This window comes from Methylobacterium sp. J-077 (assembly GCF_022829365.1).
Lineage (GTDB): Bacteria > Pseudomonadota > Alphaproteobacteria > Rhizobiales > Beijerinckiaceae > Methylobacterium.
Window position 1 is genome coordinate 1 of record NZ_JAKSYJ010000074.1, and the last position, 48,605, is coordinate 48,605.

Below are 48,605 nucleotides of genomic sequence, written 5' to 3' on the forward strand. Positions count from 1 at the left end.
CCTGCTGGGCGCTGTCCTCGAACTGCGCGAGGTCGAGGGAGGCGGCGTGGGCCATCAACCGCAGGGAGGCGGCGTTGGCGTAGAGGTCGCCGATCAGGGTCTCGGTGAGGTTCGCCAGCCGGCCGGTGAGGTCGGAGAGGAGCGCCAGCCCGAGCTCGGCCGCCACCAGCAGGGCGATCCGCGCCCGACCGGGATCGGCGAGCCAGTCCGAAAGTCCCGCCGCCGGCACCGGGCGGGCATGCTCGGCGACGATGCCGTCGAGGATCAGCTTGGCGAGGTAGAGCGACAGGATCGGCAGGCACGCCGCCACGAGGCGCAACGCGAGGCTCGCGGCGAGCAGGCGCGGGCTGGCCGCCGCGATCTCGCGGAACAGGGCCGGCAGGTAGCGCAGCGCCCCGAGGCGCTCGCTGAGGCGGGCGATCCGAACGCTCACCGGCGGCCCGTCCGGGCGGATCCCCTATTGACGGCATGGGCTGTACGGCCCGGGATCCCGGTGTTCGATTGGCCGGCAGGTCGAGAGAGCATTATCTGAGGCCTGACAATTAATTTCATCGTCGAGTGACGCGTGCTGAGCGGCCCTGCAATCCTGCGTATTTCCGTTCTCCTGATCCTGGCCGGCATCCTGGCGGCTCTGGTGCAGTTCCTGCTGCCGAGCTCGAGCCCGGCGCCGGATCCCGCCCCGGTCGCCGAGGCGCCCGCCGCGAGCACCCCGGCCGAGCCGGCCGCACCCCCGCCGGTTTCGGAACCGGCCCCCCAGCCCGCCGCTCCACCACCGTCACCCGCCGCGCCGCGTCCCCTGCAGCAGATGCCGTCCGACGCCCTCGCCGTTCCGTCCGAGCCTGCGCCGGCTCAGCAGCAGGGCGAGGCCGAGATCGACCGGGCCGAGGATTCCGCCGGCCCCCGGGCCATCGCCATCCTCGACCTCAACACCGCCTCGGCGGCCGACCTCAACAAGCTCCGGGGCGGCGGCGCGATCGGCCGGGCGATCGTCGCCAAGCGTCCGTACACCTCGGTGGAGCAGCTCCTGTCGAAGCGCGTCCTCAGCCGGGCCGTGTACGACAAGATCAAGGATCAGGTGACGGTGCGGTGAGGCGCGTCCGCGAAGTCTCGGCTTCGCAGCGCTCGCAATGGCGGTGAAGCTGCGGCCCTCCCAAACCCTCGCCTCATCCTGAGGTGCCGCGCAGCGGCCTCGATGGAGGGCTCCTTCGATGGCTTCGCTTCGCGGCGCCACCCCAGGATGAGGTCGTGGATGGGATAGGTCCCAGTCCAAAAAGCTTCAGAGCTTCGTCCCGAAGATCTCCGCCACCTGCGGGATGTCCTTGTCGCCGCGGCCCGACATGTTGAGCACCATCAGGTGCTCGGCCGGGCGCTGGGGGGCGATGTCCAGCACCCGGGCCAGGGCGTGGGCCGGCTCCAGGGCGGGGATGATCCCCTCCAGCATCGAGCAGAGCTTGAACGCCTCCAGGGTCTCGGAATCGGTCGCCGAGAGGTATTGGACCCGGCCCATCTCGTGCAGCCAGGCGTGCTCGGGGCCGATGCCGGGATAGTCGAGGCCGGCCGAGATCGAGTGCGCGTCGGAGATCTGGCCGTCCGCGTCCATCAGCAGGTAGGTGCGGTTGCCGTGCAGCACGCCCGGCTTGCCGCCGGTGAGCGAGGCGGCGTGCAGGCCGGACTCGACCCCGTGGCCGGCGGCCTCGACCCCGAAGATCTCGACCTCGCGGTCGTCCAGGAACGGGTGGAACAGCCCCATGGCGTTGGAGCCGCCGCCGATGCAGGCGATCAGCGAATCCGGGATGCGGCCCTCCTGGGCGAGCATCTGATCCCGGGTCTCGCGGCCGATCACCGACTGGAAGTCGCGGACCATGGCCGGGTACGGGTGCGGGCCGGCCACGGTGCCGATGCAGTAGAACGTGTCGGCGACGTTGGTGACCCAGTCGCGCAGGGCCTCGTTCATCGCGTCCTTGAGGGTCTTGGTGCCGGATTCCACCGGGATCACCTCGGCGCCGAGCATCTTCATCCGGAAGACGTTGGGCGCCTGCCGGGCGACGTCGACCGCGCCCATGTAGACCACGCATTTCAGGCCGAACCGCGCGCACAGCGTCGCGGTGGCGACGCCGTGCTGGCCGGCGCCGGTCTCGGCGATGATCCGCGGCTTGCCCATGCGGCGGGCCAGCAGGATCTGGCCCAGCACGTTGTTCACCTTGTGGGAGCCGGTATGGTTCAGCTCCTCGCGCTTGAAATAGACCTTGGCGCCCTGCCCCGCCGGCGCCTGGGCGCGCAGGTGCTCGGTGAGCCGCTCGGCGTAGTAGAGCGGGCTCGGCCGGCCGATATAGTGGGTGCCGTAGCTCGCCATGTCGGCCGCGAAGGCGGGATCGATCTTCGCCGCCTCGTAGGCCGCCTCCAGCTCGAGGATCAGCGGCATCAGCGTCTCGGCGACGAACCGGCCGCCGAAGATACCGAAGCGGCCGCGCTCGTCGGGGCCGGTGCGGAAGGAGTTCGGTTCGGGGGCGATGGTCACGGGACGAGTCCTGCGCGCAGAGGTCGATCTGTTGCCGGGTGCGTAGACCCATGCGGGCGCCGCCGCAATGCGGCGTCCCGCCCGCGAGGGCTTCGGAAACGGACCGGGCTGTCCCGAATCGATCCCGCGGCGCGGCGATCCTACAGGATGGCGTCGATGCCCTTCCGGTTGGCGAGGGCGAGCAGCTTCAGCGACGGGCCGCCGGGTTTCTTCTCGCCCCGCTCCCATTTGCTGACGAGCGACGTGGTCACGTTGAGGGCCATGGCGAAGATCGCCTGGCTCATCTGCGCGGTCTCGCGGATGGCGCGGATCGCCTCCGGCTTGAGGTCCTCGACCGGCGTCAGGCACGACACGTCGAACCGGCGCATCGTCGCCTTGTCGATCGCCCCGGCGGCGTGGAGATCCTGGGCGATCCGGTGCGCCGACCGGAGCGCGTCACTGCGATAGGTTGTCTTCGGTTCGGTCATCATTGATCCGTCTCCAGCTCTGCGCGGCGGCGACCCGTTCCAGCGCCTCGTTGCTGAGACTGGCCAGGGTCGCCGCGAGGTCGCGGAACACCTGCGTCTCGGTCTTGGTCAGGTTCGCCTTGGCATTCTTGGCGAAAAGGTGCAGGAAGATCGCGATCGTCCCCCGCTTGTAGACGATGATGCTGCGGAAGCCGCCGGAGCGGCCCTGTCCGGCGCGCGGGATGCGCTGCTTGATCAGCGCCAGCCCGAGGCGCGCATCGATCAGGTCGCGTTCGGCCCGGGCGACTGCCTCGCGCAGATCGTCGTCGGTCACCTTCTGCTTCGCGGCCTGTTTCGCGAAGTCGAGCGGCAGGAAGATGCGCATACGATGGCCTCGCGGGGCGCAGCCCGCTCCAGCATGTGCTCATGTCCTGCTCCCATCGGCTTGTGTCTGCCTGTCCTGCTGCGTGCTCCGATCGGCCCCCCGGTCTGATCGGAAAAGTATGGTACTTTGTGACATGGTTCAAGGTATAGACTCGGGCGGATCTCGGTCGGCGGCACCGGGTGGATGCGGGCAGTTGGGGCCAGGGCCGGCGTAACTGGAGCGCGACCGGTGGCGAACGACCCGGTGCAATCAAGCGGCGCGCGTCTCGCAGGGCGCGTCTTGCAAGAGGACAATCATGACTCTTCGCGTCACGCTTCGCCCGGTTCTGGGCGCCGCTATCGGGCTCGGGCTCGCCGGGGCGCTGCTGCTGCCGCGCCTGGCCGCCTTCGCCGAGGAGGCACCGCGGCGCCTGCCCGAGGCCGCGACCGTTTCGAGCGAGGCGCCCGGCCAGCGGGTCGCCGTGTTCGCGGGCGGCTGCTTCTGGGGCGTGCAGGGGGTGTTCCAGCACGTGCGCGGGGTGAGCCAGGCGGTCTCGGGCTATGCCGGGGGCACCCGCGCCGACGCGGATTACCGGACGGTGAGCGGCGGCGGCACCGCCCACGCCGAGGCGGTCGCGGTCACCTACGATCCGGCTTTGATCCGCTACGACGAGCTGTTGCGGATCTTCTTCTCGGTGGCCCTCGACCCGACCCAGGTCGACCGCCAGGGCCCCGATAGCGGGCGGCAATACCGCTCGGCGCTGTTTCCGCAGGACGCCGAGCAGGCGCGGATCGCCAGGGCCTACATCGCCCAACTCGACGCGGCCAAGGCCTATGGCCGGCCCATCGCCACCCGGATCGAGCCGGGGGCCGCGTTCTATCCGGCGGAGACCTACCACCAGGATTTCATGGCCCAGCATCCGGGCCACCCCTACATCGCCGTCAACGACGCGCCGAAGCTCGACGCGCTGAAGCAGCTGTTTCCGGAGCGGACGGCGCCGGAGCCGGTGCTGGTGAACCGGCCGCCGGCGTAATCCCGACCTACGCCTCCGGCGGCCGGGGCCGGCCGAAATCCGGGGCGGCGGTCTCCTGGCCTTGGGCCACGATGCTGCGCCGGATCGCCCGGGTGCGGGTGAACATCGCGTGGAGCGCATCGCCGTCGCCCCAGCGGACTGCCTTGGCCAGCGCCGAGAGGTCCTCGTTGAACCGGCCGAGCATCTCCAGCACCGCCTCGCGGTTGTTGAGGAAGATGTCGCGCCACATGGTCGGGTCGGAGGCGGCGATGCGGGTGAAATCGCGGAATCCGCTGGCCGAGAACTTGATCACCTCGGACTGGGTGGCCGATTCGAGATCCGCGGCGGTGCCGACGATGTTGTAGGCGATCAGGTGCGGCAGGTGGCTGGTGATCGCCAGCACGTGGTCGTGGTGCTCGGCGCTCATGGTCTCGACATTGGCGCCCATGCCCGCCCACAGGGCGCGCACCCGCTCCACCGCCGCGGGGTCGGTGCCCTCCGGCGGCGTCAGGATGCACCAGCGGTTGGTGAACAGGGTCGCGAAGCCGGCATCCGGCCCCGAGAACTCGGTGCCGGCGATCGGGTGGCCGGGCACCAGCGCGACGCCTTCCGGCAGGTGCGGCTGGATCGCCGCCACCACGGCGCCCTTGACCGAGCCGACATCCGAGACGATCGCCCCGGGCTTCAGGTACGGCGCCAGCTCGGCCGCCGCCGCCCCGATGGCGCCGACCGGCACGCACAGGATCACCAGATCGGCATCCGCGGCGCCCGCCTGCGGGTCGCCGGTAACGACGTCCGCGATGCCGAGCTCGGCGACCCGGGCGCGCACGGCCGCGTCCCGGTCCAGGGCGACGATCGTGCCGGCGAGGGTGTAGCGGCGCGCGGCCCGGGCGATCGAGGAGCCGATCAGCCCGAGCCCGACGATGGTGAGGCGCCCGAGGGGCGGGGTCTGGGCCTCAGGCATGTGCGGTTCAGGCATGCGCGCCCCGCACGAAGTCGGCGAGCGCCGCCAGGAAGGCCTCGTTGGCCTCGGTGCCCGCCACCGTCACCCGCAGGGCGTGGGGCAGTCCGTAGGCGGCGACCCGGCGGGTGATCAGCCCGCGCTCGGTGAGGAACGCGTCGGCGTCGGCGGCCGAGCGGCCAGGCTGGTCGGGGAAGTGGATCAGCACGAAGTTGGCCACGCTCGGCGTCACCGTCAGCCCGAGCGCCCGAGCGCCGTCGGTGAGCTTCGGCAGCCATTCGGCGTTGTGGGCGGCGGCCGCCGCCATGTGGGCCTCGTCGGCGATGGCCGCCGCGCCCGCCGCGATCGCCGGGCCAGAGACGTTGAACGGCCCGCGGATGCGGTTGACCGAGTCCGCCACATGGGCCGGCGCCAGCATCCAGCCGATCCGCAATGCGGCGAGGCCGTGGATCTTCGAGAAGGTCCGGGTCATCACGACGTTCTCGGATTCGAGCGCGAGCTCGAGCCCGGCCGAGTAGTCGTTCGCCCGCACGTACTCGGCATAGGCGCCGTCGATCACCAGCAGCACGTTGGGCGGCAGGGCGGCGTGCAGGCGGCGGATCTCGTCGAACGGCAGGTAGGTGCCGGTCGGGTTGCTCGGATTGGTGACGTAGACGATCCGCGTCCGCTCGGTGACCCGGGCCAGGATCGCGTCGACGTCGGTGGTGAAGTCGCGCTCGGGCGCCACCACGGGCGTCGCGCCCGAGGCCAGGATCGCGATCCGGTAGACCAGGAATCCGTGCTCGGAATAGATGCCCTCGGTGCCGGGGCCCCCATACGCGTAGGCCAGCAGGGAGAGGAGCTCGTCCGAGCCCGCGCCGCAGACGATCCGCTCGGGATCGAGCCCGTAGCGCTTGGCGATGGCAGCGCGCAGGACCGTGGCGCGGCCGTCCGGGTAGGTCTCCAGCTTGGCGGTGGCCTCGTGGAGCGCCGCCAGAGCCGCCGGGCTCGGGCCGAGCGGCGTCTCGTTGGACGAGAGCTTGTGGACCTTGCCGCCGCCGGGCCGCCCGCTCTTGCCGGGCACGTAGGTGTCGATCGCCAGGACTCCAGGGCGCGGTTCCGGGCGGACGGGTTTGGGGGCGGACATGGCAGGGCGACTCGGATGCGCGTGCAGGTCTTTTTTGCGTTCCGCGTCCGTCTACAGCATTTCCTCCGCGGGTGAAGCCGGGCGGCTCGAGCTGCGCCCTGCGGTTAAGGTCGTCCCGGGGGTGGACACGCCCTGGTTGGTGGGCGGGGCCTCGCTATGTCTCCCGGGATCCCGCTTGCCACAAGGACCGATCCCATGCCCCTCACACGCTACCTGGACGGAGGCGCGCATATCCTGCCCGCCGACGACAGCCTGATCCGGTTCGCGATGACCAACGGCGAGCGGGTGATCGGGATCGACGTGCCGATCCCGGTGCTGCGCCAGCATTTCGGCGGCGGCGCCGACCTCGCCCCCCTCGACCTGTTCGCGCAGAACCAGGCGGCGATCGAGGCCGCCGCCAGCGCCGCCTACGACACGACCGAGACCCCGAACGACCTTCTCGACATGGGCCCGGAGGATTTTGCGGGGCAGCCCGCCGCGGCCAGGCTCTGAGCACGACCGTCCGGGAGCCCGCGCCGCGGCAAAGCGGTAACGCGCAAATGCCGCGGGGCACTCGCCACGTTTCGGCCTGTTGATCTCGGAGAAGGGGCCGCGTCCCGCGTTCCCCTGGACGGATCGACATGCCCGGTGACCTGATCCCCTGCAGCCTGTTCCTGATCGGGATCCTCACCTCGGTGGCCGCCGATTGCCGGCTGCGCAAGGCGGATGCCACATCCTGGTCGAACGGCTGCATCACCGCCTTCGGGGCCGCCATGGTGTTTTTCGCCTGCGCGGTCGCGATCCGCTGAGGGTTCGCCCGGAAGCCGCAACCCGCGTTCATGCGGATCACCGGAGGAACCGGCAGGCCCCCCGCGCACTTCCCCAGCCGTGATCCTGGGCCGCTTCGCGCGGCCGGCTCGGTGAGGTTCCCATGATGTCGATCCAGGCGATCGTCGGCTGCGCGCTCGTCCTGACCGGGCTCTGCGTCGAGAACGTCGCGAGCCGGAGCTGGCGCGGCGGCGTCGGGGCCGACCGGCTCGACGCCCGTGCGGCTCTCGCCTTGGGGCTTCCGGCCCTCGGGCTGGCGCTGATGGCGGCGCCGCTGGCCTGATCGGCGGCGACCCGTCACGCCCGACCCGCCGGGCGCGTTGACGCTCACGCCCCGGCGCATTACCTCCCGGTCTCGCTGGCCGCATCGGGCGAGTGCGGCGCGTCACGCGAGACCGCACTTCCCTGCCGCGGACCGGGATCGCCGACACACGGTCGTCAAGTCCCGCATGGATACCCAACCGGACACCGCGCTGCGGCCGGACCCGATCGACGAGACGGCCGGGCGCCTGTCGGAGCCCTCGCAGGCGCTCGACCCGAAGAGCCTGGTCATGCGCTTCGGCGCCGATACGCCGCTGCTGACCGATGCCGGCGTCGAGCTCGCGCCCTTCCAGATCGCCTACCAGACCGCCGGCACCCTCAACGCCGCGGGCACGAACGCGGTTCTGATCTGCCACGCGCTCACCGGCGACCAGTATTTCGCCCATACGCACCCGCTCACCGGCAAGCCCGGCTGGTGGGAGACCCTGGTCGGCCCCGGCAAGCCGGTGGACACCGACCGCTACTTCGTCGTCTGCTCGAACGTGATCGGGTCGTGCATGGGCTCCACCGGCCCGGCCTCGATCGATCCCGCCACGGGCTGTCCCTACGGGCTGAACTTCCCGCTGGTGACGATCCGCGACATGGTCCGCGCGCAGGCGATGCTGCTGGAGCGGCTCGGCGTGCGCGACCTGTTCCTGTGCATCGGCGGCTCGATGGGCGGGATGCAGGTGCTGCAATGGGCGGCCCTGTACCCGGAGCGGGTCTTCGCCGCGATGCCGATCGCCACCGGCCCGCGCCACTCGGCGCAGAACATCGCGTTCCACGAGGTCGGCCGGCAGGCGATCATGGCGGATCCCGCCTGGGCCGACGGGCGCTATCTCGAGGCCGGCACGCGTCCGTCCAAGGGGCTCGGCGTCGCCCGGATGGGCGCGCACATCACCTACCTGTCGGAGCCGGCGCTGCACCGGAAGTTCGGCCGGCGGTTCCAGGGCGGCTCGGCGCCGACCTTCTCGTTCAACGCCGATTTCCAGATCGAGAGCTACCTGCGCCACCAGGGCCTGAGCTTCGTCGAGCGGTTCGACGCCAACGCCTATCTCTACCTGACCCGGGCGATGGATTATTTCGACCTCGCCGAGGACCACGGCGGCGTGCTGGCCAAGGCGTTCCAGGGGATCAAGACCCGGTTCTGCGTGATCTCGTTCACCTCCGACTGGCTGTTCCCGACCTCCGAGTCGCGGGTGATCGTGCACGCGCTCAACGCCGCCGCCGCCCCGGTCGCCTTCGTCGAGGTCGAGACCGACAAGGGCCACGACGCCTTCCTGCTCGACGAGCCGGCGATGTTCTCGGCCGCCCGCGGCTTCATCGACGCCGCCGCCCGGGCCCGCGGCCTGTGAGCGGCTCGATGCTGTTCAAGGCCCCCTCGGGCAAGGCCGCCCCCGGCGCGCCGTGGCAGACCACCGACGCCCTGCCCCGCACCGCCGAGGGCGGCGGCGCCCGGGTCGACCACATCGTGGTCCTGGGCCTGGTGCCGCCGAGCGCCCGCGTCCTCGATATCGGCTGCGGCGACGGTTCCCTGCTGGCGCTGCTGCGCGACCGGCGGGGCATCGACGGCCGCGGCATCGAGCTGTCCCGCGACGGGGTCAATGCCTGCCTCGCCCGCGGCCTGTCGGTGATCCAGGGCGACGCGGACACCGACCTGGAGAACTACCCCGACGACGCCTTCGACGTGGTCGTGCTGTCCCAGACCATCCAGGCGACCCGCAACCCCCGGATCGTGCTGGAGCACCTGCTGCGCATCGGCCGGCAGGTAATCATCTCGTTCCCGAATTTCGGGCATTGGCGGGTCCGGTCCGAACTCGCCCTGCGCGGCCGGATGCCGATCACCGAGATCATGCCGGATGCCTGGTGGGAGACGCCCAACATCCACCATTGCACGATCCGCGACTTCGTCGGCCTGTGCCGGCTGATCGGCGCCCGGATCGAGACCGCCACGGCGCTGGATGCCAGCGGCCGGCCGATGCGCTTCTCCATGCCCTGGTGGGTGTGGAACCTGTTCGGCGCGCAAGGCGTGTTCTTGCTCCGGCGCGGGGCGGATTAAAGCGTTCGCCGCGACGGCCTTGAGGTTCACGCCTCCATCTCGATCGCAAAGCTCCCCGCTAGTGGCGACCCACGGTTCCGTCTTCGAGAGGCCCCCACCGTTGCTGGCGAGAGGGGGCAGGTCGCGGCCTGCAAGAGCGCATGCGCCCCGAAAACCTGCCTAGACGGTCGCCACGGAAGGAGGAGTCCGCGCTTCGAGGAAGACGAGGTGTGAACGTCGTAGCCGCGCCGGCTCGGGGATCCACTCCCGGCCGCCCGCCTCAGCGCCCTGGCATCGCGCCGCCCGCTTGCTCCGTCCAAGTCAATGCGGCCCGCAATCCGCCCATCTCCGAGCGCCCGAAGGCGAGCCGGGCGCCCGCGGCCTCGGCCACGTCCCGGGCGATGGCGATGCCGAAGCCGGTGCCCGGGCGGCTCTCGTCCCAGCGCTGGCCACGGCCGATGCCGGCGATCGCGGCCTCGCTCATGCCGGGGCCGTCATCCTCGACCGTGAGCCGGAGGCCGCCGGCCTCCTGCGTCCCGGCCACCCGGACCCGCCGGTGCGCCCATTTGCGGGCGTTATCGAGGAGGTTGCCCAGCACCTCCATCAGCTCGCCGTCCTCGCCCGGATAGGCGAGCCCGTCCGGCACGGCGATCGCCCAGACCAGGGAATCACCCTCCGGCAGCCGGCGCATGGTCGCGACCAGGCGCTCGGCCACCGGGGCGACCCGGCAGGTCCGCCGCCGCAGGTCCCCGGCCGCCGCGATCCGGGCCCGGGCCAGCGCGCGCTCGACCTGTCCGCCCATCGCCCGGGCCTGCTCGGCGATCTCCCCCGACAGGCCGGGATCGGCCGGCCCGGTCCGGCGCGCCAGGGCGTCGAGGACCGCGAGCGGCGTCTTGAGGCCGTGGGCCATGTCGGCGGCCGCGGCGCGGGCCCGGACCAGGGCGCGCTCCTGCGCGTCGAGCAGGCGGTTGAGATCGGCCACCAGCGGCCGGACCTCGTCGGGGAAATGCTCCGGCAGCCGGGTCCGGGTGCCGGCATGGACCGCGCCGAGATCCTGCTGCAGCACCCGGAACGGCGCCAGCGCCCGGTGCACGAACAGCCACAGGGCCAGCGTCAGCACCACGAACAGGGCCGCCAGCGCCGGGACCAGCAGGCGCAGGAACGTGGCGCGGCTCGCCGCCAGGCCGCGCCGGTCCTCGGCCACGATCACGCGCAAGCGGGTCTCGGCGCCGCGCGGGCCGATCTCCAGGGGGCGGACGACGGCGATCAGCCGGCCGCCATCCGGCCCGGCGGCCTCGACAGTGGCGGGGGTATCGCCGGCGGTCGGCCCGAGGTCGAGGCTTTTGTCCCAGAGGGAGCGCGAGCGCAGGACCTGGCTCCCCGCCTCCACCTGCCAGTACAGGCCGCCATAGGGCGTGGAAAAGCGCGCGTCCGGCGGCTCCCGGGAGATGGTCGGGCGCCCGTCCGGCGCGAGGTTGACCCGGCCGGCGATGAGCTTGGCGGTCCGGTCGAGCTCGTCGGCGGTGCGGGCGTCGAGCACTTGGTCGAGGATCACGGTGAGGCCGGCGCCGGCGAGCAGCAGGGCCAGCGCGATCAGCGCCGCCGCCGCCAGCCCCAGCCGCAGCCGCAGGGAGTCGCGCCTCACGGCGCCTCCGCGACGCGGTAGCCCTGGCCCCGGCGGGTCTCGATCACCCCCGGCCCGAGCTTGCGGCGCAGGCGGGTCAGGAGCGCTTCGAGGGCGTTGGCCTCGCGCTCGGTCCCGACCCCGTGGAGGTGGTCCAGCACCTCGCCCGCCGGCACGACCTGCCCCTGCCGGTGCAGCAGGAAGGCGAGCAACCGGTATTCGAGGGCGGTCAGTTCGGTCGGCCGGCCCGCGACGCTCACCGCCCGGGTGCGGGTGTCGAGTTCCACGTCCCCGGCCCGGAGCACCGGCGAGGCGTGGCCGGCGGTGCGCCGCAGGATCGCCCGCAGGCGCGCGACCAGCTCCTCCATGCGGAACGGCTTGACCAGGTAGTCGTCGGCGCCGGCATCGATGCCTTCGACCCGCTCGCGCCAGCCGTCCCGGGCGGTGAGGATCAGCACCGGCAGCACCACCTCGGCCGTCCGCAGCCGGCGCAGCACGCCGAGCCCGTCGAGGCGCGGCAGGCCGAGATCGAGCACCATGGCGTCATAGGGCTCGGTCTCGGCGCGGAACCACGCCGCCTCGCCATCCGCGACCACGTCGGCGACGTAGCCGGCCTGTTCGAGCCCGTGCTTCACGTCCGCGGCGATGCGCGGCTCGTCCTCGACCACTAGGACGCGCACGGCCGGCCCCCGCGCTCAATCATCGTCGTCCTCGTCCAGGATCTTGAGCGAGCCGGCATCGACCTTCACGGAGCGGCGCTTCCCGTCGGCGCCGAGGATGCGCAGCTTGTACCGCCACTGCCCGTCGTCGCGCTTGAGATCGACCGCCACCACGTCCCCCGGCACGGCCTCGCGGGCGGCGCGCAGGACCTCGTCGAGGGGGCGGATCTCGCCCTTCTCGAGGGCGCGGCGGGCGCGGTCGGCATCCTCGGAGGCGTGGGCGGCCGGCGCCAGGCCGGCGAGCGCCCCCCAGGCGAGCAGGAACGCGGCGGCGCGAAGGGACGGGGGCTGGCTCATGCGGGGGCGGGCTCGGTCATGACGGGGAGAGGTGGGGTGCGGGCGCCCGAAATCATCCCGCGACCGCACCGGCATGGCGCGGGCCGCCTGACGGGAGGCTGACAGGCGCCGTCAGGGTCGCGGGGCGCGGCTCCGTCAGAAGGGGGCCAGACCTCTTCCGGAGACGCGATCCCATGTCCCTGATCCTCGGTGCCCTCCTCGCCTGTGCCGCCGGCCTCGCCGGCACCCTGCTCTGCCCCGACGAATCCGCCCGCCGCTCGCGGATGCCGCTGTTGGCGGTTTTCCTGGCCGGCGGCCTCGCCTGGCACGCCCCAGCCCGGGCCGGCGAGGCCCTGCGCGGCCCGGCCCGGGTGCTCGACGGCGGGACCGTGATGGTCGGGGCAAGCCGCGTCAGCCTCTACGGCATCGCGGCGCCCGATGCCGACCAGACCTGCTCGGACGCGCAGGACCGGACCTACGCGTGCGGCCGGGCGGCGGCCCGGGCCCTGGCCGACCTTATCGGCACCGACGCCATCACCTGCGAGCCGCGCGCTGCCGAGGCCGGGGGCGCCGTGGTGGCGCTCTGCCGGGTCGGCGGCGAGGATCTCGGGGCCTGGATGGTGGCGCAGGGCCTCGCGGTGCCTGATCGCGTCGCCACGCCAACCTACGCGGCGGCGGCCGACCGGGCCTGGGGACGCCGGCTCGGCCTGTGGTCCGGGGTGTTCCAGGACCCGGCGGAGCGGCGCGGCCGGCGCGCCGACGCGGCGAGGCTCCGGGACGCCGGGTGACGGACGGCACCGCCGCCGACCATGAGACCGGCTCGGCATGGGCCGGCGCATGACACCGCGGATGGAACGTCGAGCCCGATTGCAGTGCAGTCCAGGGACGCTCTGGGTTCGGTAACATCTCTAAGAACATTGTAAAGTCAGCAAGATTGATTTTTTATACAATCCTGGGTACTGTAAAAATGGTACATTTATACTATTAACCGGTAAAGGGATCGTCCTTCATGAACGGCTCGGTCAAGCCGGGAGCCCAGACCCTTCAAACTCTTGCCGACATTCTCGGCATCTCGGTCGAACATTTCTATGACGGCGATCCGGCACCGGACGGCAACGCCGACTTTCAGGAATGCCTGCGGCTCTGGTCCTGCATCAGGACCAGCGAGGGTCGGGAACGCGCTCTGACCTGCCTCCGTGTCATTCTGGAGGAGGAGCCGCGGTGATGCGGGCGGGCTGGGGTTGACGATCGCAACCGCGACGCGGGCGCGGTTCCGGAGGGAGTCCGGCAGCCGAACCTCGGTGCATCCGCCGTCCCCCTCTGCCGAGGACGGGCGACCTGAGTGCCCCGGCACCCGCCGCGATGCGCCCGCCGCCATCCCAAAAGACCGGTCCGCTACCGCGCCCCGCGGTGCAGGTCCCCGTCGATCAGCAGGGCGCTGCGGTTGTCGAGGCGGGAGCGGTAGACCTGCAGGTTCTCCATCACCCGCTGCACGTAGTTGCGGGTCTCGGTGAACGGGATGCGCTCGACCCAGTCGATCACGTCGATGTCGCCCTTGCGCGGGTCGCCGTAGGCGTCGATCCACTTCTTCACGTTGCCGCCGCCGGCATTGTAGGAGGCGAAGGCGAGCACGTAGGAGCCGCGCCAATCCTCCATCAGCTCGCCGAGATGGGCCTGGCCGAGCTTGGCGCAGTAGGCGGGATCGCTGGTCAGGCGGTCGACGTCGAAGGCCGTGGCGACCCGGCGGGCGGTGCGCTGGGCGGTGGCCGGCATCATCTGCATCAGGCCCCGCGCCCCGACCCCGGACTGGGCCCGGGGGTCGAACTGGCTCTCCTGCCGGGCGATGGCGTAGACCATGGCCCGCTCCACCTGCGGGACCGCCGAGAACGTCTCGTAGGTCGGGATCCCGATGGTCGGATAGGCATGGGCGTCCAGCGGCAGGCCGCGCTGCACCGCGAGCTTGCCGATCGCCACCAGGGCGCGGGCGTCCTTCATCTCGGTGGCGAGGTCGCCGAGTGCCTGGATCTCCCGCGGGTCGGTGAGGTCCCGGGCGGCGTCGATGTAGAGCGGCAGCGCCAGGTCCTTGAGCCCGGCCTCGCCGAGCATGCGCAGGGCCCGGATGTAGAGCCTGTCCTCGAAGGCCTGCCGCTCGACGCCGTCGAGGTCGGCCGGCGCGCGGAGCGGCAGGCTGGTCTGGCCGAGCCGGGCCCGGGCGACCTGACCATAATAGGCGATCGGCTGCAGGGCGGCCCGCTCGTAGAAGTTCTTGGCCACGTCGTGCTGGCCGAGGGACTCGGCGGCCCTCCCCTGCCAATAGGCGGCGCGGGCGAGGGAAACCGGGCTCTCCGCGATGGTCGCCATCCGGGCGAAATGCTCCGCGGCGCTCGCCGGGTCGCCGGCAAACCGCAGGGCGATCCAGCCGGCGTGGAACTCGGCCTCCAGGCGCTTCTCTGGGGTGCGCGCGGCGTGGCCACTCGCCACCGCGAAGGCGGTCCGGGCGTCGCCGAGGTCGAGGAGCTTGCGCGCCACGATCCGGCGCTCGACCCACCACTCGTCGCCGTCGACCAGCACGTCCGGGTTGCTCGGCGCCGCGGCGAGCATTGCGGCGGCCTCCTCGGGCTTGTCGGCCCGGCGGAAATACTGCGCCCGGGAGAAGATGTAGGAGGCGTCGCCCCGCAGGGACGGCGGCACCGCCGCGAGGGCGGCCGGGCCGCCGGCCTTGTCCTCCACGGCCCGGCGGGCGCGCACGAGGCTGGCATAGGCGCCGCCCGCGTAGCCCGCCGCCCGGCCGGCGCTCTCCCAATCGTCCTTGAGGAGCGCCCGCTCCATCCGGTAGCGGTGGTCGATCCGGGTAAGCACCCCCGGGAAGGCGTCCTGGACCTTGGCCTCCAGGCTCTTGCCGAAACTCTCGGTCCGCCACAGGTCGCGCACGATCTCGGCGGCGTCGCCGTCGTAGCCGTCGGCCCGCAGCGCCAGCGCCAGGGCGAACTTGCCCGGCGCGCTCACCGGCTTGGCGGTGGCGAAAAACGCCCGCACCGTGGCGGGCGGCTTGCGCTCGGACAGCAGCGCCTCCTCGGCCCGGCGGCGCAGCAGCGGCCCGGCCGGCCAGGTCGGGTTGGCCCGGGTGAAGGCGACGGTGCTGGCGAAGCCGATGCCGGCGCCGGCGCGGATCGCCACCCATTCGAGCAGCGCCCGGGCGGCGGGATCGTTGAAGCCGTCGCGCATCCGGTCGCCGTCGGCGACCCGTCCCTTGCGGTAGAGGTCGATGGCGCCGCGCAGCAGCGTCGGATCGGTGTCGCCCGAGATTTTTGGCTTGCCCGGGTCCGGGACCTCGGGCACCGGCGCGGCCGGCGTGACCGCCGCGTCGGGCAGCGGGAACGCCACGGGGGCGTCGGGATCGGCCGAGGCGTAGGCGGTGGCCGCCGCCGGGATCTTGCCGGCGGCCTCCTCGCCCCGGTCGGAGCCCTTGGCGGTCCCTTTGGCAGCCTGGGTCGGATCCAGCTTGAGGGCGTCGGCGGCGACCGGATCGGCGACAAGCTCGGCTTCCGTGCTCCGGGTCTGGGCCGGCGACAGGGCGGCGTCGCTCGAAGGCGGGGTCGGCTGGGAGGCGGGCGCGTCGGTGCCGGCCTGGCCGGCCAGCGCGACCCCCAGGCTCGTGACAAGCGTCGTGACCAGGGCCGCCGTCGCCAGGGGCGTGCGCGTCGAGGCCAGCGCGCGGATCACGTCACGTCGGATCGACCGGGCTCGGATCACGTTTCCCTCCTCCTCACGACCGGAGCGGAAAGAAATGAAGATCGGCGCGGGGGCATTAAGAACCCGTAAACCGTCGCCACGATCTGTTTGCGCACCGTGGCGCGACCGCCTATGTCTGCCCGTCCGCGGCCGGACTGCGCGTGGGACACGCGGCGCCGGGAACGCCGGGACCAGCCCATCCGCCGAGACCCCAGCTGATATTCTTCGGGACGCCTAAGATGACCGAGATGACCGGGAGCCGCCTGCGGGGCTCGCTCACCGCGCTTGTGACGCCGTTCCGCGACGGCGCCTTCGACGAGGCCGCGTTCCGGGCATTCGTGCGCTGGCAGATCGCGCAGGGCAGCCACGGCCTGGTGCCGACCGGCACCACCGGCGAGAGCCCGACCCTGACCCATGCCGAGCACGACCGGGTGGTCGAGGCCTGCATCGACGAGGCCGGCGGCCGGGTGCCCGTGGTCGCGGGCGCGGGCTCCAACTCCACCGCCGAGGCGGTGGCGCGGGCGCGCCACGCCGAGCGCGCCGGCGCCGACGCCGTGCTGGTGGTCACGCCCTACTACAACAAGCCGACGCAGGAGGGCCTCTACGCCCACTTCAAGGCCGTCAACGACGCGGTCGGCATCCCGATCATCATCTACAACATCCCGCCGCGCTCCGTCGTCGACATGAGCGTCGAGACGATGGCCCGTCTGTACGAATTGAAGAACATCGCCGGCGTGAAGGACGCGACCGCCAAGATCGACCGCGTCAGCCAGCAGCGTCAGGCCATGGGGGCGAACTTCCTCCAGCTTTCAGGCGAAGATGCGACGGCGCTCGGCTTCAACGCCCAGGGCGGCCTCGGCTGCATCTCGGTGGTGGCCAACGTGGCGCCGCGCCTCTGCGCCGACCTGCAGGAAGCGTCCCTCGCGGGCGATTACGCCAAGGCGCTCACGCTGCAGGACCGGCTGTTCCCGCTCCAGAGCGGGCTGTTCGCCGAGGCCAATCCGGGCCCGGCCAAGTACGCGCTGGCCAAGCTCGGCCACATGACCGAGGACCTACGCCTGCCGCTGGTGCCGGTCTCGAACGCGACCCGGGCGATCGTCGACGCGGCCCTGCGCCACGCCGGTCTGCTCGAAGGCTGAGGAGAGTTCCAAAACCATGGCCCCGAAACCGGAGCCCAGTCGGCGCATCGTCGCCGACAACCGTGCCGCGCGCTTCCACTACACGATCGAGGACACCTTCGAGGCCGGCCTCTCGCTGACCGGCACCGAGGTCAAATCCCTGCGCATCGGCAAGGCGACGATCGGCGAGGCCTATGCCGGCCCGTCCGGCCGCGACCTGATGCTGTTCAACTGCTACATCCCGGAATACCTGGAGGCGAACCGGTTCAACCACGAGCCCAAGCGCCCGCGCCGGCTGCTGCTGCACCGCCGCCAGATCAACAAGCTGATCGGCGCGACCCAGCGCCAGGGCTACACGGTGGTGCCGCTGAAGATCTACTTCAACGACAAGGGCCGGGCGAAGATCGAGCTCGGCCTGGGCAAGGGCAAGCAGGCCCACGACAAGCGCGAGGCCGCCAAGGAGCGCGACTGGCAGCGCGACCGGGCGCGGCTGCTGCGGGACCGGGGGTAGATCGGTTCACGGCCGTTCCGTCATTGCGAGCGCAGCGAAGCAACCCAGCGTGACGCCACGTTTTTCGATGTAGCGCCGCCCTGGGTCACGTCGCTTCGCTCGTGATGACGGTGAGCGCGAAGCCTGAAACTGGCGATTCACCTTTGGACCGCGGCGATCTAGGCTCACCCCATCCGAGGAGCCCCGCCATGCAGCCCAGCACCGACACCCTCCCCGCCGACCTGCCCGCCCCGGTGGATGACGGCGCCGCCGATCACCTGCGCGGGATGCGGCTGCCCGACGTGGCGCTCACCGCCACGGATGGCCGGACGGTCTCGCTCGCGAAGCTCTCCGGCCGCACCGTGGCCTATGCCTATCCGCGCACCGGCGAGCCGGGGAAGCCGGCCCTGACCCCGGATTGGGACGCGATTCCGGGCGCCCGGGGCTGCACCCCGCAGGCCTGCGATTTCCGCGATCACCTCGCCGCCCTGAAAGAGCGCGGCGTCGCCCAGGTCTTCGGACTCTCGACGCAGACCAGCGCCTATCAGCGGGAGGCGGCCGAGCGGCTGCGCCTCACCTTCCCGCTGCTGGCCGATCCGCACCGGGCCTTCGCGATGGCCGCGCGCCTGCCGGTGTTCGAGGCGGGCGGGCAGGTGCTGCTGGCCCGCCTCACCCTGGTGATCGACGACGGCGTGGTCGCCCGGGTGTTCTACCCGGTCTTCCCGGCCGATCGCGGCGCGCAGCAGGTGATCGACTGGCTCGACGGCGGCGGCGCCTGAAGCTCAGCCCTCTTCGGATTCCGGCTGGCGGATCCCGTAGCGGTTCTCGAGGGCCGGGCTGGGGCGGGCCTCGCCGCGGTAGCGGCTGGCGGTCTCGCCGGGCGCCCGGACCGGACGCTCGCTCGGCTCGCGGCCGATGCGGTTCGAGAGGCTCGCGAGATCCACGAACTCGTCGGCCTGGCGGCGCAGCTCGTCCGAGATCATCGCCGGCTGGGTCTGGATGGTGGAGATCACCGTGACCTTGACGCCGCGCCGCTGCATCGCCTCGACCAGCGAGCGGAAATCGCCGTCGCCGGAGAACAGCACCATGTGGTCGATATGCGGGCTGAGCTCGAGGGCGTCGATCGCCAGCTCGATATCCATGTTGCCCTTGTACTTGCGCCGGCCCATCGAGTCCGTGAACTCCTTCACGGGCTTGGTCACGACGCGGTAGCCGTTGTAGTCGAGCCAGTCGATCAGCGGCCGGATCGAGGAATATTCCTGGTCCTCGATCATCGCGGTGTAGTAGAACGCCCGCAGGAGGTTGTCGCGGGCCTGGAATTCCTTGAGCAATTTTTTGTAGTCAATATCGAAACCGAGGGCCTTGGTGGTCGCGTAGAGGTTGGCGCCGTCGATGAAGAGCGCGCTGCGCTGGAGTGCTGCCATGGATGGGTCGAATCCTGAAGAATACGGGTGGCCGGAAATCGTGTGCTGAAACGGCTGTTTGAGGTTCGGGGCGGAAAACCCGAGGCCGCATCGTCGCGATCGAATGCCGCGACGGACTGAAATCCGGGACGAAAAAGCTCGGTCCCCTTCCGGACGACCGTCGCCCGGGCGTTTCGACCATTCAGGCGAAGCGGACCCCTGTCAAGTCAACCGGAAGGGATGAAACTCTCGATACCGCCATTTCTGCACAGCGTCGATGAAAAAATCGTATCCCAAGGTATCTCGGCACAGGGCTGGGATAATAGGCCGAAGTTGATCGGTAAAACCTGAGGTTCCCGGCCCGATCAAATCCCGGTTGTTCTCAGCCGTTCACGCGCTCGACGCTGTTGACCGGGCGCTTGCCGCGCAGCTCCGCGATGATCGCCGTGAGGTGCTGGAGGTCCCAGACCGACAGGTCGATGGTGATGTCGGTGAAATCCTGGGTGCGGCGCTTCATCGAGATGTTGTCGATATTGCCGTCATGGTCGGCGATCACCTGGGCGATCTGGGCGAACACGCCGGGCTCGTTGATCGACTTCAGCGCCAGCCGGGCCGGGAAGCGCTCGGTGCCGGAGGCCTCCGTGTCCCAGCGGACGTCGAGCCAGCGCTCGGGCTCGTTGTCGAAGGCCGCAAGGGCCGCCGACTGGATCGGGTAGACGGTGACGCCGACCCCCGGGGTCAGGATGCCGACGATCCGGTCGCCCGGAACCGCGCCGCCGTTGGGCGCGAAGGTCACCGGCAGGTCTCCGGTGAGGCCCCGGATCGGGATCGCGTCGCTGCGGCCCTCGGATTTGCCACCCTCGGTGGCCGGGAAGGTCAGCCGCATGGTCTGGTCGGCCGAGCGCACCAGGCGGCCGGCGCCGTTCAGCGCGCCCTGCGGCGTGGACGGGCGGCGCTCGTCGCGGTGATCGGGATAGACCGCCCGGACGACGTCGCCGGAGAACATCTCGCCCCGCCCGACCGCCGCGAACACGTCCTCGGTGCTGGCCCGGGCCAGCCGCGGCAGGGCGCCGCGCAGCTTGTCCTCCGAGAAGGTCTTGGCGGCACGCTCGAAGGCGCGGTCCAGGATCTGGCGGCCCAGCCCGGCATATTGCCGGCGCACGGCGGTCCGGGTCGCCCGGCGGATCGCCGCCCGGGCCTTGCCGGTCACCACCAGGGATTCCCAGGCGGCCGGCGGCGAGGCGCCGTCCGAGCGGCTGATCTCGACCTCGTCGCCGTTGACCAGCTCGTGCAGCAGCGGCGCCATCCGGCCGTTGATCTTGGCGCCGACCGCCGAATTGCCGACATCGGTATGCACCGCGTAGGCGAAGTCGATCGGCGTCGCGCCCCGCGGCAGGGCGATCAGCCGGCCCTTCGGGGTGAAGCAGAACACCTGGTCCTGGAACAGCTCCAGCTTGGTGTGCTCCAGGAATTCTTCCGGGCTGTCGCCCTCGGCGAGCAGCTCGATGGTCCGGCGCAGCCACTGATAGGCGCCGCTCTCGGCCGCGAGCTTCGGGTGCACGCTGCCCTCGCCGCGGCCCGGATCCTTGGCCGCGTCCTTGCCGAGATCCTTCCCGGGTTCCTTGCCGACATCCTTGTAATGGGCGTGCGCGGCGATGCCGTATTCGGCGATGTCGTCCATGGCGCGGCTGCGGATCTGCAGCTCGACGCGCTGGCTCTTCGGCCCGATCACCGTGGTGTGGATCGAGCGGTAATCGTTCTGCTTCGGGGTCGAGATGTAGTCCTTGTACCGGCCCGGGACCATCGGCCAGCTGGTGTGGACGATGCCGAGCGCCGCGTAGCAATCCTGGACCGTGTCCACGATCACCCGGAAGCCGAAGATGTCGGAGAGCTGCTCGAAGGCGACCGACTTGCGCTCCATCTTCGACCAGATCGAGAACGGCCGCTTCTGCCGGCCGCTGACCTCGGCGGTGATGCCCTGGGCGGAGAGCTTTTCGGTCAGCACCTGCGCGATGGTCTCGACCACCCGCTCGGACTTGGCGGTGAGGCGGGCCAGGCGCTGGTCGATGGTGGCGTAGACCTCCGGCTCGATGTTGCGGAAGGCCAGGTCCTCCAGCTCCTCGCGCAGCTCCTGCATGCCCATCCGGCCGGCCAGCGGCGCGTAGATGTCCAGGGTCTCCTGGGCGATGCGGTGGCGCTTGTCCTTGCGCATGTGCTGGAGGGTGCGCATGTTGTGCAGGCGGTCGGCGAGCTTGACCAGCAGCACGCGCACGTCCGCGGCGACCGCGAGCAGCAGCTTGCGGAAATTCTCGCCCTGGGCCGCCTGCTTGGAGACGAGGTCGAGCCGCTTGAGCTTGGTCAGGCCGTCGACCAGCGCGCCGATCTCCGCCCCGAACAGGCGGCGGATCTCCTCCAGCGTCGCCTCGGTATCCTCCACGGTGTCGTGCAGGACCGCGGCCACGATGGTGGCGTCGTCGAGGTGGAGGTCGGTGAGGATCGCGGCGACTTCGAGGGGATGCGCGAAGAACGGATCGCCGGACGCCCGCTTCTGCGTGCCGTGCGCCTGCATGGCGTACACGTAGGCGCGGTTGAGCAGCGCCTCGTCGGCGGCCGGATTGTAGCGCTTGACCCGCTCCACGAGCTCGTACTGGCGCATCATCCGCCGGGACGTCGTCGGTTCCTGGGGGGCGCGCGGTGTCGGGGTCACGCCCGACTCTCCCGCAACGGGCGTGCCCGCGCCAGCCCCCGGCGGGGGAAAAGCGCCGGTTGCGACCGTATCGCCCTCCGAACGCAAGAACCCGGCGTCTCCGCCGGGTCCGGTCGTGGTCAGGTCGTGATCATCCGGACCCACGTGGTGCGGCTCGCGCGTCGGCTCATTCGCCCTCGTCGTCGGTCTCGACAGGCGGGGCCAGGTTCTCGAGGCCGCGCAGCAGGTCCTCCTCGCTCATGCGGTCGAACTGGACCGCCGCATCGTCGCTGGAGGATTGCGGGGCCACGGCGGCCGCGGCCGGCGAGCTCGACAGCAGCGGCACCGTCTCGGCCTCCGGCTCGTCGACCTCGACGTATTTCTGCATCGAGTGGATCAGCTGTTCCTTGAGGTCGTCGGCCGTGATCGTCGCGTCGCCGATCTCGCGCAGGGCCACGACCGGGTTCTTGTCGCGGTCGCGATCGATGGTGAGCGGGGCGCCGGCGGCCAGCAGGCGCGCCCGGTGGCTGGCCAGCAGCACCAGCTCGAACCGGTTCTCGACCTTCTCGATGCAGTCTTCGACGGTGACGCGCGCCATGCGGGGCGGCTCCTCAGCTTAAGCGACGGGTGATGTCGGGTGTGGGGCCACCCTACACGGAATGCCGTTGTGCAACAAGCACAGCGGCTTGCGCCGGGCGCGCGTCTGGCGGGCGCGGGTTGGGGCGGCGACCGCGCGGCGCGGGCGCAGATTGTGCGACGCATTGTTGACACGGACTGCCTCGGGTGCGAGTGCGCGCCGCTTATTCCACGTGTTTCAGCCGGCAGGGGCGGCGTTCGCGCGCCGCACGGCGAGAGCGATCAGACGAGCCATGCGCGCACTCATCTTTCCCGGCCAGGGCAGCCAGGCGGTCGGCATGGCCAAGGCGCTCGCGGACGACTTCCCGCAGGCGAAGGCGGTGCTCGACGAGGTCGACGACGCCCTGTCCCAGGCGCTGTCGCGGCTGATGTTCGAGGGGCCGGTGGAGGAACTGACCCTCACCGCCAACGCCCAGCCGGCCCTGATGGCGGCGAGCCTCGCGGCCTTGCGCGTGCTGGAGGCCGAGCGCGGCCTCGACCTCGCCCGGGACGTCGCCTGCGTGGCCGGGCATTCGCTCGGCGAGTACGCGGCGCTCGCGGCCGCCGGCAGCCTGTCGATCGCGGACGCGGCCCGGCTGCTGCGCCTGCGCGGCGAGGCCATGCAGGCGGCGGTGGCCCCGGGCGTCGGCGCGATGGCGGCCCTGATCGGCACCGATGTCGAGGCGGCCCGCGGGATCGCCGAGGCGGCGGCGCTGGAATCCGACGGCGCGGTCTGCGACGTCGCCAACGACAACGGCGGCGGCCAGGTGGTGCTCTCCGGCGAGCGGGCGGCGGTGGAGCGCGCCGTCGGCATCGCCACGGAGCGCGGGGTCAAGCGCGCCGTGATGCTCAACGTCTCCGCGCCGTTCCACTGCCGGCTGATGTCCCCCGCCGCAGACGCGATGGCGGCGGCGCTCGCCGCGGTCGACCTGAAGGCGCCCCGGGTGACGCTCTACGCCAACGTCGCGGCGGCTCCGGTGGCGGAGCCGGCGGCGATCCGGGCGGCCCTGGTCGAGCAGGTCACCGGCACCGTGCGCTGGCGCGAGAGCGTCGCCGCCATGGCGCAGGCGGGGGTCGACCGGTTCTACGAGCTCGGCGCCGGCAAGGTGCTCACCGGCCTGGTCAAGCGCATCGCGCCCCAGGCGCGTGCCGCGGCGATCGGCACCCCCGCGGACGTGGCGGCCTTCACGCTCTGATATAAAGGGACTCCCGCATGTTCGATCTCACCGGCCGCAAAGCCCTCGTGACCGGCGCCACCGGCGGCCTCGGCCAGGCGATCGCCCGGGCGCTGCACGCCCAGGGCGCCACCGTGGCGCTCTCGGGCACGAGGCCGGCGGCGCTGGAGGCCCTGGCGGCGGAACTCGGCGAGCGCGCGAGCCCGGTGGCGGCCGACCTCGCCGACAAGGAGTCGGTGGAGGGCCTGGTGCCGGCGGCCGAGGCGGCGATCGGGCCGCTGGACATCCTGGTCAACAATGCCGGGATCACCCGGGACAACCTGTTCATGCGGATGAAGGACGACGAGTGGGAGCAGGTGCTCGCCGTCAACCTCACCGCCGCCTTCCGGCTGTCGCGCGCAGCCGTGAAGGGCATGATGCGCCGCCGCTCCGGGCGGATCGTCAATATCGGCTCGGTGGTCGGCGCGACCGGCAATCCCGGCCAGGGCAACTACGCCGCCGCCAAGGCCGGGCTGGTCGGGATGACCAAGGCGCTGGCCGCCGAGGTCGCCTCGCGCGGGATCACGGTCAACTGCATCGCGCCGGGCTTCATCAGCTCGCCGATGACCGACGCGCTCAACGACAAGCAGCGCGAGGGCATCCTGGCCCGGGTGCCGGCCGGGCGGCTGGGCGAGGGCGCGGAGGTCGCCGCCGCCTGCATCTACCTGTCGTCCGCGGAGGCCGCCTACGTCACCGGCCACACCCTGCACGTGAACGGCGGCATGGCGATGTTCTAGGCCCCGACAGAGGGTTCCGGCACGCGCGCGGCGCACCGATGAAGGGAATCTGAACGGCTCTCGCCAGGGCGGGAACCCTGTGCTACCACGCCCCGCAGCCGTACAGGGGGTTGACGGTTCAGCGGGTTTTCAGTCCAAGGCCCCCCGGCGGGGCCGTCCCGGTTCACCTCGAAACACGCGCGATCGAACACCGGCCCGTCAACAAGCCCGCAAGGGCACGGCGCGGCCACGGCACCACCCCGAGAAGACTGACAGACCAAAAGGACGAGGACGGAAGACCGATGAGCGATATCGCTGAGCGCGTGAAGAAGATCGTCGTCGAGCACCTGGGCGTCGAGCCCGAGAAGGTGGTCGAGAGCGCCAACTTCATCGACGACCTCGGTGCCGACAGCCTCGACACCGTCGAGCTGGTCATGGCCTTCGAGGAAGAATTCAACGTCGAGATCCCGGACGACGCCGCTGAGACCATCCAGACGGTCGGCGACGCGGTGAAGTTCCTGGAGAAGAACTCGGCCGCCTGAGGCGCCGGATTCGGTTTCACGCGGCGCGGGTGAGGCCTAGCAGCCCCCGCGCCGTTCTGCGTTTCGCGAGGCCGGTGGCACGGATCCGGCCGCGATCGGTTGTACGAGATGCGCTCCGGCCTCGAGCCGGCGTCGATGGCGGCGGGGGAGCGCTTCCCAAGACGGTTCTTGAGACGGGACAGGTAGCATGCGGCGGGTGGTGGTCACGGGTCTGGGGATGGTCACGCCGCTCGGCAGCGGGGTGCAGCACACCTGGAGCCGCCTGATCGCGGGCGACAGCGGCGCCGGCCCGATCCGCGGCTTCGAATCCGCCGACCTGCCCTGCCGGGTCGCCGCGCAGGTCCCGTTCGGCGACGGCACCGACGGCACCTTCAACCCCGACGCGGTGATGGAGCCCAAGGAGCAGCGCAAGGTCGATCCGTTCATCGTCTACGCGATGGCGGCGGCCGACGAGGCCCTGAACGACGCCGGCTGGCACCCCAAGAGCCACGAGGACCAGTGCGCCACCGGCGTGCTGATCGGCTCCGGCATCGGCGGCATCGGCGGCATCTACGACGCCTCGGTCACCCTCCACGAGAAGGGCCCGCGCCGGATCTCGCCGTTCTTCATCCCGGGCCGGATCATCAACCTCGCCTCCGGCCAGGTCTCGATCGCCCACGGCCTGAAAGGCCCGAACAACGCCGTGGTCACGGCCTGCTCCACCGGCGCCCACGCCATCGGCGACGCGAGCCGGCTGGTGGCGCTGGGCGACGCCGACGTGATGGTGGCGGGCGGGGCCGAATCGCCGGTCAACCGCCTGTCGATCGCCGGCTTCTCGGCCTGCCGGGCGCTGACCACCGGCTTCAACGACACCCCGGAGAAGGCCTCCCGCCCCTACGACCGCGACCGCGACGGCTTCCTCATGGGCGAGGGCGCCGGCATCGTCGTGCTCGAGGAATACGAGCACGCCAAGGCCCGCGGCGCCCGGATCTACGCCGAGGTGGTCGGCTACGGCCTCTCGGGCGACGCCTACCACATCACCTCCCCGTCCCCGGACGGCGACGGCGCCTTCCGGTGCATGAGCGCCGCGGTGAAGCGCGCCGGCATCTCCCCGGCCGAGATCGGCTACATCAACGCCCACGGCACCTCGACGCCCATGGGCGACGAGCTGGAGCTGAAGGCCGTGGAGCGTCTTTTGGGGGATGCCGCCGCCAACGCGACCATGTCCTCCACCAAGAGCTCGGTCGGCCACCTGCTCGGCGCCGCCGGCTCGGTCGAGGCGATCTTTTCGATCCTGGTCCTGCGCGACGGCGTGATCCCGCCGACGCTCAACCTCGACAACCCCTCCGTCCAGACCAAGATCGACCTCGTGCCGTTCGAGGCGAAGCGCAAGCTGGTGGACGTGGTGCTGTCGAACTCGTTTGGGTTTGGTGGGACGAATGCGAGTTTGGTGATGCGGCGGGTTGGTTAATAATTTTAGGTTTGTCTGCGAGGAACTCTCTTGGGTTTTTCAGGCACATAGCTAGATAAGTCCCGGTCCCCGGTTAATATTTGAACTTTCAGGCCCGCTCTCGAGTAATAATCCGCGACAAGTCGAATGGTATGATCTCCCATGCTCGATTTGCGGGCCGCTGCGGCAGGCCAGTTTTTTACTATATAATCAAGACTTTCTCCAGCCCACAACTGTCTTTGATCTTCAAAACTTGCCCATGGAGATGAGCCTTGTGCAGCATAGCTTAAGAGGTTGACCAAATCAGTTGCCCGTTCGAATCTATAGCTGGGACTATTCGCGATATGGTTGCCAGTTTCAATAATCGATGCGAGCGGAAGGACAAAAGTTACATTCGCATCTCTAAGTGCGTCGAGTTTTGTCTTAGCGCGATCTGGGTCAAAATATAGATTCCCCTCCCCGCACGTTTCTTTTCCAACTACACAAAGATAGCAGCACAAGAACGACGTATCTAAGACGGCGACAGTGTTCATGCGTTTGACACTGCCTCCTCAATTTTCCTTGAAGTGCTTATCGTTCCAACGGGCCCAATGGCGAGTAATTTCGCGATTCTAGGCACTTCATCAAGTGGCAGTAGTTTGCTATATCCGGTTCCTTCTTCGCGGAAAGCAACAGATATAAATGGGACAAAATCGGGCGTTAATGCATCCAGCAAAGCTGGGTTATGCGTTGTTATAATGACATCTACTTGTCTATCTGAGCCGACTTCGGTCAACATTCGAAGTAGCAGGTTCGCCCGTGACGGGTGCAGCCCATTATCGATCTCTTCAATAACTAGAAGGCTACCCTTCGGTCGTGTCAGTAGAGCTGTAAGAATTGAAAGAAAGCGTAAGGTTCCGTCGGACATGCCGCGGGCATCTACAGTTGTGATATCACCATCTCGCCATGACTCTTCGCAGTAAATCATAGCATCGCTCTGAAAGCGACCTACAGTTTCGGACCAAATTCTTGTAATGTCTTTCTCAGGTAGTTGGGTCATATAAAACTGAAGTTGTCCTTCAATTTCATCCCTTTTCTTAGATCCCAAAGCAGCAATCACGCCAGCTATATTCGAACCATCGGGCTGCAAACGTTCCGATAAAGGAACGAATTGTCTCATCTTTGATGGATATGGGTCAAGAATGAAAATGTTTCTGAGAGACGTGACTACTGACTTAACCGCAGTGTCAATCTCGCTTCTGAGCGTTAATCCAAATAATTGAGAGATAATGCTCTGACTGCGCCTTACCTCTTTTTTAGTTCCTGATTTTTCGTTATACAGCCTAGCTATTAGTGATGGATGATCGTCTGCAGCTTCGTCAGTCGAAAATAGAGTTACTGTATATTTGTTTAATTTTTGACGGGTGCGGTATTTGTACCTAAGTAGTTTTTCGCTTGCGATTTGTATCCTTGGGTCAATTTGGATGGTTATGCTATAAAGATATTCTGTGGTTTCGTCGTGAACCACCAAAGTTTCCAGTGTGAAGCGGTTATTTGGATGTCTAGCTGCCCATTCCGCGCCGCCCCGAATGGGCGAATTTATTGGGTCGCCGACAATTGCAGTCGAAACATCAATACTATTGGCCAATCTTGATAGCAGTTCGATTCCATCGAGGGCATTCGACTTGCCGCTTGAATTAGTACCAATTAAAATCGTAAGCGCATCAACAAACAAAGTCCCGTCAGCGTAGCTCTTCCAGTCTATAAATCGAAAATGTTTTATCACGAGCAATCTCAACCGAGCTTGGGTGCTATGGAGGGGCCATCGAAATTACGCTCTTCCAAGAAAATTATCTTGCTTCCGTGAACCCAAAAATTCAACCTACATCTTCATAAAATACACTTACCATTTTTCTCTCTCCTCCGCCCCCGGTACCCGCCCCTGCGGCGTGAGCGCGTGCACCACCTCCGGCAGCGCCTGGGCGAGCTGCGACAGCAGCGCCTCGCGGTCCATGCCGGTCTGGCTCTGGAGGGTGTCGAGGGTATCGGGGCCGAGGGCCTGGGCGAGCTGGGCCGGGGCCACCGGGCGGTTGCTGCCGTGGCCGATCCAGGACTCGATCACGTCGCCGAGCCCCCCCTGGCGGAAGCGGTCGACCAGGCCGTCGAGGCCGCCGAGATCCCCCTGTCCCGGATCGCCCTGAGGCTCCGGGGCGGTGCGGCGCGCGGTGGGGCCGGACTCGCCCGGGCCGTCGAGCATGCCGGACAGGTCCGAAAAATCGCCGGGCGGCAGGGACGGGTCGGAGGGGCTGGTCTCCCGGCGCTGGCCGGCCTGGTCCCAGCCGCCGATGTCGCCCGGGTCGCCGCGCCCCCCGGCATCGGCCGGGTGCTGGCCGGGATCGCGCCCGTAGGGGCCGGCGCCGCCGGACCGGTCGGCCTCGGGCCCCGGCTCACCCCGGCCCCCGCCCCCGAAAATGTCCCCGAAACCGCCGCCGGCGCCCTTGGCGAGCAGCAGCATCAGCAGGGCCTTCACCAGGGGCGACATCCCGGCGGATCCCGGCTTCTGGCCGCCGAACACCTGACCGAGCACGCCGCCGATCGCCGATTCGAGCAAACCCATAAGCGTCCCTCCGGGGCGGGATCCGCCCGGCCTGACAACGGCGGGTATGGGATAGGGGTTGCAGGAGGGGGCATTGAAGGGTGCGGGGTGGAGCGCATGGCGCGCGTGCATCCCCTACCCCTCTCCGGGCTACGATGGTCCCGCATCGTCTGCGGCGTGGCGCGACGTGCCCCCCTCTCCCGCACGGGAGAGGGGGCGCGTCGAGCCTCGCTCAACGCGTTGTGTGAACATCGTAGCCCGCACGGGAGCGGGGACCCGCGTTTCACCTCCGCTCGTGTTGCCCTGCCCGATCTGTGACCCGCCGGCCTCCCCCGCCGATCCTCAGCGGGCCAGCGAGGCCTGCGCGGTGCCGGCGGTCGGCTCCGCCAGCGGGACCGTGGCGGCGGAGAGCGCCAGGGCGGCCAGGAACAGGCCGGTGGCGGCGGCGCCGGCCCGGGGGCGCGGCAGGCGGAGGGCGTAGCGGCGGGCGGAGCGCGTCAGGGCCGGCATCGGATCGCCTCTTCTGGTTGTAGGCCGCTCGGGCCATTCTCGCAGAAGCAACGCCGCCGGGGGGCGGACCGGTTCCCGTCCGATCTGGGGATGACGCGTCAGGGACGGGCGACCCGGTGGCGCGCCAGGGCGCCGAGGGCGCAGCCCGCGAGATAGGGCGGCAGGAGCAGGCCGGCGCCCTCCAGCCACAGGCCGGGCAGGCCGGGCACGATCCCCGCCAGGGCGATCCCCGCCAGCAGCACCGCCAGCCCGCACAGGGCCAGCGGCGCGGTCGGCCGGGCCGGCCAGCCCGCCAGGGCCCCGACCAAAAGGCCGAGCGCCGCCGCCCCGGCGAGCCCGGGCCAGAATCCGGCAAGCAGCAGCATCACGGCCGTCCGGCCTCCCCGGCGCCGATGGGATATCGCCCTGCCCTCCAGGCCCGCGTCCCGAGGTGCGGGCGTTGAACGCCGCCGCGGGTTTTCCTCTCCACCGGGTGGGGAGGGGCCAGGGGTGGCGGTGGTGCAGGATCGAGAGAAACGGTGCCTCCTGCACCACCCCCGCCTGCACGGCCTCCCCACACGCTCGAGCGATCCCGGGCAGGCCCGGGATCGCCAGGGGAGGAGCGCGCGTCGCGCTTCGGGGACGACGATGGGTGACCATCGGGGCGACGCGCAGGGCGGATCGGGGTCTGTGTCGGTCTCATACGGGTTCCGTTTGCTTCATAGGCGCAAACCCGCGCGGGCGCGCGGCCCGGGCGTCACGGCAGCAGGGCGAGGATGACGGGGCCGGCCGGCGCGTCCGGCCCGGCGCTGAGCTGGTCCGGCCGCACCCCGGCCTGGAGCAGATACTCGATCACGGCCTGCCCGCGCAGCCGCGGCAGGTCGAGGGGCGGGTCGTCGGCGGCCTCCTTGGGCTTGTTTTCGGTCTTTGGGGTGGGGGGCGTCTTGGAGCCGGCGCGCTTCGCGGCTGCGGGCTCGGCCTTCTTCGGGGCCGCGTGGGTCTCGGGCTCCGGATGCGCCTTCGGGGCCGGCTTCGGGGCCGAGCCGGGGGCGGCGGGCGCCTCCGGCCGGGCGGTGCTCGCCATCCGTGTCGGGGCCGCCTCGGCGGTCGGGGCGCCCTCCCCGGCCGCCGGCTTCGCCTTGGCCGGGTCGGCGGGGGCCGAGACCGCGAGGCGCAAGGTCGGGCAGGCCTTGGCCAGGGCCGCCAGGGCGTCGAGGACGGGGTAGAAGGCCGGCGTCAGGGTCGCGCCGCCGGCCGGGAAGCGCAGGGACGCCCCGGCGATGGCGGCGGCGGCCTCGGCCCGGCAGGCGGCCGGGTCGCGGGTCTCGGCGGGCTGGCGCGCGGAGATCGTGGCCTGCCCGGTCCAGCCGGGAGGCAGCGCCTCGGCCAGCCGCTCCGGCGTCCGGGCGGCGGCCTCGCGGTAGAGGCTCTCGCCGGTGAGCGTCAGCGCCCGGTCCGACACCGAAACCTCCCCGGCCGCGAGATTCGCCACCAGGGGGGCGGCTGCGGCGAGCGCCGTGCCGAGATCCGGCGGGGCGCCGTCGGCGAGCCGCGTGCGGTCCACCACCGGCTCGCGGAACAGGCGCGGGCGCAGGGCGGCGAGCACCCGCTCCCGGGTCGCGTCGTCCGGCAGGTGGCCGGTCAGCGTGACCGAATCCGGGGTCCGGCGGATCGCCACTCGGTAGGGCGAGAGCGGCCGGGCCGCCAGCGTCACCGGGCCGGGCTTCACCCCGGCGGGCCGGCCCTCGCGCATCAGAGCGGCGGCGTCGGGGATGGCCTGGGCGTCGATGGCGTCGCCGGTGACCGACACGGCGTCATCGGAAAAGCTGACGGTGCCGGATTGGATCAGCTCGGCGAGCTTGAACGCGAAGGCGATCAGGGCTTTGGGGTCGATCGCCGGGTCGAGCCCCCGGGCGGTGAGCAGCCGGTCCTGCACAATGCCGCCGGGCACCGCGTCGCCGGCGGCGCGCAGGGCCGCCTCCCGGTCGGCCGCGGAGGGCGCGTAGCCGTCGAGCAGAATCCCCCGGGCGGATTTCTGCACCGCGAACCGGTACTGCGCCACCGCCGGCGGCAGGATCTCGATCCGCCCGACGCTGAACCCGGTGGGCGGGTCCGACAGGGCGGCCCGCAGCGCCTCGTAGGCCGGCACGTCCAGGGCCTCGCCGGACAGGCTGAGCACCGTGTCGCTCAACGCCGCCCGGCCGCCCTTGGCCAGCCCCGACAGCCGCGCCGCCAGGAAGGCCGCGGCGCTGGCGAAATCGGGGGGCGCGCCCCGCGCCGCCCGGGCGCTGTCGTCGAGATGGGTGCCCGGCGCCAGCGCCCCGGTGATCCGCGCCTCCAGGGCCCGCCGGCCGATCTCCGCCGGGCGGCTGCCCTCCAGCGCCACCCGGGCCGTGCCGGTGCGGATCGCCGCCCACAGGAACGGCGCCGCCGTCTCCACCAGCCCGACCTCCGAGACGATCCGCCGGGGCCCCTCCAGCGCGGCGAGCTTGCCCAGCACGGTCTCGCGCTCGCCGACATCGGGCGCCTCGCCCGCCGCCACGAGATCCCGCCCCCGCGCCTCCAGCCGCAGCCAGGGCTCGCCGGTGGCCGTGGCGGTGCCCGACGCGACGCGCGCGCCCGCCGCCTCGATCCGGTCGGCGATCTGCGGGGCGGCGTAGAGGGTCGCGCTCGCCCAGATCAGCGCGAGCGCGGGCAGGCCGGCGAGCCAGCCGGCGCGGCGCAAGCCTTGAGCGAACACTTCGGGCAAAGGTGCAATCGTCGGTTAAAGCGGGTCCGGGCCGCGAGACCATACCGCCAATCCGGCAGGATGAAGGCCAATTCTTCGACGGATCGGCTCCGAATTCTTCGCGGGATCACCGAACCGGGGCCCGGCTGCCGCCGCAATCCGCGCGGTTTCCGCGCGGGTTTCGCCGCAAAAATGCACGGCGCTTGCATCATCCCCGCACCCACCGCGAGACACCGCCACGGAGTTCGTCGCTTGGCCCGGACCGTCTGCCCGCACGATTGCCCCTCCGCCTGCAGCCTGGACGTGCAGGTGGCCGACGGCCGCGTCGTCTCGGTCAAGGGCGGCGACAACCCCTACACCGCCGGCGTGATCTGCGCGAAGGTCAGCCGCTACGGCGAGCGGGTCCACCATCCGGACCGGATTCTCCAGCCGCTGGAACGGGTTGGCCCGAAGGGCGGCGTCCAGTGGCGCCCGATCTCCTGGGACGCCGCCCTCGATCGCCTGGCCGGCGCCTTCGCGGAAACCGCCGAGCGCCACGGTCCGGAGGCGGTCTGGCCCTACAACTCCGGCGGCACGATGGGCCTCGTCCAGCGCGACGGCATCCACCGGTTGACCCACGTGATGGGCTATTCCCGCCGCAAGCGAACGATCTGCACCGCCATCGCCACCGCCGGCTGGAGCGCCGGGATCGGCCGCATCGCCGGGCCGGACCCGCGGGAAATGGCGCTTTCCGACCTGATCGTGGTCTGGGGTGGCAACCCGGTGAGCACCCAGGTCAACGCGATGAGCCACATCAGCCGGGCCCGCAAGACGCGCGGCGCCAAGCTGGTGGTGATCGATCCCTACCGCACCGGCACCGCGGCGGCGGCCGACCTCCACCTCGCCCCCCGGCCCGGCACCGACGGGGCACTGGCCTGCGCGGTGCTCCACGTGCTGTTCCGAGACGGCTATGCGGATCGGACCTATCTGGCGGCCCATGCCGAGGATACGGCGGCCCTGGAGGCGCATCTCGCTACCCGAACCCCCACATGGGCGGCGGCGATCACCGGCCTCTCGGTCGCGGAGATCGAGGCCTTCGCGGTGCTCTACGGGGCGACGCCGCGCAGCTACATCCGCTGCGGCTTCGGCTTCACCCGGACGCACAACGGCGCGGTCAACCTCCACGCGGTGACCTGCCTGCCGACCGTGACCGGTGCCTGGCAGCACGAAGGCGGCGGCGCCCTCTGGCAGAACGCCGCGATCTTCAACTGGGACAAGACCTTGACCGAAGGCCTCGACGCCAAGGCCCCGGGCGTGCGCGAACTCGACATGAGCCGGATCGGGGCGATCCTCGCCGACGATCCGGAGGCCCTGCAGGGCGGCCCGCCGGTGCGGGCGATGCTGATCCAGTCGGCGAACCCTGCCGCCTCAGCCCCGGACAGCAACCGCGTCCGCGCCGGCCTGCTGCGGCCGGACGTGTTCGTGGCCGTGCACGAGCAGTTCATGACCGAGACCGCGGCGCTCGCCGACCTCGTGCTGCCGGCCACCACTTTCCTGGAGCACGACGACATCTACGGGGCCGGCGGCCACAGCCACATCCAGTCGGGGCTGGCGCTGCTGGAACCGTTGGGGGAGTGCCGCTCCAACCACGACCTGATCGCCGCCCTGGCCGGCCGGCTCGGAGCCGTGCATGCGGGGTTCGCCTTGAGCGCCCGGGATCTCGCCGACACCACCCTGGCCCGCTCCGGCTGGGGCGGCTTCGACAGGCTGGAGCAGGAGCGCTGGATCGACGCGCAGCCGGGCTTCTCCGAGAGCCACTTCCTCACCGGCTTCGGCCATCCGGACGGGCGCTTCCGGTTCAGCCCGGACTGGGCGTCGCTCGGGCCCCGCGCCGCCGGCATGCCGGCCCTGCCGGACCATTGGGCTGTGTCGGAGCCGGCGGATGCCGAGCGGCCGTTCCGGATGGTGGCGCCGCCGGCGCGCCAGTTCCTCAACACCACGTTCACCAACAGCCCGGAATCGATCCGGCGCGAGGGACGCCCGACCTGCCTGATCCATCCGCATGACGGCGCCCGGCTCGGGATCGCCACCGGGGACGCGGTGGAAATCGGCAATACCCGCGGGCGGGTCCGGCTGCACGCGCGCCTCGCCGAAGGGCAGCCGCCGGGGATCGTCGTGGTCGAGAGCCTGTGGCCGGCCGCCTCCTTCTCGGGCGGCCGCGGCATCAACGCGCTGATCGGCGACTCGCCGGCCGCCCCCAACGATGGCGCTACGTTCCACGACACCGCGGTCTGGGTAAGGGCTGCCTGATTTTGGATCCGCCTTGGCAAAGAGGCGGGATCCTAAAGGGCTCAGCCCTCTGGCGGGGTATCGGGGGGAGCCCCGATGAAGCAGGCCGGTGCCCGGCACCCGCCAAAGGTCGAAGACCATTTGAATCCAGAGTTTTTCAGAGATCGGTCAATGACGGAACCAGCCTGAATCAATGCGGTTGGCCGTGGATACACTCTTTGGTGGAAGCCACAGTCATGCGGGTCATCCTCGCCGCCGTCCTGCTGCTCCCGTTCGCCCCATCGGCCTGGGCGCAGAGCCTGTCCGCCACCGCGACTGCGCCGTCTGCGGCCGCGCTGGAACCTGTGACGGCGATCGCCAATCCGGGCCAGCTCAGCCTTGGCGGCGGATCCACCACCGGCCCGTTTCCCACCCTCTCGGCCCAGGGCGGCGGCTTGGTGAATGCCGGCCAGCTGAGCTTCGGCGGCGGAAGCTCCGGAAGCGGCAGCATCGCGCCGCCGACTTCTGCGAGCGCCAGCACCGGCCAGATCGGCCTGACGGGATCCGGGACGACCGGCGGCGCCGGCATCACCGGAACGACTTCCAATTCGACCGGGACCGGTAGCACGATCGGAGCGACGGGGACGCGCAACGGCTTCAACACCTCTTCCAGCTCGGCGATCGGCTCGATCTCGGGCAGTGCCTTCTCGTCATTTGGCACGGGCGCGACCAGCAGCGGCTCGGCTATCGCCACGAGCCTGAACACGAATGCGAACTCGGCTTCGTCGGTGGCATCTTTCGGCGCGGGCAGTTTCGGCAGCGGCGCGGGGATCGGCGCCAGTTCCACCGGCTTGACCGTCAATTCGACCACGTCCGTAACGTCCACCGGGGGCGGTTCGGTCGGCAGCGCCGGGATCGCGGGCGGCGCGACCGCGACCACGGGCCGGGAACTGGATGCGACCCGTAGCACGGCCGGTGGCAGCGGTGGAGCGGTCGGGGGCGCCGGCATCGCAGCCGGGACCGCTCAGACCGATACGGCCTGCACCGGCCCGCTTGCGGTGGCCTGCTTCGGCGGGGCGAACACCTTCTGACCGGGCCGCGATCGGGGGGCGGAACCCTGCGGAAGCGCTGCCGTTCCTCTGATCCGGCGTCGCGGCCGGGACAGGAGGCGACGATGCAGAAAGCCATGGGACTGGGCCGTGTTTCGCTTGCGGTTGTTCTCGTTGTGAGTGTGTCGAGCGCGGTGCTCGCTCGCGATACGGGTTCCACGGTCCCGAGCACCAAAGGCCGCACAGGGAGCCTTCACAGCATTGGATTCAACGCGCCGCAATATAGTTCGGATATCCGTACCGGCAAGGACCAGCCCTATACGTGGCCGGTCGGCGACCGTTATCATCCCGTATCCAAGCCGTTCTACGGCCGGTCCTATTGAAGCTCTCGTCACCGAAGTCGGTACTGGTTCCGCGTCAGCGCTCGCGGCAGTCTGAAATCCACCCCGCCAGCGCGTGATCCTGCGCCGGCCGTCGTCGAACGAGGATCTGCGGAGAGCGTTTTATGCCGGTGCGGTGTCGGCTGATCCTCGTCGCTCTGGTCTGCGCGCCTTTGCCGGCGCGGGCGGGGGAGTTCGCGTCTACCGCGCCGACACAGGGAATGGTGATGCCTCTCCCCGATCCCGGCATGGCCAACAGCGCCCCCAGCGCGGCTCCGCCGCCCGACGCGGCCACGCCCGCGCCGCCACCACCCCTGGTCGCCGATCCGGTCGGCGGCCGGCGGCGGTTTCCGGTCCTCGGCAGCGGTTTTCCATCGACGGAGGGTCGGCTTCCGAACCAGCGCACTGGCCCGCGTCGGGAGCACGTGGTGCACGACATCTGTATCGGCTGCTGAGCCGGTCGTGCCCGGATCGTAACGCTTCGACAGCTCAGATCACTGCAAGGCGCGCGATTGGGTATTCGCGCGGATCCAGCGCGGCGAGAGCACATCGCCCGCCTCAGTAATGATCCAGGGCTGCGCATCCTCGGCTTCTATCGCCGCGGCGGCAGCTGCGAGCGCTTCGCGCAGGGTTGCAAACGGCCGTCCCTCCGCAGATCGCCCGAGCGAACGGCTCGGCCACACGGTCAACTCGGCACGCTTGTCGAGATCGGCGGGCGTCATGGTCGCGCTCCAAAAATTGGACGACTTGACTCTGTCTAACCAACCTATGTGACGTGCAGCTGGCGATCCTGTTGCCGATTCGTGTCGTGACGATCAAAACCTGTGACACGGCTTCACATCGTCGATCCTCGGACCGTCTGCAGCGCTCGGGGCAGTCCATCTTCAGACGGCGATTCGACCGACGGAGCTGCAAGCCGGTCTGACTCAGACGTGGCGTCGCTTTCCGATCCGTCAAAGCAAAATTAAATCTTGCCCGATCTCAAATTATATTTGAGATTTCCTCAGATGAATTTTAGTTCATTTGTCTGTACCGCATAGCATAGTTTGTGAAGAAACCTGTTTTTCCCTTTGGCGGCGCGGCGAGACCTGCAAAACCATGCCGATAGGGTGTTATGTTGCAATGCGCAATGAACATGCCGCACCGCACAAATCCATGGTCTCATGCACTCAGCGATTGCATTCTGCGATCGAACCGGAGTCGCACAATGCGCACGATCCTTATCCTCGCGTCGGCGGCGCTCACCTCAGCCGCCATCGTCACCGGTCCCGCCGCCGCGGATGACCGCCTGAATCTTACGCCGCCGCTGTATCGGGAACAGGCCCGCGCCGCCACGCAGGCCCGCCCGGTCGGCGACCTGACCACCACGCCCCAGCCGGTCTTGAGCGCCCGCACCAGCACAAGGCCGGTGGCGACCGTCGAGCGTCCGATCGTCCAGGCCTCCGCCGACTCGACCCGCTGAGCGCATCATGGCCGCGTCACGAGGCTTCAACTCGCCGGACCGATATCTCCCCCGGCGGGGTGCGGGTCAGACGATGTGTAGTTCCTGAGCGGCGATGCTCGGTAACACGCCGCGCTGGATCAGGCGACGGGTCCGAGCCTGCTGTCCCAGCTCGGCTCTGACGGCGGCACTCGTCGACCGATAGCTCTCGAAGCACAGCTCCAGCCAGGCGTATTGAACTGCGACCGCGAGTAGGGCGGCGTTCTCCGCCTGGCGGATGCTCAGCCCGAAGGCCTCGTCCGCCAGACGGCCAACCTCGCCGTAGATCATCGGCAACTCCACATCCTAGATGGCCGGCAACCCCAGGGGCCGGCGGCCTTGCGCGTGCGGTCCTAGTGCGACGCCTGCTCGGCGGCGTGTTGCGTCTGCTGGACGGCGTCCTGCCCCTGCTTGACCGCCTTCTGCGTGTCCTCGACGCCCTGCTGCACCGCCGAGCGGGCCCGCTCCGCGCCCTGTTGCAGCGCCCCCTGGGCGAGGCCGCCGAGTTCCTTGGCCTGAGCCTGGATGGCGAAGAAGCGCTCGCGCACATATTCGGCCTGAAGCTGCAGCGCTTCCGGAAACGAGCGCGCCGTCGCGAGCTTCTGCGCCAGGTCGAAGGCGGCGCGGACGTTCTGCTCGGTATGATCGAGGCTACGGGTGTAGATGTCTTGCGCGTTGGTCCGGGCCAGCTCGGTGGAGCCGTGGACCGTATCGGCGGCGCGCCGCGCGGAGCCGATAAAGCTTCCGAACGCCTTGCGGGCCTGCTCGACGCTGGTTTCGGCCAGATCGCGCAGCTGCGGAGGAACCTCGAAGCTCGGAGTGTTCGCCATGACTGATCTCCTGTCAGCCGCATGTCCGGCCGCGGCCGCACTTGTTGTGCATCGCACAAGCGGCAAGGTCCAGAGATCCGCGGGGACCGGACGACGAGATTCTGTCAGATCTCGGTCTCGCGCCTGACGATCGCGTCCTCGCCGCTCCCCTTCTGCGACAGACCGACCTCCGGCGCGTCGTCCGGGATCGGCAGCGGCTGGTTGGACGCGTCCGCCTCGCTCTCTACGGGCGCGATTTCCGGATCCGGATCGACCCGATTCGACGTCCGATCCGGAACGGTCGCGGGTTTGCGCGAATCAGTCATCCGAAGCTTTCCTGTTTCGAGTCCCGGATCCGATATCCAGGACGAAGCGCTCAGCAACGCACACGCCCCACGGATCCTGCAGATCATCCATCGCCGTGTGGCCGGGATCGCATGCGCCGCGCTATATGCGGGCGGAAGAACGAGGAGGGTGTCGTGTTCACCGTTAAGGGGATCGATCCGTCCGGGCGCGTCATGACCTTCGCGTGCGGGACCGACGAGCAGGCTATGGAGAAGACCTGGGAACTCGTCCGGCGCGGGTTCCGGGAGATCATGGTCGCCGATCCCAAGGGTAAGGAGATGTCCGCGGCCGCCTTCGAGCGGTCCCTGGACATCGATTGGGGGGAGTGAGCCGCAGCGTACTCGATCCCCCAAAAGGTCGCTCTAGCGGTTGCCGAGCGCCGGGCCGCCCGCGGTGCCGCCGGTCCCGGGCGGTCCGCTCGTCGGGGTGCCGCCGATATTGACCCCCGGCGTGGTGCCCGGGACGGAGGAGTTGCTGGGATTGGCCGTCGTGCCCGTGGTGATCTGGGCATTCGGGCCGCTGCCCACCGTTCCGCCCCCGACGCCGCCGCTGGTCGGCGGGGCGGTCACGCCGGTATTGCCGGCGCCATCGGTCGTCACCTGCGCGGCAGCCGGGCCGGCCAACAGGAGGGCCAGAGCGCCCGAGAGCCGCATCGTCGTGCGTGTCATGGATCCGTCCGTTGCTTGGGGTCGGACGGCAACGGGTGCGGGCCGGCGAAGTTCACATCGCGCGGCGCAGCGTTTCAATGCAACTCGTAGCAGTTCGTGATCACCCGCGGGTTGCGCGTCACGTCGTACAGGATCGAGCACTGGACGAGGTATCGGGTATCCTTCCTCCGAAATAGGATCAGCGAGGACCGATTATCGAATGTGCCGGTATAGCCGGCGATTTCCCAGCCGTCGGCGCTGAGCCGTTCGACTGTGAGGGGCTCGGCGGCGGCCGCGCCCAGGACCGCCCCGAGACACGCGGCAAGGCTTAAGCACCAGCGCATCGGGGTACCCCACGCGGCCTTCACAGGCCCGGCACGTCGTCGATATCCGGCGCGGGTTCCCGGTCCGGCGGGGCGGGATCGTCCTCCGGCGCGGGCGGGAGCCGGGGCGGCGGCATCTCGCCGGTATTCGGCGGCATCGGCAGGCCCTGCGGCAGGTCGGAGACGGGCATGTCGTCGGCCCTGGGCGATCTGGGATCGGGCATGGCGTGTCCCTGGCGTCGATATCGCAACCTGCAAATGGGCAGATCCGGCACGGACAGAACGGTCGTCGCGCTCGAAGGTGCCCGCTCTCGATCGGCCGCGGCAACCGTTTCGATGGCTCCGAGGTTCTGTCACCACGTGGTCACCTCTGGCTGCGCAAGCCGGAGAACTGCACGTGAGCCGTGTCCTCGTCCCGATCCTGACCGCGACCTTGATCGTCGGCGTCCTGTCTCCGGCCTTCGCGATGACTCGCAAGGTCAAAGTGCCGAACCGGTACGACGGCGCCTGGACCATCGTGGCGACCACATCCGAAGGGCCCTGTGCGGCGCAGACCAGCTACCAAGTCCAGATCAAGGATAGCGACGCCTCGATCCCCGGGGACGAGGTTGACATCGACGGTGGCGTGACGGCGAGCGGCAGCGTCCAGGCCACGATCACCAGCGGCTCGAACACCGTGCCGATCGCCGGCAGCCTCGACACCCAGGGCGCCGGCAGCGGCACATGGCGGACGACCGGCAGCCCGATCACGTGCAGCGGGCGGTGGAACGCCCGCCGTTCGGGCTGAGCGGCGTCAAGCCGCTTCAGACCGGCGCCGGCACGCGGCGCAGGCTCGGGCGGCCCGACCGGCCGATCTCCGGCTCGTTCGTTGCCGCCCCGATCTCCTCCGCCTTGCGCCACACCACCCGGCAGATGAGGATCTCATTGCTCGAATCGATGTTGAGAACGAACCGGTCCGGCAAGATCTCGGCCTCCGGCAGGGCGATGCGGACGCCGCCCAGCGAGCGATTGTAGACAATGCACGGCAGGCTGCGATGCTCGTCGATCGAAATACTGCCGGTTTCGTTCAGGAACGTGCGCGGAGCGCTCCGTCGGTCAAGCATCGCTGCCTCGTGAACTTTGAGGCGCGCAGGATCGGTGACCCACGTTCAGAACAGGTTTTGGAAACGCGTCGGATTGTCTGCATCCATGCATGAATGCTGGCGCGCGGCGCGGCATTCATGCATGGATTGAAGGTGTCGGCGCAGCCGCGCTACCCGGTGACCACTCCGACCAGCGTCGCGAGAAAGCCGAGCGCCACGGCACCGATCCCGCTCATGAACATCACGTCCCAGCCGGCGAAGTCGTTCGACCGGGGGGCCCGGGCGAAGGCGAAGATCGTGAGCGCGGCGCCAAACACGACGAGGGCGATGGCAATGGTGATCGGTGTGGACATGGCGTGATCCTCCGACGCCGGTCTCCTGGCCCTTCGGGCTCTTGTCCGGACGATCGCAGCCGGCGTGATCTGCTTTCGCTCGTCCGTTCTCGAAACATGACAGACGATCGGAGAGCGAACAAGCTGATAATCTGTTCTGCACTGCAGAACCGGAAGGGGCCTCACCTTCAACATCTCACTTTTGCGGATGCTTTTGTCTGGGGACGGTCCCGGGGCGCCGAAGAGTGGCGCCGCGTCGGCCGGGCGGGGCCACAGCGAGTCAGTCGACGAACACCCGGACGCCGTCCGTGTTGAGGATGTCCCGCTGATCGGCGCACCATTGGTCCGCCCCGACTTCCGCGATCGTCCTGGCGACGCGCTGGCCCTCCTCCGCGATGGCTGCCTCGGCCTGCCGACGGCCGACAGCCGCCTCAAGCGCTCTGCGGACGGTCCGCGATAGGCTCTCTGACACCGCGTCATCGACAGTGTAGAGCTTGCGGCAATACAGGACGATGCCGGCCTGGGCGCCGACGATCCGCGCCAGGCCGTCGATCGTCTCGGCCCGCTTCTCGTCCTGCGCCGCTGTCGGGCCGGACGAGAGGGTCGACGCGGCTAGCGCGGCGGCGAGCAAGGCGCGTCTCATGGTCAGGCTTTCCTCTGCGGGCTGGAGCCGGATTCGCGTGTGGGCGCTGGTCCGTGACGCAGAGATAGGGCCGTCCATCGTGGATGCCGCCTCGGCGAGGGCTTCCGCGAAGCGACATCAGATCGCGGCGCTGCCGGGCTTTGCGCTGTCAGCGCATCACGGCCTTTCGGAGCCGGCGATTTCCGTCCTGCGTCACGCGTGGAGGCGCTTTTCGGTCACTTCCGGGCCGACATCATGTCGTGCGTGAGCACGGTCAGCTTGCCGATCAGGCTGGAGATGTCGGCGCCCTTGCACGACCATTGCGTGCCGATCGCCTCGCCATCCGCCGAGACCGAGACGACGGCCACCGAGCGCAACCGTCCTTCACGGGCGAGGGCCAGCTGGTCCTGCAGCACCGCGATCACCGATGCGGTGTCTTCATCGGCCACGGTCGGGGCGATATGCGCCGGGAACGCCACGACGGAGTTCGGCTTCGCCTGCTCACGCTTCATCATGTTTCGACCCCGCACCTGTCACTCTTGGGATCCGGCGTGGGCATCAGCTTTGTGCAGAGTGTGGCAGCTTGTCCGTGTCGGGCCACGTCGCGGATCGGTGTGGCCGTGGGGCAACGATTGTCGGCAGGACCAGACGATCCGCCCGGGTGGCTCGGAAACAGCGGATACGGCACGCGGTCGACGGATGATGCAACCGGAGGGCGCGCGCGCCGGTCCGACCGTGATCGGGACGAGACCTCGGCGGCCCCTCCCGCTGGAGGCGTCGGGATCCGATCAGGCGGCCTTCCGGCCCTTGCGCTCGCGATCGGCCATGGCACCGGGCTGACCGAGACCGATCGCCTTGGCGAGGGCGGAGCGCTGCTCGGCGTAGCTCGGGGCGACCATCGGGTAGTCGGCCGGCAGGCCGTAGCGCTCGCGGTAGCTCTGCGGGCTAAGACCGTTTGCGGTCAGATGCCGCTTGAGCGTCTTGTAGGTCTTGCCGTCGATGAAGCTGACGATCCCGTCCTGCTGGACCGACTTGCGGATCTGGGCCGAGCTCGGCTTGTCGACGGACACGGACGTGTCCGCACCGGCCGCGGCGGTGCCCGTCCCGGCGGCCAGGCCGGCGATCGCACCGTGCACCCGGGCGATCAGGGCTGGCAGCTCGGCAGCCGGAACCGGGTTGTTCGACACGTAGGCGGCGACGACATCACCCGCCAGACCGATGAGATCAGGTGTGTGCACGATGGTTTCTTCTGTCACTTCATGGTTCCCGATGTGCCCCTCACGTGCGATTTGCTACTTCTCGCATCCGAATGCAAGTTACAAAACCATATGACGCGGTGCATCACCGTCATGATCGCTGTGCATGCTCGCATCCCTGGGTAGGAACTTCTGGCACAACCGTCAGGTGAACTATCCTGGCGGTGTCGAGGTTTCGACAATCCTTGCGCCAGTGTTTCTAGGCCGCGGCCAATCGTTCGTCACATCTCGGATTCCGCGGGTTGCTAGCGCAACCCGGATTCGGCCTGTTCAGTCGGCGCTTCGAGCCGGTGTCAGCGACGCCGAGCGGAGCATCGCATGTTTTAGAGTTCCGCATGTCGTTTTTCTTGGCATAATTCGACCCTTGTCTGATAGAAGACAGTTGTCGGAATGCGGCGGGCTCTCGGAATTGTTCTCCCGTCATTGCGCGAAGCAGGTCGGATATCGAAACTAGACTGCCAGCTCCGGCGCCGCGGCCGAGCCTGGTACGGTATGCTCAGCCCGATGCGGTGATTGAGAGCCGCCGCTGTAGCAAAGCGTTGATCCGGCAGCCGATCCGCATCCTTCACGCACCCAAATTGACACCGTGCGTGTTCGGATCACCTTGTGTTATCAACTCATGGGTGAATAGTCTTCGCGGTTGCAGCCGCTCCTGCGGTGACGCGCGTGCGCAGCCGTGGCATTGCGCGATTATGCTCCTGCTCGCTCTCCTCCTCGCCCTTCTGGTCGTCCTGGCCGTCATGATCATCACGCGTCGCTGGACCGGCCGGCTGGCCTCGCTCGCTACCTTGATCGCCGGGGCGATCATGGCCCTGTGGCTGGCCCAGGTCGGGCTGCTGCCGGGCTCGACCGGCCCGCTGACGCCCGACCGGCCCCGCGTTCCGGGGCTCGACCGGTAACGTGCCGGTAACTGTCTCGGCGCGAGCATGGGGCATGCCCACGCTGTCCGCCCCGCGCCTGCTTACCTTCCTGGTCTCGGCCGTGCTCATCGGTCTGGCCGTCGCCAGCCTCTACATGCGCATCCCCGTGGTCGGACGGAGTGTGGTGGCGCATCGGCAATGGTTCTTTATCGGCGCCTACGCGCTGCTGGCGCTCGGAGTCACGACCCGCAGCCTGTGACGGGTCCAGTCTCCGGCCCTTGCGACAGGACCCGCATTCCAGGCGCCCACCGCCGATTCGGTCGTCATCACTCTATCGCAACCGCACTGCGTGCTTCAAAGGTAGCCGATGGCGATGAAGACGACATTCGTGGTGCAGCCGTTCGAGCTGCATCGGAAGCGGCTGAGGCCGGCCCGGCAGGAGCCCGCCCAGAGCGAGTTCGGTGCCCTCAAGAAGGCTGAGGCGCTGGCCGCCCGCATGCCGGGCGCGGCGGCCCTGAAGGTGGTCGCAGACGACGAGACCGGCGAACTCGAAGGCGTGACCATCCTGGGCCAATTCGGCGAGGTACCGGAGGACTTCGCCGAGAGCCTTCAGGGCGGTTGACGCGCATCACCGCGGCCCGGATTGGCAGAGGGATACGACCACGACGAAATGCATCGCTCGCCCTCTGGACACTACGTAGAAACAACGTAGCACGATGCTGGTGAGCAGCTGCATGCCCAGAGCCAATATCCGTGCCGCGATATTTTATCGATCTCCACGATGGTGCGAACCTGGTTCGCGACCAGAAAGGTTTCGATCTGCCCGATCTCGCCGCCGCGCAGGCGCAGGCCGTCCGCATGATGACCCGGATCGCCCAGGGGCTCTCGGACCCGCAGGTGCGGCAGGATTACGTGATCGCCGTCCGGGACGAGCAGGGCTCCGTCCGCCTGCGGCTGCGCCTGTCCTACGATGTCGAACCGGACTGAAAGCCGGTGTCGTCGGATCGCTACGGAAGCGGCCCGGCAATGCGTTGAGGTCGCGCCGGTTCGCTCAAGCGAGGAGACTGCATGAGACGCTCAACGATCGCGACCGGTTCGATCCTGGCGGCGTTCGTCTTTCTGGCTGGCGCTGTGTGGCCAGGGATGGCGCAAACGACGCCGCCGCCGCAGGCGGGCTCGGCCACCGCGACGCCGGACAACGCCATCCTGCTCACGGTCTTCCTGCGGCACGACCAGTCGCGCCCGCTGGCCGAGCTGAACGCGCAGCTCGCCAGGCAGGGCTTCTACAAGGCGTTCCCGCCGGCGGGCATCGAGGTCGTCTCCTGGAACGTCGTCATGGGCATCGGGCAGATCGTCACCCTGCGGCTGCCCGCCGCCCGGCTGCGGGAGATCAACCGCGTCCTGGAGGACACCGCCTGGGGCGCCTACCGGACCGAGTTCTACCCGACCTACGATTACAAGGCCGTCGGTCTGGCGGAGCACGACAAGGCCCGCTGAGCCGGACCGCCTTCCCTCATAGGATCGCTTCGGCGGCCGGTGCGAAGCCCGGGCGGAGCGCGTCGCTCCACAGGCAGGGATGGCCGAGCCGCTTAGCCTGGTACATCGCCGCGTCGGCCCGCTCGACGAGGGTCCGTGCCTGGGAGGCGTGATGCGGCGCGCAGGCGATGCCGATGGCGGCTCCGACGAGGACCGGCCGCCCGGCGCCGACATCGTAGGGTTCGGTGAGCCGCCGGTGGAGGCGATGCGCCAAGTCCAGCACGGTCGAGGGCGTAGCCTCGGCAAGCAGCAGGGCGAACTCGTCGCCGCCGAGGCGTGCGGCGGTATCTCGGTCGCCGAGGCCCTCCTGGAGCCGCTCGGCCGTCTGCCGCAGCAGCGCGTCGCCGGCGGCGTGACCGTAGAGGTCGTTCACCGGCTTGAAGCCATCGAGGTCAATGCACAGCAGGGCGCAGCCCCGGCCGTCCGGCTCGGCCGTGGCCCGGTCGAGCCGGGCCTCGAACAGGTAGCGGTTGGGCAGGCCGGTGAGCGGGTCGTGGTGGGCCATATGGCGCAGCAGCGCCTCCGCCTGCCGGCGCTCGGTCACGTCCTCGTAGAGGGCGACCCAGCCGCCGTCCGTCTGCGGCTGCAGCGTCAGGGCGATCTGGCGGCTGTCCGAGAGCGTCTGCAGCACGGTCACGGGATCGCGCCGGGCCAGGAGCCGCCGGCGCTCCACCCAGATCTGTGCCGGGTCCCGCTCGGCCTTGAGGCCCCGGGCGGCGTTGAGCGCGATCAGGGTACGGGCGTGAAGGCCCGGCCGCGGCTGGCCGGCCGGCTGGCCGAAGATGCGCCGGTAGCCGTCATTGGCAAACAGCAGGCAGTCGCCGGCATCGAACAGGCACAAGCCGTGCGGCAGGCTGTCGAGGGCCCGGACGATCCGGGCTCCAAGCCGGCGGTCCCGACGGAATCCGTAGCCCCGGGGAACGACGATCGGCTCCCGCTCGCGGCGCTCCAGCCGCGCCGAACCCCTGCCCGCTCGCGCCGTCATGGCGACCCCCTTCAAGCGCCCGGCAGGATCCGGGCTCCCGCCAGATGGCCGGACGCCTCGCCGAAGACTGCTTCCGGGGCGTCATAGAATGGGATTCCTTTCGCCTACCTTGACGAAACCGCCTTTCGCCTGAAAGCACGCGACAATCTCGTCAATCCCTCTGCCGGGCGCGGGCATTCTTATCGGTCGCTGATCAGGATCGGTCACCTAGAGTTGCCGGATCCGGCATCACAAGCCCGTGCCGGCTCAACTAATCCCCCGCCGCCGGTCGCCACGGGGATTTGCGAAGACTTATTTTCGCGCCGATTTGTCTTGTCGGGATGCCGATCGTCCATCCCGAAAGTTCACGGCGTCTCGTGCACGCCGTGATGTCCGTCGAGGACGGTGTCGCTGGTCGGGACCGTGTCGGCCACGGCCTCCGCCCGGCGGCGATCCGGGGCGGTCGCCTCGTCGACGAAGGCCGCCACCGCCTCCGCGAGCGGCAGCGTCCGGGTCTGCTGGCTGCCGAGTCGGCGGATTGAGACCGTGCGTTCCTCGGCCTCGCGCTTGCCCAGCGCCAGCAGCACCGGCACCTTGGCGAGCGAGTGCTCCCGGACCTTGTAGTTGATCTTCTCGTTGCGCAGATCCGCCTCGACCCGCAGGCCGGCGCGATCCAGGGCGCGGATCACCTCATGGGCGTAGGCATCGGCCTCGCCGGTGATCGTGGCCACCACAACCTGGACCGGGGACAGCCAGAGCGGGAAATGCCCCGCGAAATGCTCGATCAGGATGCCGGTAAAGCGCTCCATCGAGCCGCAGATCGCCCGGTGCACCATCACGGGCGGCTTCCGGGCGCCGTCGGCGTCGATGTAGAAGGCGCCGAACCGCTCGGGCAGGTTGAAGTCCACCTGCGTGGTGCCGCATTGCCAGTCGCGGCCGATGGCGTCGCGGAGCACATACTCGAATTTGGGCCCGTAGAACGCGCCCTCCCCCGGGTTGACCTCCGTGCGGATGCGCCCGGCCGATTGCGCTTCGATCTGCGCGAGCACCCGGGTCATCACGTCCTCGGCATGGTCCCAGAGCGCGTCCGAGCCGACGCGCTTCTCCGGCCGCGTCGAGAGCTTCACGACGATCTGGTCGAAGCCGAAATCCGCATAGGTCGAGAGGATCAGGTCGTTGATCTTGAGGCACTCGTCGGCGAGCTGGTCCTCGGTGCAGAAGACGTGTGCGTCGTCCTGGGTGAAGCCGCGCACGCGCATCAGCCCATGCATGGCGCCCGACGGCTCGTAGCGGTGGACCACGCCGAACTCGGCGAGCCGCAGGGGCAGGTCGCGGTAGGATTTCAATCCGTGCTTGAAGATCTGCACGTGGCCCGGGCAGTTCATCGGCTTGAGCGCGAACCAGCGCTTGTCCTCGGCCTCCTCGCCTGCCGATTGCGCGGCGAACATGTTCTCCCGGTACCAGCCCCAGTGGCCGGAGGTCTCCCACAGGGACTTGTCGAGGATCTGCGGGGCGTTGACCTCGGCGTAGTCGCCGCGCAGGCGCCGGCGCATGTAGGCGATCAGCTCCTGGAAGATCGTCCAGCCCTTGGCGTGCCAGAAGACGACGCCCGGCCCCTCCTCCTGGAAGTGGAACAGGTCCATCTCACGGCCGAGCCGGCGGTGGTCTCGGCGCTCGGCCTCCTCCAGGCGGTGCAGATAGCCGTCGAGATCGGCCTGGGCGGCCCAGGCCGTGCCGTAGATGCGGGTCAGCATCGGGTTGTTCGAATCACCCCGCCAATAGGCGCCCGCGACCTTCATCAGCTTGAAGGCGGTGCCGACCTTGGCCGTCGAGGTCATGTGCGGACCACGGCAGAGGTCGAACCAGTCGCCCTGTCGGTAGATCTTCAGATCCTCGCCGGGGGGAATGGCGTCGACCAGCTCGACCTTGAACTTTTCCTGCTTGCCCTCGAACAGCGCGCGCACGTCGTCGCGCGTCCAGATTTCTTTCGTAAAGGGCGCATCGCGCGCAATGATCTCGCGCATCTTCGCCTCGATCTTCGGAAAGTCCTCCGGTGTGAACGGGCTTTCGCGATAGAAATCGTAATAGAAGCCGTTCTCGATCACCGGGCCGATCGTCACCTGCGTCTCCGGCCACAGCGACTGCACGGCTTCGGCGAGCACGTGCGCGCAATCGTGGCGGATCAACTCCAGGGCGCGCGGGTCGGTGCGGTCGAGGAACTCGATTCGGGCATCGCGCGCAATCGGATCGTCGAGGTCGGCGACCGTGCCGTCGAGCGCCATGGCGACGGTGCGCTTGGCCAGCGATTTGGCGATGCCCTCGACCACGCTGCGGCCGGTGGTGCCGGCGGCGACCTCCCGCGTATCGCCGTTGGGGAAGGTGAGAATCGGCATGGTTCAGGTTCTCCAGGCTCAGTCCTGCATACGCGGCAGGTAAGCGTCGTCAGGTCGGCGTGTTCGGGGAGCGGCCGTGTAGCCCGATTTCTCTTCTTTGGCGAGGGAACGGCGCATGGCGCGGGCTCCCTGATCGACCCTGTTCTCGGGCGACGGCCGGATCTGTTGGCTTTCCAGGCTTGAGGATCGGGGCGGTCGCCAAGTTCCTCGTCCGCACCCGGACACGCGTCAACGTCCCCACCCGCCAATGGCGCCGGGGGCATGGCCCAAGAGATCCAACCACGAGGGACGCGGGACGCCGCGGGGACCCTGGTGTCGGCCAACTACGCGCGGGGTCCGATCCCCGCGGCGA

60 protein-coding genes and 1 pseudogene are annotated in these 48,605 nt (G+C 69.5%); 27 read left to right on the plus strand and 34 right to left on the minus strand.

Features of this window, described 5'->3' with window-relative positions; all coding sequences use genetic code 11:
- A pseudogene (locus tag MKL11_RS04575) lies at positions 1-433 on the minus strand (ABC transporter ATP-binding protein); the annotation flags it as partial.
- A 132-nt stretch (positions 434-565) separates the two neighbouring features.
- Between MKL11_RS04575 and MKL11_RS04580 the strand changes: the two are divergent.
- A complete protein-coding gene (locus MKL11_RS04580; protein WP_243940693.1) occupies positions 566-1,090 on the plus strand; it encodes a ComEA family DNA-binding protein in 525 nt (174 codons plus the stop codon).
- Positions 1,091-1,276: 186 nt separating this feature from the next.
- Here the strand turns inward: MKL11_RS04580 and trpB are convergent, their stop codons facing one another.
- From trpB to MKL11_RS04595, 3 genes are all read right to left on the minus strand, one after another.
- On the minus strand, positions 1,277-2,518 hold the full coding sequence (trpB, locus tag MKL11_RS04585; RefSeq protein WP_243940695.1) for a tryptophan synthase subunit beta: 1,242 nt from the start codon (positions 2,516-2,518) through the stop codon (positions 1,277-1,279).
- Between the two features lie 140 nt (positions 2,519-2,658).
- Positions 2,659-2,985 carry a helix-turn-helix domain-containing protein gene (locus tag MKL11_RS04590; protein WP_243940794.1) on the minus strand — a complete coding sequence of 109 codons (327 nt, stop codon included), beginning with the start codon at positions 2,983-2,985 and terminating at the stop codon, positions 2,659-2,661.
- A complete protein-coding gene (locus tag MKL11_RS04595; protein WP_243940697.1) occupies positions 2,954-3,349 on the minus strand; it encodes a type II toxin-antitoxin system RelE/ParE family toxin in 396 nt (131 codons plus the stop codon). The genes MKL11_RS04590 and MKL11_RS04595 overlap by 32 nt, the downstream gene beginning before the upstream one ends.
- 295 nt (positions 3,350-3,644) lie before the next feature.
- Here MKL11_RS04595 and msrA point away from each other — a divergent pair, with 295 nt between their 5' ends.
- Positions 3,645-4,361, plus strand: coding sequence for a peptide-methionine (S)-S-oxide reductase MsrA (gene msrA / locus MKL11_RS04600; protein ID WP_243940699.1), 717 nt, complete (start codon positions 3,645-3,647; stop codon positions 4,359-4,361).
- Between the two features lie 7 nt (positions 4,362-4,368).
- On the opposite strand, the gene MKL11_RS04605 is transcribed toward msrA, so the two are convergent.
- Together MKL11_RS04605 and MKL11_RS04610 are read right to left on the minus strand one after the other, a co-directional pair.
- Positions 4,369-5,304 (minus strand): prephenate/arogenate dehydrogenase family protein, encoded by a 936-nt coding sequence (locus MKL11_RS04605; protein ID WP_243940701.1) that lies wholly within the window; start codon positions 5,302-5,304, stop codon positions 4,369-4,371.
- A 7-nt stretch (positions 5,305-5,311) separates the two neighbouring features.
- Positions 5,312-6,427 carry a pyridoxal phosphate-dependent aminotransferase gene (locus MKL11_RS04610; RefSeq protein ID WP_243940703.1) on the minus strand — a complete coding sequence of 372 codons (1,116 nt, stop codon included), beginning with the start codon at positions 6,425-6,427 and terminating at the stop codon, positions 5,312-5,314.
- Positions 6,428-6,622: 195 nt separating this feature from the next.
- Here MKL11_RS04610 and MKL11_RS04615 point away from each other — a divergent pair, with 195 nt between their 5' ends.
- The 5 genes from MKL11_RS04615 to metW all read left to right on the plus strand — a co-directional run bounded on the left by MKL11_RS04615 (position 6,623) and on the right by metW (position 9,593).
- Positions 6,623-6,919 (plus strand): hypothetical protein, encoded by a 297-nt coding sequence (locus MKL11_RS04615; protein ID WP_243940705.1) that lies wholly within the window; start codon positions 6,623-6,625, stop codon positions 6,917-6,919.
- Between the two features lie 128 nt (positions 6,920-7,047).
- Positions 7,048-7,215, plus strand: coding sequence for a hypothetical protein (locus tag MKL11_RS04620; RefSeq protein WP_243940707.1), 168 nt, complete (start codon positions 7,048-7,050; stop codon positions 7,213-7,215).
- Positions 7,216-7,337: 122 nt separating this feature from the next.
- Positions 7,338-7,517 (plus strand): hypothetical protein, encoded by a 180-nt coding sequence (locus MKL11_RS04625; RefSeq protein WP_243940709.1) that lies wholly within the window; start codon positions 7,338-7,340, stop codon positions 7,515-7,517.
- Positions 7,518-7,683: 166 nt separating this feature from the next.
- On the plus strand, positions 7,684-8,889 hold the full coding sequence (locus MKL11_RS04630; protein WP_243940711.1) for a homoserine O-acetyltransferase: 1,206 nt from the start codon (positions 7,684-7,686) through the stop codon (positions 8,887-8,889).
- 8 nt (positions 8,890-8,897) lie between these two features.
- Positions 8,898-9,593, plus strand: a complete 696-nt coding sequence (metW, locus tag MKL11_RS04635; RefSeq protein ID WP_243940713.1) for a methionine biosynthesis protein MetW — start codon at positions 8,898-8,900, stop codon at positions 9,591-9,593.
- 259 nt (positions 9,594-9,852) lie between these two features.
- Here metW and MKL11_RS04640 read toward each other — a convergent pair whose 3' ends face one another.
- From MKL11_RS04640 to MKL11_RS04650, 3 genes are read right to left on the minus strand one after another with little or no spacing between them, the layout of a single operon-like run.
- Positions 9,853-11,217, minus strand: a complete 1,365-nt coding sequence (locus tag MKL11_RS04640; RefSeq protein ID WP_243940715.1) for an ATP-binding protein — start codon at positions 11,215-11,217, stop codon at positions 9,853-9,855.
- Entirely contained in the window at positions 11,214-11,876 is a 663-nt protein-coding gene (locus MKL11_RS04645; protein ID WP_243940717.1) for a response regulator transcription factor, read from the minus strand. Before MKL11_RS04645 ends, MKL11_RS04640 begins: the two co-directional genes overlap by 4 nt.
- Before the next feature lie 15 nt (positions 11,877-11,891).
- Positions 11,892-12,212, minus strand: a complete 321-nt coding sequence (locus MKL11_RS04650) for a PepSY domain-containing protein (RefSeq protein ID WP_243940719.1) — start codon at positions 12,210-12,212, stop codon at positions 11,892-11,894.
- Positions 12,213-12,385: 173 nt separating this feature from the next.
- Between MKL11_RS04650 and MKL11_RS04655 the strand changes: the two genes are divergently transcribed.
- Complete coding sequence (locus MKL11_RS04655) at positions 12,386-12,979, plus strand: thermonuclease family protein (RefSeq protein WP_243940721.1); 594 nt, start codon at positions 12,386-12,388, stop codon at positions 12,977-12,979.
- A 221-nt stretch (positions 12,980-13,200) separates the two neighbouring features.
- Positions 13,201-13,416 (plus strand): hypothetical protein, encoded by a 216-nt coding sequence (locus MKL11_RS04660; RefSeq protein WP_243940723.1) that lies wholly within the window; start codon positions 13,201-13,203, stop codon positions 13,414-13,416.
- 170 nt (positions 13,417-13,586) lie between these two features.
- Here MKL11_RS04660 and MKL11_RS04665 read toward each other — a convergent pair whose 3' ends face one another.
- Complete coding sequence (locus MKL11_RS04665; RefSeq protein ID WP_409565810.1) at positions 13,587-15,914, minus strand: transglycosylase SLT domain-containing protein; 2,328 nt, start codon at positions 15,912-15,914, stop codon at positions 13,587-13,589.
- A gap of 248 nt (positions 15,915-16,162) precedes the next feature.
- On the opposite strand from MKL11_RS04665, the gene dapA reads away from it, so the two are divergent.
- The 3 genes from dapA to MKL11_RS04680 all read left to right on the plus strand — a co-directional run bounded on the left by dapA (position 16,163) and on the right by MKL11_RS04680 (position 18,310).
- Positions 16,163-17,062 carry a 4-hydroxy-tetrahydrodipicolinate synthase gene (gene dapA, locus MKL11_RS04670; RefSeq protein ID WP_243940724.1) on the plus strand — a complete coding sequence of 300 codons (900 nt, stop codon included), beginning with the start codon at positions 16,163-16,165 and terminating at the stop codon, positions 17,060-17,062.
- Between the two features lie 16 nt (positions 17,063-17,078).
- Positions 17,079-17,552 (plus strand): SsrA-binding protein SmpB, encoded by a 474-nt coding sequence (smpB, locus tag MKL11_RS04675; protein ID WP_058194244.1) that lies wholly within the window; start codon positions 17,079-17,081, stop codon positions 17,550-17,552.
- A gap of 188 nt (positions 17,553-17,740) precedes the next feature.
- On the plus strand, positions 17,741-18,310 hold the full coding sequence (locus MKL11_RS04680) for a peroxiredoxin (protein WP_243940726.1): 570 nt from the start codon (positions 17,741-17,743) through the stop codon (positions 18,308-18,310).
- Between the two features lie 3 nt (positions 18,311-18,313).
- Here the strand turns inward: MKL11_RS04680 and MKL11_RS04685 are convergent, their stop codons facing one another.
- From MKL11_RS04685 to rpoZ, 3 genes are all read right to left on the minus strand, one after another.
- Entirely contained in the window at positions 18,314-18,955 is a 642-nt protein-coding gene (locus tag MKL11_RS04685) for an NYN domain-containing protein (RefSeq protein ID WP_243940728.1), read from the minus strand.
- 361 nt (positions 18,956-19,316) lie between these two features.
- Entirely contained in the window at positions 19,317-21,593 is a 2,277-nt protein-coding gene (locus tag MKL11_RS04690; RefSeq protein WP_243940798.1) for a RelA/SpoT family protein, read from the minus strand.
- A gap of 214 nt (positions 21,594-21,807) precedes the next feature.
- Complete coding sequence (rpoZ, locus tag MKL11_RS04695) at positions 21,808-22,218, minus strand: DNA-directed RNA polymerase subunit omega (protein WP_243940731.1); 411 nt, start codon at positions 22,216-22,218, stop codon at positions 21,808-21,810.
- A gap of 271 nt (positions 22,219-22,489) precedes the next feature.
- Between rpoZ and fabD the strand changes: the two genes are divergently transcribed.
- From fabD to fabF, 4 genes are all read left to right on the plus strand, one after another.
- A complete protein-coding gene (fabD, locus tag MKL11_RS04700) occupies positions 22,490-23,431 on the plus strand; it encodes an ACP S-malonyltransferase (protein ID WP_243940733.1) in 942 nt (313 codons plus the stop codon).
- A 17-nt stretch (positions 23,432-23,448) separates the two neighbouring features.
- On the plus strand, positions 23,449-24,186 hold the full coding sequence (fabG, locus tag MKL11_RS04705) for a 3-oxoacyl-[acyl-carrier-protein] reductase (RefSeq protein WP_243940735.1): 738 nt from the start codon (positions 23,449-23,451) through the stop codon (positions 24,184-24,186).
- Between the two features lie 281 nt (positions 24,187-24,467).
- The gene (locus tag MKL11_RS04710) at positions 24,468-24,707 is read left to right on the plus strand and encodes an acyl carrier protein (protein WP_007559070.1); all 240 of its coding nucleotides are present in this window, start codon (positions 24,468-24,470) and stop codon (positions 24,705-24,707) included.
- Between the two features lie 187 nt (positions 24,708-24,894).
- Positions 24,895-26,157, plus strand: coding sequence for a beta-ketoacyl-ACP synthase II (gene fabF / locus MKL11_RS04715; RefSeq protein WP_243940737.1), 1,263 nt, complete (start codon positions 24,895-24,897; stop codon positions 26,155-26,157).
- A gap of 5 nt (positions 26,158-26,162) precedes the next feature.
- Here fabF and MKL11_RS04720 read toward each other — a convergent pair whose 3' ends face one another.
- From MKL11_RS04720 to MKL11_RS04745, 6 genes are all read right to left on the minus strand, one after another.
- Positions 26,163-26,669: a hypothetical protein gene (locus tag MKL11_RS04720; RefSeq protein ID WP_243940739.1), complete on the minus strand. Its 507-nt coding sequence runs from the start codon at positions 26,667-26,669 to the stop codon at positions 26,163-26,165.
- Positions 26,666-27,901 (minus strand): AAA family ATPase, encoded by a 1,236-nt coding sequence (locus tag MKL11_RS04725; RefSeq protein WP_243940741.1) that lies wholly within the window; start codon positions 27,899-27,901, stop codon positions 26,666-26,668. The genes MKL11_RS04720 and MKL11_RS04725 overlap by 4 nt, the downstream gene beginning before the upstream one ends.
- A gap of 117 nt (positions 27,902-28,018) precedes the next feature.
- A complete protein-coding gene (locus MKL11_RS04730) occupies positions 28,019-28,732 on the minus strand; it encodes a YidB family protein (protein WP_243940743.1) in 714 nt (237 codons plus the stop codon).
- 321 nt (positions 28,733-29,053) lie between these two features.
- Positions 29,054-29,221 carry a hypothetical protein gene (locus MKL11_RS04735; protein ID WP_243940745.1) on the minus strand — a complete coding sequence of 56 codons (168 nt, stop codon included), beginning with the start codon at positions 29,219-29,221 and terminating at the stop codon, positions 29,054-29,056.
- 98 nt (positions 29,222-29,319) lie between these two features.
- Positions 29,320-29,586: a hypothetical protein gene (locus MKL11_RS04740; RefSeq protein ID WP_279600263.1), complete on the minus strand. Its 267-nt coding sequence runs from the start codon at positions 29,584-29,586 to the stop codon at positions 29,320-29,322.
- A 371-nt stretch (positions 29,587-29,957) separates the two neighbouring features.
- Positions 29,958-31,940 (minus strand): hypothetical protein, encoded by a 1,983-nt coding sequence (locus MKL11_RS04745; RefSeq protein ID WP_243940800.1) that lies wholly within the window; start codon positions 31,938-31,940, stop codon positions 29,958-29,960.
- Positions 31,941-32,180: 240 nt separating this feature from the next.
- Between MKL11_RS04745 and MKL11_RS04750 the strand changes: the two genes are divergently transcribed.
- The gene (locus MKL11_RS04750) at positions 32,181-34,217 is read left to right on the plus strand and encodes a molybdopterin-dependent oxidoreductase (RefSeq protein WP_243940749.1); all 2,037 of its coding nucleotides are present in this window, start codon (positions 32,181-32,183) and stop codon (positions 34,215-34,217) included.
- A 169-nt stretch (positions 34,218-34,386) separates the two neighbouring features.
- Here the strand turns inward: MKL11_RS04750 and MKL11_RS04755 are convergent, their stop codons facing one another.
- The gene (locus MKL11_RS04755) at positions 34,387-35,115 is read right to left on the minus strand and encodes a hypothetical protein (RefSeq protein ID WP_243940750.1); all 729 of its coding nucleotides are present in this window, start codon (positions 35,113-35,115) and stop codon (positions 34,387-34,389) included.
- Between the two features lie 234 nt (positions 35,116-35,349).
- Here MKL11_RS04755 and MKL11_RS04760 point away from each other — a divergent pair, with 234 nt between their 5' ends.
- A complete protein-coding gene (locus MKL11_RS04760; RefSeq protein WP_243940752.1) occupies positions 35,350-35,607 on the plus strand; it encodes a hypothetical protein in 258 nt (85 codons plus the stop codon).
- A 218-nt stretch (positions 35,608-35,825) separates the two neighbouring features.
- Complete coding sequence (locus MKL11_RS04765) at positions 35,826-36,059, plus strand: hypothetical protein (protein ID WP_243940755.1); 234 nt, start codon at positions 35,826-35,828, stop codon at positions 36,057-36,059.
- A gap of 39 nt (positions 36,060-36,098) precedes the next feature.
- Here the strand turns inward: MKL11_RS04765 and MKL11_RS04770 are convergent, their stop codons facing one another.
- Positions 36,099-36,326: a hypothetical protein gene (locus tag MKL11_RS04770; protein WP_243940757.1), complete on the minus strand. Its 228-nt coding sequence runs from the start codon at positions 36,324-36,326 to the stop codon at positions 36,099-36,101.
- Positions 36,327-36,811: 485 nt separating this feature from the next.
- Here MKL11_RS04770 and MKL11_RS04775 point away from each other — a divergent pair, with 485 nt between their 5' ends.
- Complete coding sequence (locus MKL11_RS04775; protein ID WP_243940759.1) at positions 36,812-37,066, plus strand: hypothetical protein; 255 nt, start codon at positions 36,812-36,814, stop codon at positions 37,064-37,066.
- Positions 37,067-37,132: 66 nt separating this feature from the next.
- On the opposite strand, the gene MKL11_RS04780 is transcribed toward MKL11_RS04775, so the two are convergent.
- The 3 genes from MKL11_RS04780 to MKL11_RS04790 form a co-directional block, all read right to left on the minus strand.
- Positions 37,133-37,375, minus strand: coding sequence for a hypothetical protein (locus MKL11_RS04780; RefSeq protein ID WP_243940802.1), 243 nt, complete (start codon positions 37,373-37,375; stop codon positions 37,133-37,135).
- Positions 37,376-37,437: 62 nt separating this feature from the next.
- Positions 37,438-37,914 (minus strand): phasin, encoded by a 477-nt coding sequence (locus MKL11_RS04785; protein ID WP_243940761.1) that lies wholly within the window; start codon positions 37,912-37,914, stop codon positions 37,438-37,440.
- Between the two features lie 104 nt (positions 37,915-38,018).
- The gene (locus MKL11_RS04790) at positions 38,019-38,219 is read right to left on the minus strand and encodes a hypothetical protein (protein ID WP_243940763.1); all 201 of its coding nucleotides are present in this window, start codon (positions 38,217-38,219) and stop codon (positions 38,019-38,021) included.
- Between the two features lie 111 nt (positions 38,220-38,330).
- On the opposite strand from MKL11_RS04790, the gene MKL11_RS04795 reads away from it, so the two are divergent.
- On the plus strand, positions 38,331-38,567 hold the full coding sequence (locus MKL11_RS04795) for a hypothetical protein (RefSeq protein WP_279600265.1): 237 nt from the start codon (positions 38,331-38,333) through the stop codon (positions 38,565-38,567).
- A 33-nt stretch (positions 38,568-38,600) separates the two neighbouring features.
- Here MKL11_RS04795 and MKL11_RS04800 read toward each other — a convergent pair whose 3' ends face one another.
- The 3 genes from MKL11_RS04800 to MKL11_RS04810 form a co-directional block, all read right to left on the minus strand.
- The gene (locus MKL11_RS04800; protein ID WP_243940767.1) at positions 38,601-38,906 is read right to left on the minus strand and encodes a hypothetical protein; all 306 of its coding nucleotides are present in this window, start codon (positions 38,904-38,906) and stop codon (positions 38,601-38,603) included.
- Between the two features lie 74 nt (positions 38,907-38,980).
- A complete protein-coding gene (locus tag MKL11_RS04805; protein WP_243940769.1) occupies positions 38,981-39,229 on the minus strand; it encodes a hypothetical protein in 249 nt (82 codons plus the stop codon).
- Positions 39,230-39,249: 20 nt separating this feature from the next.
- The gene (locus MKL11_RS04810; RefSeq protein ID WP_243940771.1) at positions 39,250-39,432 is read right to left on the minus strand and encodes a hypothetical protein; all 183 of its coding nucleotides are present in this window, start codon (positions 39,430-39,432) and stop codon (positions 39,250-39,252) included.
- A 173-nt stretch (positions 39,433-39,605) separates the two neighbouring features.
- On the opposite strand from MKL11_RS04810, the gene MKL11_RS04815 reads away from it, so the two are divergent.
- Positions 39,606-39,995: a heme utilization protein gene (locus MKL11_RS04815; RefSeq protein WP_243940772.1), complete on the plus strand. Its 390-nt coding sequence runs from the start codon at positions 39,606-39,608 to the stop codon at positions 39,993-39,995.
- 16 nt (positions 39,996-40,011) lie between these two features.
- On the opposite strand, the gene MKL11_RS04820 is transcribed toward MKL11_RS04815, so the two are convergent.
- From MKL11_RS04820 to MKL11_RS04840, 5 genes are all read right to left on the minus strand, one after another.
- Entirely contained in the window at positions 40,012-40,311 is a 300-nt protein-coding gene (locus MKL11_RS04820; RefSeq protein WP_243940774.1) for a PilZ domain-containing protein, read from the minus strand.
- Positions 40,312-40,460: 149 nt separating this feature from the next.
- Positions 40,461-40,643 carry a hypothetical protein gene (locus tag MKL11_RS04825; RefSeq protein ID WP_243940776.1) on the minus strand — a complete coding sequence of 61 codons (183 nt, stop codon included), beginning with the start codon at positions 40,641-40,643 and terminating at the stop codon, positions 40,461-40,463.
- 259 nt (positions 40,644-40,902) lie between these two features.
- Positions 40,903-41,265: a hypothetical protein gene (locus tag MKL11_RS04830; RefSeq protein ID WP_243940778.1), complete on the minus strand. Its 363-nt coding sequence runs from the start codon at positions 41,263-41,265 to the stop codon at positions 40,903-40,905.
- Between the two features lie 215 nt (positions 41,266-41,480).
- Positions 41,481-41,756, minus strand: a complete 276-nt coding sequence (locus tag MKL11_RS04835) for a hypothetical protein (protein ID WP_409565811.1) — start codon at positions 41,754-41,756, stop codon at positions 41,481-41,483.
- Positions 41,757-42,032: 276 nt separating this feature from the next.
- Entirely contained in the window at positions 42,033-42,500 is a 468-nt protein-coding gene (locus MKL11_RS04840) for a MucR family transcriptional regulator (RefSeq protein WP_243940782.1), read from the minus strand.
- Positions 42,501-43,192: 692 nt separating this feature from the next.
- On the opposite strand from MKL11_RS04840, the gene MKL11_RS04845 reads away from it, so the two are divergent.
- The 5 genes from MKL11_RS04845 to MKL11_RS04865 all read left to right on the plus strand — a co-directional run bounded on the left by MKL11_RS04845 (position 43,193) and on the right by MKL11_RS04865 (position 44,857).
- Positions 43,193-43,399 carry a hypothetical protein gene (locus tag MKL11_RS04845; RefSeq protein ID WP_007566117.1) on the plus strand — a complete coding sequence of 69 codons (207 nt, stop codon included), beginning with the start codon at positions 43,193-43,195 and terminating at the stop codon, positions 43,397-43,399.
- Between the two features lie 34 nt (positions 43,400-43,433).
- The gene (locus MKL11_RS04850; protein ID WP_243940784.1) at positions 43,434-43,619 is read left to right on the plus strand and encodes a hypothetical protein; all 186 of its coding nucleotides are present in this window, start codon (positions 43,434-43,436) and stop codon (positions 43,617-43,619) included.
- A gap of 108 nt (positions 43,620-43,727) precedes the next feature.
- A complete protein-coding gene (locus MKL11_RS04855; protein WP_058194295.1) occupies positions 43,728-43,982 on the plus strand; it encodes a hypothetical protein in 255 nt (84 codons plus the stop codon).
- A 131-nt stretch (positions 43,983-44,113) separates the two neighbouring features.
- A complete protein-coding gene (locus MKL11_RS04860) occupies positions 44,114-44,347 on the plus strand; it encodes a DUF6894 family protein (protein ID WP_243940786.1) in 234 nt (77 codons plus the stop codon).
- A gap of 81 nt (positions 44,348-44,428) precedes the next feature.
- On the plus strand, positions 44,429-44,857 hold the full coding sequence (locus MKL11_RS04865; protein ID WP_243940788.1) for a hypothetical protein: 429 nt from the start codon (positions 44,429-44,431) through the stop codon (positions 44,855-44,857).
- Positions 44,858-44,873: 16 nt separating this feature from the next.
- On the opposite strand, the gene MKL11_RS04870 is transcribed toward MKL11_RS04865, so the two are convergent.
- Both MKL11_RS04870 and thrS read right to left on the minus strand, forming a co-directional pair.
- Positions 44,874-45,881 carry a diguanylate cyclase domain-containing protein gene (locus tag MKL11_RS04870; RefSeq protein WP_243940790.1) on the minus strand — a complete coding sequence of 336 codons (1,008 nt, stop codon included), beginning with the start codon at positions 45,879-45,881 and terminating at the stop codon, positions 44,874-44,876.
- Between the two features lie 344 nt (positions 45,882-46,225).
- A complete protein-coding gene (gene thrS / locus MKL11_RS04875; RefSeq protein ID WP_243940792.1) occupies positions 46,226-48,253 on the minus strand; it encodes a threonine--tRNA ligase in 2,028 nt (675 codons plus the stop codon).
- Between the last annotated feature and the right edge of the window lie 352 nt (positions 48,254-48,605).

Bases quoted from the DNA above. Each gene is read 5' to 3' on its own strand.
- MKL11_RS04605 (WP_243940701.1), bottom strand. From the start codon at position 5,304: ATGCCTGAGGCCCAGACCCCGCCCCTCGGGCGCCTCACCATCGTCGGG.
- MKL11_RS04850 (WP_243940784.1), top strand. From the start codon at position 43,434: ATGCCCACGCTGTCCGCCCCGCGCCTGCTTACCTTCCTGGTCTCGGCC.
- rpoZ (WP_243940731.1), bottom strand. From the start codon at position 22,218: ATGGCGCGCGTCACCGTCGAAGACTGCATCGAGAAGGTCGAGAACCGG.
- MKL11_RS04660 (WP_243940723.1), top strand. From the start codon at position 13,201: ATGAACGGCTCGGTCAAGCCGGGAGCCCAGACCCTTCAAACTCTTGCC.
- smpB (WP_058194244.1), top strand. From the start codon at position 17,079: ATGGCCCCGAAACCGGAGCCCAGTCGGCGCATCGTCGCCGACAACCGT.
- MKL11_RS04630 (WP_243940711.1), top strand. From the start codon at position 7,684: ATGGATACCCAACCGGACACCGCGCTGCGGCCGGACCCGATCGACGAG.
- MKL11_RS04680 (WP_243940726.1), top strand. From the start codon at position 17,741: ATGCAGCCCAGCACCGACACCCTCCCCGCCGACCTGCCCGCCCCGGTG.
- MKL11_RS04760 (WP_243940752.1), top strand. From the start codon at position 35,350: ATGCAGAAAGCCATGGGACTGGGCCGTGTTTCGCTTGCGGTTGTTCTC.
- MKL11_RS04810 (WP_243940771.1), bottom strand. From the start codon at position 39,432: ATGCCCGATCCCAGATCGCCCAGGGCCGACGACATGCCCGTCTCCGAC.
- thrS (WP_243940792.1), bottom strand. From the start codon at position 48,253: ATGCCGATTCTCACCTTCCCCAACGGCGATACGCGGGAGGTCGCCGCC.
- MKL11_RS04595 (WP_243940697.1), bottom strand. From the start codon at position 3,349: ATGCGCATCTTCCTGCCGCTCGACTTCGCGAAACAGGCCGCGAAGCAG.
- MKL11_RS04865 (WP_243940788.1), top strand. From the start codon at position 44,429: ATGAGACGCTCAACGATCGCGACCGGTTCGATCCTGGCGGCGTTCGTC.
- MKL11_RS04870 (WP_243940790.1), bottom strand. From the start codon at position 45,881: ATGACGGCGCGAGCGGGCAGGGGTTCGGCGCGGCTGGAGCGCCGCGAG.
- MKL11_RS04830 (WP_243940778.1), bottom strand. From the start codon at position 41,265: ATGAGACGCGCCTTGCTCGCCGCCGCGCTAGCCGCGTCGACCCTCTCG.
- MKL11_RS04825 (WP_243940776.1), bottom strand. From the start codon at position 40,643: ATGTCCACACCGATCACCATTGCCATCGCCCTCGTCGTGTTTGGCGCC.
- msrA (WP_243940699.1), top strand. From the start codon at position 3,645: ATGACTCTTCGCGTCACGCTTCGCCCGGTTCTGGGCGCCGCTATCGGG.
- MKL11_RS04800 (WP_243940767.1), bottom strand. From the start codon at position 38,906: ATGACACGCACGACGATGCGGCTCTCGGGCGCTCTGGCCCTCCTGTTG.
- MKL11_RS04720 (WP_243940739.1), bottom strand. From the start codon at position 26,669: ATGAACACTGTCGCCGTCTTAGATACGTCGTTCTTGTGCTGCTATCTT.
- metW (WP_243940713.1), top strand. From the start codon at position 8,898: ATGCTGTTCAAGGCCCCCTCGGGCAAGGCCGCCCCCGGCGCGCCGTGG.
- MKL11_RS04620 (WP_243940707.1), top strand. From the start codon at position 7,048: ATGCCCGGTGACCTGATCCCCTGCAGCCTGTTCCTGATCGGGATCCTC.
- MKL11_RS04785 (WP_243940761.1), bottom strand. From the start codon at position 37,914: ATGGCGAACACTCCGAGCTTCGAGGTTCCTCCGCAGCTGCGCGATCTG.
- MKL11_RS04765 (WP_243940755.1), top strand. From the start codon at position 35,826: ATGGTGATGCCTCTCCCCGATCCCGGCATGGCCAACAGCGCCCCCAGC.
- MKL11_RS04690 (WP_243940798.1), bottom strand. From the start codon at position 21,593: ATGATGCGCCAGTACGAGCTCGTGGAGCGGGTCAAGCGCTACAATCCG.
- MKL11_RS04805 (WP_243940769.1), bottom strand. From the start codon at position 39,229: ATGCGCTGGTGCTTAAGCCTTGCCGCGTGTCTCGGGGCGGTCCTGGGC.
- MKL11_RS04740 (WP_279600263.1), bottom strand. From the start codon at position 29,586: ATGCTGCTGCTTGCCGGATTCTGGCCCGGGCTCGCCGGGGCGGCGGCG.
- MKL11_RS04855 (WP_058194295.1), top strand. From the start codon at position 43,728: ATGGCGATGAAGACGACATTCGTGGTGCAGCCGTTCGAGCTGCATCGG.
- MKL11_RS04780 (WP_243940802.1), bottom strand. From the start codon at position 37,375: ATGATCTACGGCGAGGTTGGCCGTCTGGCGGACGAGGCCTTCGGGCTG.
- fabG (WP_243940735.1), top strand. From the start codon at position 23,449: ATGTTCGATCTCACCGGCCGCAAAGCCCTCGTGACCGGCGCCACCGGC.
- MKL11_RS04845 (WP_007566117.1), top strand. From the start codon at position 43,193: ATGCTCCTGCTCGCTCTCCTCCTCGCCCTTCTGGTCGTCCTGGCCGTC.
- MKL11_RS04610 (WP_243940703.1), bottom strand. From the start codon at position 6,427: ATGTCCGCCCCCAAACCCGTCCGCCCGGAACCGCGCCCTGGAGTCCTG.
- MKL11_RS04650 (WP_243940719.1), bottom strand. From the start codon at position 12,212: ATGAGCCAGCCCCCGTCCCTTCGCGCCGCCGCGTTCCTGCTCGCCTGG.
- MKL11_RS04795 (WP_279600265.1), top strand. From the start codon at position 38,331: ATGCGCCGCGCTATATGCGGGCGGAAGAACGAGGAGGGTGTCGTGTTC.
- MKL11_RS04770 (WP_243940757.1), bottom strand. From the start codon at position 36,326: ATGACGCCCGCCGATCTCGACAAGCGTGCCGAGTTGACCGTGTGGCCG.
- MKL11_RS04710 (WP_007559070.1), top strand. From the start codon at position 24,468: ATGAGCGATATCGCTGAGCGCGTGAAGAAGATCGTCGTCGAGCACCTG.
- MKL11_RS04835 (WP_409565811.1), bottom strand. From the start codon at position 41,756: ATGAAGCGTGAGCAGGCGAAGCCGAACTCCGTCGTGGCGTTCCCGGCG.
- fabF (WP_243940737.1), top strand. From the start codon at position 24,895: ATGCGGCGGGTGGTGGTCACGGGTCTGGGGATGGTCACGCCGCTCGGC.
- MKL11_RS04820 (WP_243940774.1), bottom strand. From the start codon at position 40,311: ATGCTTGACCGACGGAGCGCTCCGCGCACGTTCCTGAACGAAACCGGC.
- fabD (WP_243940733.1), top strand. From the start codon at position 22,490: ATGCGCGCACTCATCTTTCCCGGCCAGGGCAGCCAGGCGGTCGGCATG.
- MKL11_RS04685 (WP_243940728.1), bottom strand. From the start codon at position 18,955: ATGGCAGCACTCCAGCGCAGCGCGCTCTTCATCGACGGCGCCAACCTC.
- MKL11_RS04655 (WP_243940721.1), top strand. From the start codon at position 12,386: ATGTCCCTGATCCTCGGTGCCCTCCTCGCCTGTGCCGCCGGCCTCGCC.
- MKL11_RS04730 (WP_243940743.1), bottom strand. From the start codon at position 28,732: ATGGGTTTGCTCGAATCGGCGATCGGCGGCGTGCTCGGTCAGGTGTTC.
- MKL11_RS04790 (WP_243940763.1), bottom strand. From the start codon at position 38,219: ATGACTGATTCGCGCAAACCCGCGACCGTTCCGGATCGGACGTCGAAT.
- MKL11_RS04735 (WP_243940745.1), bottom strand. From the start codon at position 29,221: ATGCCGGCCCTGACGCGCTCCGCCCGCCGCTACGCCCTCCGCCTGCCG.
- MKL11_RS04775 (WP_243940759.1), top strand. From the start codon at position 36,812: ATGCGCACGATCCTTATCCTCGCGTCGGCGGCGCTCACCTCAGCCGCC.
- MKL11_RS04625 (WP_243940709.1), top strand. From the start codon at position 7,338: ATGATGTCGATCCAGGCGATCGTCGGCTGCGCGCTCGTCCTGACCGGG.
- dapA (WP_243940724.1), top strand. From the start codon at position 16,163: ATGACCGAGATGACCGGGAGCCGCCTGCGGGGCTCGCTCACCGCGCTT.
- MKL11_RS04615 (WP_243940705.1), top strand. From the start codon at position 6,623: ATGCCCCTCACACGCTACCTGGACGGAGGCGCGCATATCCTGCCCGCC.
- MKL11_RS04590 (WP_243940794.1), bottom strand. From the start codon at position 2,985: ATGACCGAACCGAAGACAACCTATCGCAGTGACGCGCTCCGGTCGGCG.